This window comes from Streptomyces sp. NBC_00885, assembly GCF_045207475.1.
GTDB lineage: Bacteria > Actinomycetota > Actinomycetes > Streptomycetales > Streptomycetaceae > Streptomyces.
The window spans coordinates 1484093-1538423 of record NZ_CP108796.1; the positions used below are offsets into that span (position 1 = coordinate 1484093).

The window sequence follows — 54331 nt, forward strand, 5'->3', positions numbered from 1 at the left end:
CCGCTCCCGTACGGGCCGCTCTCCGGCCAGTGCCGCCCGCAGCAGCCGCCCCGCCACCACCTGCACGCCCGATCCCGCCGCCCCGGCGGCGACCGCCCGCCCGGCGAGATCCTTCACCGACCTCACCTTTCCCTCAGCGGGCACGACGAGATGCGCGTAGTTCACGTAGACCCGGGCCAGCGCGGTCACCTTGACCGGCCGCGAGAACGACTCCCGCCCCAGCACGGCGTCCTCGGCCACATCCGCCATGGCGAGCGCCAGCTCAACCGAGCCGTCGTCCAGCCTCCGCAGATTGTCCACGCTCGCCGACGTCCCCACCGGAACGATCTCCAGCCGGTGCCCGCTCCCCCTGACGGCCCGTTCCAGCGCGCGGCCGAAAGCGTTGTACGGCCCGCCGGCCGGCCCCGTACCGAATTGCAGCCTGCGCACGGGCCCGGAATCCCCGGAACAGCCGGACAGCGCAACCGCGAGCGAGCCGAGGCCGGCACCCAGCACACGCCGACGGCTCAGGCCTGCGCTGATCACGTTTGCGCCGGTCACGGCCGAAGCGTAACCCTGCGGCGGCAACGACGTCACCGGAGCAGGCGTCCTCAGGGCACGTCACAGGACCGGGGTCGGGGCGTCCGCTGCGGCTGCGATGATCAGGTCGGCGACCTCCCGGGGACGGGACAAGGGCGACGCGTGGCTCGTCGGCAGAGCCATCGTCGTGGCGCCGGTCCTCTCGGCCATCCAACGCTGGGCCTGTGCACTCAGGGCCTGATCGTGTTCGGAGATCTGGTACCAGCACCGTTTCCGGCGCCAGGCCGGCCTGCCTGACGGTGTGTACAGACACCGCGGCGAGACCGGCCTTTGGGTGCCGGCCAGCTCCGCGGCACGCCACCTCTGGACGTCGGCGCCGAAGATCCGCGGATAGAGCTCCTGGTCGATGCGGATCGCCTCGCCCCGCTGGGTCGGACGCATCGCCGAGGCGAGCGCAGTGGGCGGGAAGCGCCGATTGATGTCGCTCACGCTCTCGCCTTCATCGGGGGCGAATGCCGCGAGATAGACCAACCCCGTCACGTTCGGTGCCCGCCGCGCCGCATTGGTGATCACAGCGCCGCCGTAGGACCACCCGGCCAGCACGACGGGCGCCGGCCACATGTCGAGGGCACAGCGCGTGGCACCGATGTCGTCGTGCAGCGAGGTCAGCGGCAGTTGCACGGCGTGCACCCAGTGTCCTGCTTCCCGCAGTTTCGGCATGACATCACCCCAGACCGACCAATCGGTCCACAAGCCGTGCACCAGCACAATGTTCGCCACGAAGGCGCCGTCCTTCCGAGCAACGAGAGACCCCGCTGGGGGCCGCGCCGCCGTCGACGGCACGGCCCCCGGAGGTGTGTCTCAGGCGCTGTGCTTGTCGAGGAAGTCGGTGATGAGCTTCTGCCATTCCTCGGGGCGTTCCACCATCGGCAGGTGGCCGGTGGGGATTTCCACGAGCTGGGCACCGGGGATGGTGTCGGCGAGCTGGTGGTGCAGGCGGGTGGAGGTGAACCAGTCCTGGGTGGTTGAGATGACCAGGGTGGGTGCCTTGATGCGCGGCAGGTCGTTGCGGACGTCGACCCGGGGGGCCAGTTCGGCGTGCTCGGGCGTGCCGTCGGCGACGCTGGCGGCGGTGAAGGCGAGGGCCTGCTGGATCTGCTCGGACGGCATTGCCTCCAGGGCGTCGGCGCCCAGGGCCATCATCGTCAGGTACTCGGCCAGCAGTTCGCGGTCGCCCGACTCGGCCAGCTTGCGCCAGATCGGCAGAGCGAGAGCCAGGCGACTGTCGCGGTGGGGGAAGGTAGCGGTCAGCACGAGGGCTGTGACGCGTTCGGGGTGGCGGGCGGCGGCGCGTATGGCGACAGGGCCACCGAGGGAGTAGCCGGACAGCGCGAAGGTCTCCAGCCCCTCGGCGACGGCGGCGGCGACGAGCTGGTCGGCCAGGCCGTCCAGGGACAGTGGCTTGGTGGAGCGGGGGGTCTCGCCGCTGCCGGGATAGTCGATGCCGACGACGGTGTGGCGGGCGGCCAGACCCTCAAGGATCGGGCCGTAGGTGCCGGCAACGCTGCTGCCGGCGCCGTGAGCGACGGCGAGGCCGGGGCCGGAGCCAAGGACGGTGCGGGCGAAGGTCGCTTCGGGCAGTGTGCGCTCTGACATGGCGAGTTCCATCTTCTTTGAGGGGTAACGGGGTTGGGGGTGTGGTGCTTGGCCCGGTAGGGGTCTGAGCCGGCACGGGTCGCAAGCCCGGATGTCGGCGGTGAGCGTGTACGCGGCAGGCCCAGGAGTGCGCTGGTCGTGGATGACGAGCCGAAAGCGGCTGCGGCCGGGGGCCGCCACTCCTGCTCCGGCAGCACGAGGCCGCGGCAGTGGGCGGCGGTTACGGCATCAGGACGGCCTTGCCCTGGTTTCGGTGGGCCTCAAGGTCGGTGTGTGCCTGTGCCGCGTCCGTCAGGCGGTAGATGCGCCAGATCGGCACGATGAGCTTGCCGTCGGCGGCCAACCGCACCAGCTCCGGCAGGGATTCTCCGCCTTGGTCGGCTGCACCGGCACTGAAACGGACACCGTGCTGCGCGGCGGACATGTCGGCGATGGTGATGACGCGTGCACTGTCACCGGTCAGCGCGACGGAGTCGGCGAGCACACCGGCGCCGGAGGCATCGAAGACGAAGTCGACCCCCTCCGGGGCGGCGCCCATCACCCGTTCCATCCAGCCGTCGCCGTAGCGGACCGCGATGGCTCCGAGCGCGGTGACCCGCTCGATGTCGTGCTCGCCGACCGTTCCGATGACGCTGTTGCCGCGGGCCACAGCCAGCTGCACCGCGATGCAGCCCACGCTGCCGCCGGCGCCGTGGACGAGCAGGGTCTGGCCCGATTGCACGCCCAGCTGGTGCAGGACGCGGAAGGCGGTCCGGCCGACCGTGACCAGAGAGGCGGCGACCTCCCACGACAGGGCTTCGGGCTTGGTCACCGGCCCGTCGAGCAGGGCGTACTCGCCGTAGCTGCCGCCGACGGTGGCGCCGAGGACCTCGTCCCCCACGGTCCGCTCGGCTCCCTCACCGACGGCGTCGACCACACCAGCCGCGTCCAAGCCAGGGATCACGGGGAAGCGGGCAGGGACGGTGCCGGCCATCAGGCCGGATCGGATCTTCATGTCGAGAGGGTTGACGGAGGCAGCCCTCACCCGGATCCGGACCTGTCCCGGGCCGGGCTCCGGCGGGGCGACCTCCGACAGCCGCAGTACCTCGGGCGTGCCGTACTCGGAGAACGTCATGGCATGGGACATCAGGAAACTCCAGGAGAAGCGGGCAGCCTCGTGCAGGCACGCCCAGGTGTTCGGTCAGTCGAGGGTGGGGGGCGGTGTGGCCGAGGTGGTCGCCGCCGTAGAAGGTGGACCCGCTCAGCCCCGCGCACTCCCCGGAACACCCGATTCCCGCTTGGCGCGGCCTTCCGCGCACGGCCCAGTTCCGCAGGGCACGGCCGCTCACACGGCTCCAGCATGACGAAGACAATCCCCCGTACATCAATAGGCATTGAGGTTGTGTCACGTCACCCGAGACGGCCACGCGACAGCGTCCCTGCCCCACACCTGGCCGTCGCACATCCCTCAACACCTCCAGCGGCCGACAGCAGCACCGCCAGAGGCATCTGAGAATCCGCAGAGACCCGGAAGCAGCAGGCCCCACTACCCTTCCCGGCACGCGACAGTCCCGGCCAGGGGAGAAATACGTGTACGACTACCTGCTTCCTCCATGACTACCTGCTCTGCCGCATGCAGGCCCCACGCATGTTTTGCACGTCGTACCGGAGATAACTAGTGTGCGGAACATGGGAGGCCATGTGCGGGGGGCGGGAACGCTGCCTGCTCAGACGACCCGGTTCATCGGCCGGCGGCGTGAGCTGTCCCAAGCCAGAACGCTGCTGTCGCGCGGGCGGCTCGTGACCTTGACCGGGCCTGGCGGTATCGGCAAGACCCGGCTGGCATTGCAGCTGGCTGCCGACGTTCGGCGGTCCTTTCCCGACGGAGTGTGGCTGGTGGAGCTGGCTGCGCTGCAGGACGGGCAGGAGCTTGCCCAGACCGTTGCGGTGCGGCTGAGGCTCGGTATCGAGGGGATCAGTGATCCGCTGCCCCGCCTTGTGGAACATGTCGCGGGCCGACGGATGCTGCTGGTGCTGGACAACTGTGAGCATGTGTTGGATGCCAGCGCGGCGCTGGTGGCGACTCTGCTGGCCGCAAGCCCCGAGCTGCAGGTGCTCTCGACAAGCCGTCAGGCACTGACGGTGAGCGGGGAACACATCTTCCCCGTGCCGCCGATGACGCTGTCCAGTTCCGCTGTGCCCGCGGAGCAGAGTGAGGCAGTGACACTCTTCGCCGATCGTGCCGGCGCCGTGCGGCCGGACTATGCGCTCACCTCGGAGAACGCTGCGGTGGCTGAGGACATCTGCCGTCGGCTGGACGGGGTGCCACTGGCCATCGAACTGGCGGCAGCCCAGATGCGGGCACTGTCCGCGCCGCAGATCCTCATGCGTCTCGACGACCGCTTCCGGCTGCTCAGCGTCGGGCCACGCTCCGCCTTGCCGCGTCAACGGACACTGCGTGCGGCGATCGACTGGAGCTACGACCTGTGTACGCACGAGGAGCGCCTGCTGTGGGCGCGGCTGTCAGTACTGTCCGGCGGTTTCGATCTGGAGGCAGCTGAACAGATCTGCTCCGGCGACGGCATTGATCAGCACGATGTTCTCGGCCTGATCACCAGCCTGGTCGACAAGTCCGTGCTGACCTGCGCGGAGCACGGCACGCGGATGCGGTACGGGCTGCTGGACACGCTGCGCCAGTACGGGCGGGAGCAGTTGGCCGCCTCCGGCGAGGAGCACACCCTGCGTGAACGGCACCGGGACTACTACCGACGGGTTGCCGAGCAAGCCGAAAACGAGTGGTTCGGCCCCGACCAGATGGCGTGGTTCACCCGACTGCACATCGAGCATTCCAACCTGCACGCCGCACTCACGTTCACAGTGAACGAGCCCGGCCACGCCCAGGTGGCGATCGGTCTTGCAGCCTCCCTGTGGAGCCACCCGCTCGGCTTCCTCGGCTTCGGATCCTTCAACGAGGGCCGCCGATGGCTCGACCGGGCCCTCGCACTCGATGACGAGCCCAGCGCCCTCCGGGCCAAAGCACTCTTCGTCGACGGACTGCTGGCCGTGTTCCAGGGAGACATCCGCTCCGCAAGGGCGCGGCTCCAGGAGTGCCAGGCCATGGCAGCCGCCGGCGGAGAGCACCCGGACTTGTCCCGGGCGACGGTGACTCTCGCGGGGCTCGTGGCCCTGTTCCAAGCAGATTTCCCCCGGGCCATTGTGATGCTGGATGAAGCATTCACCCGGCATGAGGCCGCCGGGGACGCCGGAAGTGCCGCCATCACTGCGTGCATGCTCACGAGCGCCTGTGTGAATCTCGACGACCCGGCTGCCACCCTGCACGCCGAGCGCTTCCTCGCTCTGTGTGAGGCCCATGGCGCCGCCTGGTCGTCCACTCATGCGCAGTGGGCCATGGGCCTGGACCTCTATCGCCGCGGGCTGCATCAGCAGGCAGCCACCCTGGTGCAGGGCGGCCTGAGGGACAAGCCCTTGCCCTACGACCAGTGTGGAGTGGCTCAGTGCCTGGAGGTACTGGGATGGTGCGCGGTCGCCGCCGGACGCGATGAACGTGCCGCAATGCTGATGGGTGCGGCAGACGCAGCGTGGCAGGTGGCTGGATCCATGCTCACCGGACTCGGCCACCTGCAGACCGGCCACCAAAGGGTCGAGGCGCACCTGCGCAAGGAGATGGACGCCGCAGTATTCGCCGCAGCCACCCAAGCAGGCCGAGCACTGACCCTCGAACAGGCCGTCGCCTACGCACTGCAGGACGCCTCTGTCGCCGATGCACCCCCGCCCGTACAGGAGGCGTCATCGCCCCTGACCCGCCGCGAAGGCCAAGTCGCCGACTTGGTCGCCGAAGGCATGACCAACAAAGAGATTGCGGCAAGGCTGACCATTTCACGACGCACCGCCGAAGGGCACGTTGACCATATCCTGACCAAGATGGGCTTCACCTCACGCGCTCAGATCGCGGCCTGGGCGACCAGGAACCAGACATCATGACGGCGCCGTCTCAAGGCAGTTCTGTCCCAGCGGCGCGGAATCACCGCCTCCGCCGCGGATCCGTCGCAACCTTCACGCCCTTCAAACAGGCGTGAGGCCGGTATTGTTTCCCGGCCTCGCTCTCTTCAAGCCTGGCTGCTCATTGCCTCTTACTGATTGCTGATTGTGAAGACAGCATGTTTGTCAGTACCGATGGTTCCGCGAGAAGCTCTCAGGGTGGAGCCGTGAGCGTAGTCCACCCACACGTACTTCCCGTTCGCATTGCTCCACATGACCGCCGTGACACCGTCGCGCTGTTGCAGCGTGAAAGTACGCATCCGGGTAGGCACTTGTCCGCCCTCGAGGTTGCCCGCGGCCTCACTACCGGTGGATTGCTCTGGCCGGTCGTCCCGGCCGGTCGGCGCCGTGGGTGTTCACGTCTCAACAGCATGAGGAGCACCCGCAGTTGACCAGGGTCTGGTGAGGCCGGCCACCACCGGCCGGGTCAGCCCGTCGGGGCCCCAAATGCCCAAGGTGGCGTCGGCGGCCCACCAGGTGACGGTGTGTCCGTCGCGGAAGGTGCGGGTGATGGGTGTCCAGTCGCCGGCCCGGCGGGGACCGTGCCAGGCCAGTTCGAGGGCGGCATCCACGGGGGTGTGGGCATGGTCCCCGCAGGTCCACGGCGCCGCGCCTGCAGGATCTAATGAGAGGGGACAGTTGCGTCGGGTCGCCTCGCCAGGCGGGAAGTCGGGTGTGGATCTGCTCGGCCGTCCCCTGGACCCGCAGGGTTACGTCATGCTGGAACGGAGCTGTGGCGAGCCCGGCCAGTACGCGCTTCGCCTGATCAAGCCGGGCGGGTGGTTCGAACGAGCCGGGTAGGGTCCTCACCCCGATGATGCGATCCAGCCGAAATGTCCGGTCCTCGCCGCGCGGTGGCCTCGGGAGCGTGGCGGCGACCCGGGTCGCGAACGGCAGCCGGTCGACGCTCGAGGGCCGCCGCGACGGCGCCGGCGTCCAATGCTCTTCGCGCGGCGGCGCACCGCACGGCGGCCGATGCGGGCGTGGTCATCGTCAGCCTCGCATTCGGGGTGCGGAATCAGGGCGGGCCGCCGCCAGAGCGATGTACGGCGGCCGTGAATACGGTTAAAGCCGTGCCGACGCACGGTAGGTTTCACCAGCGGCAGCTTTCGACCTGCGTCTTCGCGTTGGAATGGCGCGCCGCAGTCGTCACCGGATCGGCACGTTACCTGTCACCGGCTGTGGGATCGGCAGTGCAACTGCCACCGGACACGCCATTGAAGGCACCGAATGAGGTGGTCGAACGACGGGGCGAATCCGCTGTACTCCTGAAGGGTGACACAGAGCTTTTCCGACCTTTGTCGCGTACTGGCGGGGAAGGGATTCGTCAGCCCAATGGATCGACGGCATCCCGCGCGGGCGCCGCACGTCAGAAGTGGAGTCAGCTGTGGCGCCTGTACCGAACGGCCTCTACATGATCGCCCGTCCCGGCGAGCAACTGCTCACGATGGAGGGAGGGTCGTCGGAGCCCAAGACCCCCGTTGTGCTGCTGCCGCCCACTGGCAACCCCGGCGAGCAGGAATGGCAGTTGGAGGAACTCAGCAACGGCAACTGCACGATCCGCAATCTCAGGAGCGAAACCTACCTGTCCTTCGACGGCGACCCGGAGCTGAACAAGCCGGTCGTCGGATACCCCGAGCCCCGCGAGTGGGCGCTCTACCAGAGCGCGCAACCGCACACCTTCCACGTCGTCGTCCCTGGAGGCCCCGTCGACGGCCAGGAGCTGGCCCTGGATCTCAGCCTGCTGAGGATCTTCCCGCCCCGCACCGCCCTGAGGCCACTCGACGTCGACGACCGACGCCAGGCATTCACCTTCCAGTTCATGGAGTAGAAGCGTGAACCGGGTGCCCGGGCCGGCCGTTGACCCGGGCACCGCCCCGAAAAGGGAGCCCGGCTCACTACGGCCGCTTGCCGGGTGACACCAAGCCTGCTCAGGGCGGCCACCAGATCCATGTCGAGGACAGCGATGCCGGGCAGGGAGGCCAGATGCTCGGCCGTGCCAGGCCGGGCGCGATCGGCTTCGACTTCAATGACGCCGCCGCCGTCGGGCCGTCGACTCCGGTCACGACCGATCGAAACGCCCGGCCCTCGGCCGACTCGTGTGTACCGTCGGCTTGCTTCTGGCTCTGGTCAGCCGCCGGTTTGTCTGAGCAGTTCAGCCGCGATGGAGAAGGGCGGCGCCGCATTGGGAGACTTTCGGGCGTGCTTGACGATGGCCGCCTGGAGCGAGCGGTCATCAGGCGACCGCGGGTAGGCGAGACGCACGGGCTCCTGCAGCTCGGGGGAAAGCTCGGTGAAGCGGCCACCGTCGGTGAAGACGCCCTTGTGGGTCAGGTAGGTCAGCAGGCCCATGCGGTCGGCGAGGCCGAGCGAGCTGTGCAGGGCGATGGCTTCCCAGACCCGGCTGATGTCGTCGTCAGGGACCCCGTGCTCAGCCAGCAGCTTTGCGGCGAGGTCCGCACCTTCGACCTCGAATCGGGCATTGCCCTCGGCAAGCGTCCCCAGCCCGAGGTCGTGCATGACCGTGGCTGCGAACAGCAGGCCCTCGTCGTATGCCGCATCGGTCAGCAGGCCTTCTTGCTGAGCAGTCAGCCGTGCGAAGTAGAAACTGCGCAGGCTGTGTTGGGCAATCTGCTTGTCCACCGTCTCGTACAGGATCGCGAGGGCTGCGTCGGCGATGTCGCCAGTTGGTACGACCAGAGGATCGTTCATGGTCCGAACGTAAGCTGCGCCGCCGTCCACAAACAGTGGCCCGAGGGCCTTCCTCCGCTACAATTGGGCCATGATCTCCAATGAGGTGGCCGTGCCCCTGCGCCATCACGTTGTCGTACTGAGCCTGCCCGGCGTGCTGCCGCTTGAGCTAGGCATCGCGGCGCAGATCTTCTCGATGGACCCGAACTACGAGCTGACGGTTGCCACGTATGAGCAGGTCGTGCCCGTGGCCCGCTCAGGGTTCTCCGTCACCGGGGCAGCCGGCCTTGATGCGCTCGAAAAAGCAGACACTGTCATCGTCCCGGGATACGACGACGTTGACGCCGACGTCCCGAGCGCGGCCCTGGCCGCTCTCCGCGCGGCGCACGGCCGCGGCGCACGAATCGTGTCCATCTGCTCCGGAGCGTTCGCCTTGGCGGCGGCAGGTCTTCTCGACGGAAGGCCCGCCACGACCCATTGGCAGGTGTCTGACCAGCTTCAGAGGCGCTACCCAGGCATCGAGGTCCAGCCGAACCGCATGTTCGTCGACGACGGCGACATCCTCACGTCGGCAGGCGTGACCGCCGGAATCGATCTGTGTCTCCACCTCATCCGGATTGACCACGGAGCCGCCGCCTCGAACGCAAGGGCGCGGCTCCTGGTGGCGCCGCCCCAACGACCCGGCGGCCAGGCGCAATACATTGACCAGCTCCGCAGCCGGCCGAGCAGCCAGGAACTCGCCACCGTACGGGACTGGATGCTCGACAACATGGCAGCGACGATTACCGTCGACGATCTCGCCGCACGTGCCCACATGGCTCGGCGCACCCTGGTCCGCCGCTTTCGCAACGAGACCGGGACTTCACCCATGGCATGGCTGACCGACGCACGCATCGACCGCGCGCGCGAACTACTGGAAGCCACCACGGAACCCATCGAGCGGATCGGGCGACTGACCGGACTCGGGAACCCGGCGTCTGTGCGCGCAGCCTTCCACAGACGTGTCGGGACCTCGCCCCAGGAGTACCGCGCTCTGTTTCGGCAGAAGGCTGAAGCGGACGTGACCGTCTGAACGTTGCGTAGTCGCAGCCCGGCGATGCGCTTACTGAAGGTTGCAGGAGGTACGGGTTTCCACGCCGAGGTATACGTCGTTGCCGTCGCCGCCGTTGCCGGTATCGGTGCCGCTGCCGCCGTTGAGGGTGTCATCCCCCGGATCTCCGACCAGTTGGTCATCGCCGCCCTGACCGGAGATCAGATCGTCGCCCTCGTTGCCGTGGATGGTGTCGTCGCCGTCGTCGGGATTCATCCCGCAACTGGTCGCGGTCCCGACGGCGGCGAAAGTGCCGGTGCCGCCGCAGATCGTGTCGCCCAGGTCAGTGCCGGCAGTCAGGCCGGCACCGGTAATGGTGTCGCCGAAGCCGCCACCGGCGATGCTGTCGGCTCCGGGCCCACCGTTCAGACTTCCGTCACTTGGCGGCTCGTCAGGGTGGTGCCGCACGCTATCCCGGGCTGCGCGGCGACAGCCGCTGTGTGATCCGGTCGAACAGCTCCGTCAGCGGCTCGCCGACCTCTCGGCCGAACTCGGTCAGCCCGTAGGTGACCTGGGGCGGCGGCGTCGGCTTGACCTCCCGCCAGACCAGGCCGTCCTGGACCAGCGCGCGCAGGGTCTGGGCGAGCATCTTCTCGCTGATGCCCTGGATGCAGCGGGCGACGATGTCGTGGTGGGCGGGGTCGGCGGCGAGATTGCGCGTCTCGTCCGGGTCCTCGGGTGACGTCCGATTTATGCTCAAGCGAGGCCGGGATCGACAAGATCAAGACGGTTCGGGCAACCGCCATGCCATGAGAAGCGGCGGTGTCCCGCCACCGTGCGAAACCGCCGCCCACCCTCCGTCCCAGCCCTTGTTTCACCTATCGAATCTCGATAGGTTCCCATCGCAACTCGATGGAAGGACGGGCCATGGGAAAGCTGACAGTGCGTGCGCTGCGCGCCGTGCTCGTGGTGGTGCTCGCCGGCACCGTGTTCGTACAGGCATTGATGGTGTGGGCGTTGGCCACCGACCCCGAGGACGGGTCGCTCCCGCTGACCCCGCTGCGCGTGATCACGATCCTGGGCATGGCGTCGGCCCAGGTCGCCCTGGTCTGCGTATGGCGGCTGGTATCGATGGTGCGACGCGGAACCGTGTTCTCCCACGCCGCCTTCCGGTACGTGGACGGCGTGATCGGCGCGATCGTGGCGGCTGCCCTCCTGTGGTTCGCGGTCACGGCCGTCAATGCGCCGGGCCAGCGGGAGGACCCGGGCGTCACCGTCATCATGGGCGGGGTCGGCGTGGCCATCCTGGGGGTCGCGCTCATCGTGCTCGTGCTGCGGATGCTGCTCGCCCAGGCCGTCGCGCGCGACGTCGAAGCGGCGCAGATGCAGGCCGAGTTGGACGAGGTGATCTGATGCCGATCACCGTCGACATCGACGTGATGCTGGCCAGGCGGAAGATGTCCGTGGGCGAGCTCGCGGACCGCGTAGGGATCACGCCCGCCAACCTGGCGGTACTCAAGAACGGCCGCGCCAAGGCGGTGCGCTTCGCGACGCTCGCCGCGCTCTGCGAGGTGCTCAAGTGCCAGCCGGGCGACCTGCTGCGCTGGGAGGCCGAGGACGCCGCGGGCGGATGACGTGCCCCAGGGCGGGCATGAAAGCGCCTGGCACCACCGGCCCGTGACACGGTACGTGGACCGCATGGACGTCGATCGCCGATCACCCGCAGCACCGTCCCGCTCCCCGGACGGTCGTTATGACCTGTGCCAGGTGGTCCCGAGGGAGGGACTCGAGGACGAGTACGGGTGCGTGACCGCCGATCCGGTACCGCAGGGTCTTCGGGAGCGTCCGCGTCGCGCTCACCCGCTCCATGTCAATGACTGGAAGCCCGGCCTCCGGTCAGGGGGTCGCTGTCGAGACAACAAAGACCATGGGGCGGGAACTGTCGGTCAGATCGACGGTGATGTCCTGGGAGGGACGGGGGTCCTTCTGCACATGGCTGGTGCCCGCCCACTCGCCCTCGCTCGCGCCGAAGTGCCAGGCGACGGTCTCGGCGTCACGCGCGCCGATGCTGACCTTGCCGGCGTCGAGCTGCGCGCGGCTCGTGCCGACGCCTTTGAGGAACTGGTCGAGCCCGGCGGCGGTCGTACGGAACTGCACGTACAGCCTGCTGGTCTTCCAGTTGCTCGTCTCGTAGTACGCGACCCGCGTGGAATTCTCCGGGATCGGCACCTCGAAGACGCGGCGCTTCATCTGGGAGGGCCAGGTGTTGCGCAGGCCGGTGGCCGAGGACTCCGACTCCTTGTCCCGCCCGCTGTCACGACTCTGCTCCGCGGAGATCACCAGATAGCCGGCCGGGATGCCGACGAGGAGCACGATGGTGATCGCCGTCAGCCAGCGACGGAGCACCATGTGGCGGTGGTTCTCAGGGGGGCGGACGCTCTCGTCCGTTGCGGTGGACTGGCGGGGCACGGTCATGACTACGGTTCCTGGGTGGGGCGGGTGGTGCCGGAGTTGCGGATGGCCTGCGCGTAGCGTTCGTAACGCTCGTGGCGCTCCACACGGCGCCGGTTGGCCCGGCGGAAACGGCGGGCCACGAGCCGCGCGAGGTCGGCCGCACCGACCATACCTGCCTCCGGGCCGAGCTGGGCCTTGACGATGCGTGCCTCGGGGCGGTAGCCGCGGCCCGTGAGGTGACGGCGGAAGGCGTCCCGGGCGGGGCCGATGAGCAAATCGTCGGCCGCGCTGACACCGCCGCCGATGACGAAGCAGGACGGGTCGAGGGCGGCCGCGAGATTGGCGATGCCGATGCCGAGCCACTGGCCGATGTCCTGGAAGAGCTCGATGCACATGGCGTCGCCCTCGCGGGCAAGCTCGGTGATGACCGGACCGGTGATCTCGGGGATGTTGCCGCCGACGCGCTCGATGAGGCCGTGCGCGACCGGGGAGTCGGCGGCGGCGAGCTCGCGGGCCTCGCGCACCAGCGCGTTGCCCGAGCTGTACTGCTCCCAGCAGCCGCGGTTGCCGCAGGGGCAGCGGTGGCCGCCGGGAACGACCTGCATATGGCCGAATTCGCCGGCGACGCCGTACTTGCCGCGCTTGACCCGGCCGTCCTCCAGGATCGCGCCGCCGATACCCGTACCGAGGGTGATCATGACCAGGTGGTCCTCGCCGCGGCCGGCGCCGAAGCGCCACTCGGCCCAGGCGGCGGTGTTGGCGTCGTTGTCGACCAGGACAGGGACGGCGAGCCGGGCCGAGAGGGCGTCGCGCAGGGGTTCGTTGCGCCAGGCGAGATGGGGTGCGAAGAGAACCTTGGAACGGTCGGCGTCGACCCAGCCCGCCGCGCCGATGCCCACCGCGTGCACGTCGTGCCGGTCGGACAGGTCGAGGACCAGCTCGCAGATGGTGTCCTCGACGACCTTGGGGCTCTTGGACTTGTGCGGCGTCTCCGTACGGACCTTCTCCAGGATCACGCCGTCGGCGTCGACGACACCCGCCATCACCTTCGTGCCGCCGATGTCGATGCCGACGGTGGGGACGCGCGGCGCGGTCAGATGCGAGCGCCGCTCGCGGGTGCCGACGGTCTTCAGGACGGTGGCTCGGGCGGAGCCGCGGTGCGCGAAGTCGCGGTAGGTGCTCATGTCCCTGCGGGGTCTCGGGGGCGGGGCCGGTGGCTGTCATGTCCCCGGCGGTGGGCAGCGCCCACCGGGGCCGATTCTGCCATCCGGCGGGGCGGGGCGCCGTTTCCTGGAGGGCGGTGCCGCTGCGCGGGGCTGCCCCTACCCGCCCCTTCCCGAACTGGGGGCAGGCCCCCAGCCCCCCGACGGGGCTTCGCCCCGGACCCCGTATGCGACCTTCGGCCGCATGTCCTCAAACGCCGGACGGGCTGGATATGCGGCCAAGCCGCACCTTCAGCCCCGCCGGCGTTTGAGGCGCGGGGTCCGGGGCGGAGCCCCGGTCAATCACCGTCCGCGTCCTTCACCGGGTGGCCCCCCAGATGCGTCGGCACCGGCGCCCTCTCCAGCTCGTGCCTCAGGTCCTCCAGCTCGCTCCCGCCCGCCATCTGGCGCGTCAGCTCGTCCAGCGTCACCGAGCTCTTCGTGTGGCTGGCGGACATCGTGCCCCGCTTGAGCAGGATGAAGCGGTCACCGACCAGATACGCGTGGTGCGGGTTGTGGGTGATCAGCACCACACCCAGCCCCGCATCCCGCGCGGCGGCCACATATTTCAGCACCACGCCGGACTGCTTCACGCCGAGCGCCGCGGTCGGCTCGTCCAGGACCAGGACCTTCGCGCCGAAGTACACGGCCCGGGCGATCGCCACGCACTGCCGCTCGCCGCCCGAGAGCGTGCCGATGGGCTGGTCGACATCGCGCAGGTCGATGCCCATGCGCAGCAGCTCGGACCGGGTCGTCTCGCGCATCTGCTCGACGTCGAGGCGCTTGAAGGGACCGACACCCTTCGTCGGCTCGGAGCCGAGGAAGAAGTTCCGCCAGACCGGCATCAGCGGTACGACGGCGAGGTCCTGGTAGACCGTGGCGATACCGCGGTCCAGCGCCTCGCGCGGGCTGGTCAGGCTCGCCTGCTCGCCGTCGATGAGGAAGGTTCCGGCGTCGTGCTGGTGCAGACCCGCGATGATCTTGATCAGCGTGGACTTGCCCGCGCCGTTGTCGCCGAGTACGCAGGAGATCTCCCCGCCGTGCACCTCCAGCGAGACGCCCTCCAGGGCGCGGATGTTGCCGTAGTACTTACTGACGTTGTCGAGCTCGACGAGGGCCGTCATTTGCTTGCCTCCGCACGCTTGCGGACCCATGCGTTGAGCAGGGTGGCGAGAAGGAGCATCGCTCCGAGGAAGAACTTGAACCAGTCCGGGTTCCACTCCGCGTACACGATGCCCTTGCTGGTCATGCCGAAGATGAACGCACCGACCGCCGAGCCGATCGCCGAGCCGTAGCCGCCGGTGATCAGGCAGCCGCCGATGACGGCCGCGATGATGTACGTCAGCTCGTTGCCGACGCCTTCGCCGGACTGCACCACGTCGAAGGAGAACAGCAGATGCTGGCCGGAGACCCAGGCGGCGAAGGCGACGCCCATGTACAGGCCGATCTTGGTCCTGTTGACCGGGACGCCGACCGCGCGGGCCGCGTCCGCGCCGCCGCCGACCGCGAAGATCCAGTTGCCGAAGCGGGTACGCAGCAGGATCCACGTGGCCAGGGCGACCAGCGCGAACCACCACAGGATGGTGACCTTGAGGGTGACGTCCCCGAGGGTGAGCTGCGAGGCGAAGAGCTTCTTCGCGGAGCTGAAGCCCTCCATGTCGGCGATGGACTTCGTGGAGACCGTGCCGCTGATCAGCTTGGTGAAGCCGAGGTTGAGGCCGGTCAGCATCAGGAACGTGCCGAGCGTGATGATGAAGCTGGGCAGTTTCGTACGGGTCAGCATGAAGCCGTTGAAGACCCCGATGGCCAGCGTGACCAGCAGCGAGACAAGGACGCCGACCCAGACGTTCGCCGTCATCTGGTAGCTGAACATTGAGGAGATCAGCGCGGAGCTGGTCACCAGGACACCGGCCGACAGGTCGAACTCGCCGCCGATCATCAGCAGCGCGACCGGTACGGCCATGATGCCGAGGGTCGATGCCGCGTACAGGACGGTGGACAGGCTGGACGCCTGGAGGAACGAGTCCGAGACGATCGAGAAGAAGATGAAGACCGCGACGGCGCCGACGACCGAGCCCAGTTCGGGTCTGCCCATCAGCTTGCGCAGGGGCGAGGTGCGCAGCAGCCGCTCGTCGCTCTTCTGTGGTGGTGTGGCAGTTGGTGCGGTCGCACTCATCGTGTCCCCCGCTCTGTGTATTCCTGCAGCTCGGCGGCGTCGGTCTTGGTGATGATCTGAGGTCCGGTCAGGACGGGCCGCCCGCCGCCGAGCACGTTGGCGTTGTACCTGTAGAGCCACAGCAGATCCACGGCCTGGTACCCCTGGAGATAGGGCTGCTGGTCGACGGCGAAGCCGAGCGTCTGGGCCTTCAGTTCGGCGGCCACCTTGGCGTTGAGGTCGAAGGTGTCGACCTCGGCCGTGCTCCCGGCGGTCTTCTTCGCCTGGACGGCGGCGTCCGCGAACGGTGCGCCCAGCGTGACAACCGCGTCGATGGAGCGGTCGGCCTGAAGCTTGGCCTCGATGGACGCCTGGACGTCGGGCATGTTGGTGCCGTCGACGTAGAGGTTCTGCAGCTCGCCGCCGAAGGTCTTCTTCGCGCCCGCGCAGCGCTGTTCATGGCCGACGTTGCCCTGCTCGTGGAGCACGCACAGGGCCTTCTTGCGGCCGCGCTTGTCGAGTTCGTCGCCGACGGCCTCGCCGGCGACGGACTCGTCCTGCCCGATGTGGGTGAGCGCGCCGTACGCCTTGGACTGCTCGGAGCCCGAGTTGACGGTGATGACGGGGATACCGGCCTTCTCGGCCTTGGCGACGACGTCCTTCATCGCGTCGGGCTTGGCGAGCGAGACGATCAGTCCGTCGACCTTCTTGTCGATGGCCGCCTGGACGAGCTGGGCCTGCTGCTGGCCCTCGTCGTTGTGCGAGTAGAGGAAGTTGATGTTGTCCTTGACGGCGGCCTGCTCCGCGCCGCTCTGGACGATGTCCCAGAAGGTGTCGCCGTCGCCGGAGTGGGTGACCATCGCGAAGGTCCAGCGAGGGGTGGTGACCGCGGCCTTGCCGGCCGCGGCCTGCGCCTTGCGGGCGTCGGCCGCGCGCTTGCCGCCGGTGCTGCTGCATCCCGCGAGTGAGGCTCCGAGTACCGCCGCCAGCACCGCGCCGAGCGCGCGTACCCCTGTCCTTGTCCTAGCCACGACGCCGTGCCCTTCTTGCCGAACTCGCTGTGCTTCTCGGTGCGGCCGGGGGGCGTGGTCACGCGCCCCGGCCGCCCAAGTATGTGTCACAGCAGGTCGGAGGGTTGGCACCGGGTATACCGCGTACGTCATCGGGTTCCGTCGGCGGTGAGCTTCTCCAGCGCGGGCACATCCTTCTCGGTGACCAGCGCGGGACCGGTGAGGATCGGCTTGCCGCCGCCGATCACATTGCCGTTGACCTTGTTGAGCCACAGCTCGTCGATGGCGAGATAGCCCTGGAGGTAGGGCTGCTGGTCCACGGCGAAGCCGATCTGCTTGGCCTTGAGCTGCTTGACCACTTCGGCGTTGAGGTCGAAGGTGTTGACCTCGGCGCCGGAGCCCGCGCCGTCCTTGGCCTTGACCGCGGCGGCCGCGATGGGGGCGCCGAGGGCGACGACGGCGTCGATGTCCTTGCCCGCCTGGAGTTTGGCCTCGATGGACGAGGTGGTCGCGGGTGTGTTGGTGCCGTCGACGTTGAGGTTCTCGACCGTGCCCTTGAAGGTCTTCTTCACACCGGCGCAGCGCGCTTCGAGCGAGACGTTGCCCTGCTCGTGGATGACGCAGACGGCCTTCTTCTTGCCGCGCTTGTTGAGTTCCTCGCCGATGGCCTCGCCCGCGACGGACTCGTCCTGCCCGATGTGGCTGAGCGCGCCGAGCGACTTGGAGAACTCGGCGCCGGAGTTGATCGTGACGACGGGTATGCCTGCCGCGACGGCCTTCTTGACGACGTCCTGGACTGCTTCCGGCTTGGCGAGGGTCACGATGATGCCGTCGACCTTCTGGTCGATGGCGGCCTGCACGAGCTGGGCCTGCTCCTTGCCCTCCTTGTTGGCCGAGTAGAGGAATTCGACGTTGTCCTTGCGGGCGGCCACCTTGGCGCCGCTCTGGACGATGTCCCAGAAGGTGTCGCCCTCGCCGGAGTGCGTCACCATCGCGATCTTCAGGCGTCCGGTGGCGGCGGGAACGCCTCCTCCACCGTCCTTGGAGGGGCTGTCCTTGGCCTCCTTGCCGCCGGAACTACTGCATCCGGCGACAACGACCAGGGCACTTGCGGCGAGCAGGGCTGCTGCCGTGCGGGTGGTACGCATGGTGGGTCCGCCTTCTCTCCCGGCCGCCCGATTGCGGCTGGGTGAGTTTTTACGGGTGCCACGCGACCCCGTCAAGACTTTGTCCGAACATTCTTACGCGAAGGACATTCTTACGTGACCTGCCCCGGGCCTCCTCGGGGCCGTCAGGGACGCACGAGGAGCTGGAACTCGAAGGCGTAGCGCGAGGCCCGGTAGATGTGCGAGCCGAACTCGACAGCGCGGCCGGTGTCGTCGAAGGTGGTGCGCTCCATCGTGAGCAGCGGAGCCCCGGTCGCCTCGGTGAGCAGCTCGGCCTCGAGCTCGGTGGCGGCCCGCGCCCCGACCGACTGCCGGGCGCTGTGCAGGGTGATCCCCGCGGATCGCATCATCCGGTACAGGCCGGTTGCCTCGAGCCGCTCGGTGTCGCAGTCGAAGAGGCCCGCGGGCAGGTGGTTGCGCAGCCTGGCCATGGGCTCGCCGTGGGCAAACCGCAGCCGCTCGATCAGCTGCACGTCGCTGCCCTCCGCCACCCCGAGAGCGGCCGCGACCTCGGCACTCGCCGGTTCGACGGCATTGCGCAGCACGATGGTGGCCGGGCGCTGGCCGGCCGCCTCCAGGTCGTCGTAGAGGCTGCTGAGCTCCAGCGGGCGCTTGACCTGGCTGTGTACCACCTGGGTGCCGACGCCTCGGCGGCGCACCAGCAGCCCTTTGTCGACGAGGGACTGGATGGCCTGGCGGACGGTCGGTCGGGACAGACCGAGCCGGTTGGCCAGCTCTATCTCGTTGCCGAGCAGGCTGCCGGGAGTGAGGGTTCCTCTCTCGATGGCGGATTCCAGCTGCTGCGACAGCTGGAAGTAGAGCGGGACCGGGCTGGTGCGGTCCACGCTCAGCTGGAGCGACAGGGACGGGTCCGTCACGTGTCTGGGCTGCTTGGGCACGGGGTGAGCGTAGTCGCACGGAATGTTGACGGGAAGTCGTGAAGTTCGGTTGTCAGGACAAAGTCTTGACATGGCGACCGGCCCGCCGCCACCTTTGGGCCATGCGCATCGGATTGATCGGAACGGGACGTATCGGCACTTTCCACGCGGGCGTGCTCAGCCGCCACCGGGAGGTGGGTTCACTGGTCGTGGCGGATACCGACGCGGCGCGGGCGGCCGAGGTCGCCGAGCGCACCGGGTCCACCGCCGCGCCCAGCGCGAACGAGATCTTCAAGTGGGGCGTTGACGCCGTCGTGATCGCCTCCGCCACCGCCGCACACGCCGACCTCATCGCCCGGGCCGCCCGCGCCGGGCTGCCCACCTTCTGCGAGAAGCCCATCGCCCTGGATCTGCCGGGCACGCTCGGCGCCCTGCGCGAGGTCGAGACCGCGGGCACCCAGCTCCAGCTGGGCTTCATGCGCCGCTTCGACGCGGGGTACACCAGGGCGCGCGAGCTGGTGCACTCGGGACGGCTCGGCCGGCTGCACACCGTACGGGCCATCACCTCCGACCCGGCGCCGCCGCCCGCCGCGTATCTGCCGCTCTCCGGTGGCCTGTACCGGGACTGCCTGGTCCATGACTTCGACATCCTGCGCTGGGTGACCGGCCGGGAGGTCGTCGAGGTGTACGCCACCGGCTCCGACGGGGGCCCCTCGATGTTCCGCGACGCGGGCGACGTCGACACCGCGGCCGCGGTGCTGACCCTGGACGACGGCACGCTGGCCACGGCTACGGCCACCCGGTGCAACGGCGCGGGTTACGACGTACGCATGGAACTCGCCGGTGAGCTCGACCAGGTCGCGGTGGGCCTCGACGACCGTACGCCGATCACCTCGACCGAGCCGCAGGGCCCGCCGCCCGCCACCAAGCCGTGGCCCGGCTTCCTGGAGCGCTTCGCCCCCGCGTACGAGGCGGAGCTGGACACCTTCGTCCGGATGGTCGAGGGCGAGGCCGAGAACCCCTGCGACGGCCGCGAGGCGCTGACGGCGCTGCGGATCGCGGAGGCGTGCGAGCTGTCCCGCCGCGAGCACCGGCCGGTCCGGCTGGAGGAGATCCCTGCGGACTGAGCGCACCCCGGCCGACTGGGGGCGGCGGTGAGACCGGGGCCGAGCCCGCGGCCGGGGCCCGGCCGCGGGCTACCAGCTCACCGGCAGCCGCCGCACGCCGCGCATCAGCAGGCCGGGCAGCCAGTCGAGCGGGCCGCCCAAGGGGTCCAGCGCCAGGTCCGGGCAGCGTTCGAGGAGGGTGCGGATCGCGATGCGGGCCTCCATCCGGGCCAGCGGCGCCCCGAGGCAGAAGTGGATGCCGTGCCCGAAAGCGAGATGGCCCCGGGTGTCCCGCCGGATGTCGAAGCTGTCCGGGTCCGGATAGCGGAACGGGTCGCGGTCGCCCGCGGCGAGGCCGACCAGCACCGTCGCGCCGGCCGGGATCACCCGGTCCCCGACCGGGACCGGCTCGGCGGCGAAGCGGGCTGTGGCGTTCTCCACGGGGCCGTCGTAGCGCAGCATCTCCTCGACCGCACCGTCCAGGAGTCCGAAGTCCGCGCGCAGGGCGGCCAGTTGGTCGGGGTGGGTGAGCAGGGCCCGTACGCCGTTGGAGATGAGATTGACCGTCGTCTCATGGCCGGCGATCAGCAACAGATAGGCGAGCGCGCGCAGTTCGGCCGCCGAGACGCAGCCTGCTGTGGTCCGGCGGGTCTAGGACCAGCAGATTCGGTCCGATGACCTCCTCGTCCAGCATCATCGCGCCTACCGTGGCGGGCGACTTGGACAGGCGCGGGTCGGCGAGCGCGGCACGCGCCTCCTCGTGACCGACGATCAGCCAGAACTGCTCGCCGCCCGCCATCCGCACCTCGTGGACGGGGCCCGACTCGCGCAGCCGCGCGTAGTACGGATACGGATTCGAGATGAACTCCGCTCCGTACTCCCCCAGATCAACGATTGTCATCGCGCCAGCGTACGTCCGCTACACCGGCTCGTCCTCCTCGAGCAGGCCCGCGTCGTGCGCCAACAGCGCGATCTGGACACGGTTGTTCAGGTCCAGCTTGGCCAGAATGCGCGAGACGTGCGTCTTGACGGTCGGCACGCTCATATAGAGGGTCGCGGCGATCTCGGCGTTGGACCTGCCGCGGCCGACGGCGACGGCCACCTCCCGTTCGCGGTCGGCGAGCGAGGCCATCCGCTCGGCGGCGGACTTCTTGCGGGTGCCGGCGGTGCGGTCGGCGACCTGTGTCATCAACTGGCGGGTGACGGCCGGTGAGAGCACCGGATCGCCCGCCGCCACCCGCCGTACCGCGGCGACGATCTCGGCGGGCGCGGTGTCCTTCAGGACGAAGCCGGCGGCTCCCGCCCGCAGCGCCCGCAGCACCTGCTCGTCCGCGTGGAAGGTGGTGAGGACGACGACTTCGGGAGCATCGGGGCGGCGGCGCAGTTCCTCGGTGGCGGTGAGGCCGTCCATCCTCGGCATCCGGATGTCCATCAGCACCACATCTGGCGCGAGCCGGTCGACGAGTGCCGCGACCTCGGAGCCGTCGGCCCCCTCCCCCACGATCTCGAGGTCGTCGGCTCCGCCGAACATGAAGGCGAGTCCCGCGCGGACGAGAGGGTCGTCATCGACGACGAGCAACCGGATAGTCATGCGGCCCACGGTAGCCAGGCCCGGACGCGGAAACCGCCGTCGTCCGTTGCTCCGTGTGCGAGCCTGCCGCCCGCGAGCGTGGCGCGTTCGGTCAGACCGATCAGACCCTGACCGGAGCCCGGGACCTTCCCGACCTCGCCGACCGGGGCGGGATTGGCTACGTCCACGGTCAGGCCATGGCCCTGCCGGCCGCTGACGAGGACGGTGACCTCGGCGCCCGGTGCGTGTTTGCGGGCGTTGGTCAGGCACTCCTGGGCGATGCGGAAGACGGTGCGGCCGGTGGCGGGAGGGACGGCGGCCGAGTCGGTGATGCGGTTGTCGAGGGTGACCTTCATGCCCGCCTGCCTGGACTCGGCGACCAGGGCGTCGAGGGTGGCGAGCGTGGGCTGCGGCCGGTCGGCGCCCTCTCCCTCGCCGGGGGCCCGCAGTACGCCGATGATCTCGCGCAGATCCTGCAGCGCCTCGTGGGCACTGTCGCGAATCACTCCGGCGGCCCGGGCGACCTCGGCAGGGGGCGCGTCCGGCCGGAATTCGAGTCCGCCCGCGTGCACGCTCAGCAGGGTAAGGCGGTGGGCGAGCACATCGTGCATCTCGCGGGCGATGGCCTCGCGGGCGAGCCGCTGGGCGTGCTCGGCCCGCAGCTCGGCCTCGCTCTCGGCCCGCCGGGCGCGCTCGCGCAGGGCGACGACGAGCTGGCGCTGGGCGCGTACGAGCATGCCCCAGCCGGTCACCAGAAGGATCAGGATCACGCCGGTGAGGAGCGAGGCCAGGAACGACATGCCCGGATCGGGGCGTACGAGCGCCGCGGCCGCCGAACCCGCGACGGCCAGGGCCCCGACGACGGCGACGGGCTTGAAGGGGCGGTGCACGGCGAGGCTGAACAGGCTCACCAGCAACGCCCCTCCCGCGACCGGAGACACCACGCTCACGACGAGCAGGGTGAGCGCGAGCCCGAGCGGCGCGCGGCGTCTGACCCACAGTGCGCAGCAGGCGAGCACGCCCACCATCTGGTCGGCGAAGACGACCAGTTCGGAGTTGCCTGCCTGCCGGCTCGCCTCGGAAGCCAGGATGCCGATGAGCGCGGCGATGATGAAGGCGAAGGTGTCAACGACCCAGTCGCGTACGGTACGGCGCGGCCTGGCCCGGGTCCGGTCGCCGGGCAGGTCGGCGTCCTGCGACATGGCCGAGGGCAGCAGCCAGGGGTATTCCGTGCGCGTCATATCGACAAAGCTACGCAGGCGGGAGCGGTGATGCCGCCTCGCGGCGGCGGGTAGCTACCAAAGTCGCGCAGGCTCAGACTTTCGGCTCCCGCGAGGCATCCGGAGGGCGGACGCGACGGCCCCGCGTCCCGGACCACGATCGGCGTATGAAAAAGATTCTCGAAGCCATCGGCATGGTGCTGCTGATCGCGGGTGCCTGCGGGGTGTTGCGCGAGCTGACCGGCTGGTTCCGTTTCATGGGCTTCACGCGCTTTATCACGGACTACGTCGGCTTCCTGCACGGCCGGGAGATCTTCGCGAACGTGGTGATCGGCGTGGTCGGCTTCGCGGTGCTGATGATCGCGGACCAGTACAGGAAGGCTTAGCCGGCGGCTCAGGCGGCCCGTTCGGCAGCCTCGGTCAGCCGGGTCACCTCGGCGAGGTGTTCGGCCATACGGTTGCTGACGCTGGCGCTTGTGAAGAGCACGGCACCCACGACGGAGACGGGCACCGAGAGGCCGAGGACGCCGAGGAGTTCGGGCCAGTCCCGTTCGGCGGTGCACCTGTTCTCGCCGTGGCCCTCGTTGGCCGTGGATCGGTCCGTGAAGAGCCGGGCCTCGCAGTCGGACTGGTACCCCGCGTCGTACGGCGTGAGCAGCAGAACGCCGAACCACACCCACAGCAGCGCGGCGAGCGACAGGAGGCCGAATCCCCACGCCTGGGTGCGCTTGGCACGGGCGCGGAACTCTATGTCGTACGTCAGTGATCGCATGGCGCACGAACCTAGCAATCCGCGGTATCGGCCGCGCGGAGGCCCCGCGCCGTGCCCGCCGGGACCAGAGTCCGCGCCCAACAGAGCTGCCGCGCCCAGGGGTTCGCCCCCGATCGCTCCACGTGTACTGGGCTTGCCTAGTAGCTGCCGTACTCGGGGCGGCCCGCCAGCTCGTACGTGTGGATGGCCACGCCCGCGCCGGTGACCCGGGACGCGGTGTGCCGGAAGGCGGTCGGGACGGCGCCGCTGGCGAACAGCTTGCGGCCCGTGCCCAGGACGACGGGGAAGGTGAGCAGATGGAGCTTGTCGATCAGATCGTGCGCCATCAGGTGGTGGGCGAGGGCTCCGCTTCCGTGGACCTGGAGCTCGCCGTCCGTGCGCTCCTTGAGTGCGGTGACCTCCTTGACGAGGTCGCCGTGGATGATGGTGCTGTTTTCCCAGTCGGCCTTTTCCAGCTTGGTCGAAGCGACGTACTTCGGCAGGGAGTTGAGCTTCGAGGCGACAGGATCGGCGGGGTCGGTCACCTTGGGCCAGTAGCCCGCGAAGATCTCGTACGTGCGGCGGCCGAGCAGGAAGGCGCCCGCCTGGTCGAAGACCTCGTTGATGAAACGGCCGAAGTCCTCGTCCCCGTACGGCACGGACCAGCCGCCCAGCGCGAAGCCGCCGCTGGTGTCCTCTTCAGGCCCTCCGGGGGCCTGCATCACACCGTCGAGGGTGACGAAACTGGTGATCGAGAGCTGAGCCATGACAGGTTCCTCTTTCGGGGTGCTCGGGACTGCGGTGTTCCGGTCATCAGCTGAGACCCCCCTCGTACCAGGAAATCATCGGTCGGCCCGGCGCGCCTCGGCACGTGCTAGCCGGCGTCCGTGGAGAAAAGCCCGCCGGTCGGTCCCTGCTTGTCGCCGCCCTGGGCCTTCCTGAGGGCGTTGGCGAGACCCTCGATGGTCAGCGACTGGAGGATCACCCGCCCATGGCCCTCCAGGGTGGCCAGGGAGAGGCCCTCGCCGCCGAAGACGGCGTTCATCAGGCCCTGGCGGTTGAGGCCGCCGATGCGCTGGACGCCGTAGCGGATGCCCTCCTCGAAGGCGACGATGCAGCCGGTGTCGACCTCGATACGGCCGCCGAAGTCGGCGGGATCGAGGTCGATGAAATTGCCCGCGCCGCAGATGATGACCGTGCCGCGCCCGGTGAACTTCTCCAGGATGAAGCCCTCGCCGCCGCTGCGGCCTGTCTTGCCGCCCTGGAAGGCGATGCCGAACTCGACAGTGGACTCGGCGGCCACGAAGGCGTCCTTCTCCGCCATCCACGCGCGCGTGCCGTCGAGTTCGAGGGCCCGCATCTCGCCGGGCAGCACACCCGCGAAGCCCACGGTGCCCTCGCCGCCGGTGGAGGTGAAGTACTGGAAGGCGAGGGACTCACCGGCGAGGGCGCGCTGGCCGGCCTGCATGGCGGTGCCCATGGCCTGGCGCAGCATTCCGCCCATGCCGCCGGAGCCGGAACCGGAGCCGGAGCCGGAGCCGCCGGCGGGCTGGCCGCCTCCGCCTCCGCCGGGGCCGGACAGCCGGGTCTCCATCGCCACGTTGGCCGTCTTGAACAGGAACTTCCCGGCCTCGCAGTAGACGGTCTGGCCCGGCTGGAGGGAGACGACCGCCATCTGCATGGCGCTGCCGACGATCTCTTGCTGAAGGGTCACACGGTGATTCAACGTCGGTTTGGCGCGGGGGCGGAGGAGGCGGGGCCGCGTTCCTTGCGACGGCGGGGTGGCGCCTGCGGCGGGCTTGTTCCCCACCCCGCCCCTTCCCGTAACCAAGGGGCTCCGCCCCCTGGACCCCCGTATGCGGCCTTCGGCCGCATGTCCTCAAACGCCGGACGGGCTGAAATGTGCGGCCGAGCCGCACCTCCAGCCCCGCCGGCGTGTGGGGAACAAGCCCCGCAGGGATCAGCCCCCCAGTTCCTGGTGCCGCGCCACCAGCGCGCCCGCCCCCTCCGCCGTCAGTGAACCGAACAGCCGCAGCCGCGAGATCCCCCCGTCCGGGTATATGTCCACCCGCACATGCGTCCCCACCGCCGGAGCCCCCAGCACAAACCGGTGATTCGTGTCCGGCTGCAGCCGCGTCCGCTCCAGGATCTGCGTCCACTCACCCGTCTCGCCGTCGCGGAGCGAAACCGACGCCCAGCCCGCGCTGTTGCCTTTGAGATAGGCCGTGTCGATCTCGACCGCGCGGATCTCGGCCTGCGCCACCAGCTGGTAGCGGATCCAGTCGTTGCCCTTGTCCCGGCGACGGCGCGTTTCCCAGCCGTCGTCCATCTTGCGGGAGCGGCCGGGCTGGATGGTGTTGGTGGCCGGGGAGTAGAAGCGGTCGGAGGCGTCCTCGACCTGGCCGCCGTTCTCCAGGGCCACGAGGTCGAAGGTGCCGAGCACGCCGAGCCACTCGGGGTCGGGCGCGACCTCGCCGTGGACGCGCAGGCGGGCGATGCCTCCGTCGGGGTGCTGGTTGACGCGCAGGTGCGTGAAGCGCTGCTCGACGTCGACGGCGAAGCCGTTCGCCGCGTGGCCGCCGATGGCCGTACGCGGCACGAGCGTCGTCCACTTCACGTCGTCGGCGAGTAGCTCCTCGGGCGAGGGGGACCCGGCCACCGCGGTCGCCTCGACCGAGACGGCCTGCGGGTAGTTGCCACGGAAGTGGGCGGTGTCGATGACGATGCCGCGTACGACGCCGGGCGCTCCGAGGCGTACGAGCGCCCAGTCGTGGTCGTCGTCCGTGGGGTGCGGCTGCTCGGCCGAGATGCCGCGGCGGCGGCGGGTCTCCCAGCCGTCCATGATCTTGCCCTTGTGGCCGAAGTGCTCGGGGTCGAACTCCGCGGCCTCGGGCTTGAGCATGTTCTCGCGCTCGGCGAAGAACTCGTCGTTGGCCGCGATGACGCCCGCGCCGAGCCGCCGGTCGGCGAGGTCGGCGTAGTGCGTGAAGGGGAAGTCGGCCGTGCGGTAGTCGGCGTACGGGTCGCCGCCGCCGAACGGGCGGGCGTCACCGGTGAAGGAAGGGATGGACACGGTCAGTTGTTCCTTTCGAGCAGTCGGCCGGTCGGCTCGGCCAGGGTGCCGTTCTCCACGATGCGTTCGCCGCGCAGCCACGTCGATCTGACGACTCCGTGCAGAGTCTTGCCCGCGTAGGCGGTCACCTGGTTGCGGTGGTGGAGTTCGGCCGGATCGACGGTGAAGGTCTCGTCGGGCGCGAGGACCGCGAAGTCGGCGTCGCGTCCGGCCTCGATCGCGCCCTTGTGGCCGAGCCCCGCGAGCTGCGCGGGCGCGGCGGACATCCAGCGGACGACGTCCTGAAGGCTGTGCCCTCGCTTGCGGGCCTCGGTCCAGATGGCGGGGAGGCCGAGCTGGAGGGAGGAGATACCGCCCCAGGCGGTGGCGAAGTCGGGGGTCTTGAGGTCAGTGGTGCACGGCGAGTGGTCGGAGACGATGCAGTCGATGGTCCCGTCGGCCAGGCCCTCCCACAGGGCGTCCTGGTTCGCGGCCTCGCGAATCGGCGGGCAGCACTTGAACTCCGTTGCCCCGTCCGGGACTTCCTCGGCCGTGAGGGTGAGGAAGTGCGGACAGGACTCGACGGAGATCTTCACGCCCTCGCGCTTGGCGGCAGCGATGAGCGGCAGCGCGTCGGAGGAGGACAGGTGCAGTACATGTACGCGGGCGTCGAGCCGCTTGGCGTGTGCGATCAGGCCTTCGATCGCGGTGTTCTCGGCGTCGCGCGGCCGGGAGGCGAGAAAGTTCGCGTACGCGGGTCCGGGCTCCTGCGGCGCCGCGGCCAGATGGTGCGGGTCCTCGGCGTGCACGATGAGCAGTCCGCCGAATCCGGCGATCTCCGCCATCGACCGGGCGAGCTGTTCCTGGTCGAGCTCGGGGAACTCCTCCACGCCGGACGGCGAGAGGAAGCATTTGAAGCCGAAGACTCCGGCGTCGTGCAGCGGCCGCAGGTCCTTCACATTGGAAGGGATCGCGCCGCCCCAGAAGCCGACGTCGATGTGCGCCTTGCTGCGCGCCACCTCCTGCTTGGTGGCGAGGTTGGCGACGGTGGTGGTGGGCGGGAGGGAGTTGAGCGGCATGTCCAGCAGGGTGGTGATGCCTCCCGCCGCGGCCGCGCGGGTGGCGGTCCAGAAGCCCTCCCACTCGGTGCGGCCGGGGTCGTTCACATGGACATGGGTGTCGACGAGGCCGGGGAGCAGGACGTCGTCCCCGAAGTCCTCCAGCCGGGCGCCGGCCGGCACCTCGGCGTCGTACGGCAGCACCGCCGCGATCTTCCCGGCGGCCACGGCGACCGATGCGGGCCGTGTGCCGTCCGGGGTGATCACACGCGTCGAGCGCAGTACCAGCTTCACGTCCACATTGGACACCCGTGCCCCTCACTTCCGTTCGGTACGGCGGACCGTCCAGCGGACCGCACCGCGAAATTCAACGAACTGTTGAAGGAGTCTTCACTCCGCGGTCCTCGCCGTCAAGACCTGCTCGTTCCGGCCGGAGGGCTTGGATATTTCCACAAAGTGGAAGTAGAATTTCGCAAAGCAGAAGGTGGCTTTCGCCGAGCAGACCAGCAGGGGACCATGGGAAGTGACTGCCGAGACGCGGACAAACGCCCGCTGACCGGCATGGACGCCCTCACGACACCAGTGTGCCCGACCGGGACGCCCGGTACGCTGCTCACTTGCCCGCCTGCCCGAAAGGACCGTTGACGTGCCAACGTCCAGCGCCAGCTCCACCGACGCCGCCAAGCCCGCATCCAGCGGCGGCGTGCAGTCACTGGAGCGCGCCTTCGACCTGCTCGAGAGAATGGCCGACGCGGGCGGCGAGGTCGGGCTGAGCGAGCTCTCCGCCAGCAGCGGTCTGCCGCTGCCCACCATCCACCGGCTGATGCGCACGCTGGTGGCCTGCGGCTACGTACGCCAGCAGGCCAACCGCCGCTACGCACTCGGCCCCCGGCTGATCCGCCTGGGAGAATCGGCGTCCCGGCTGCTCGGCACGTGGGCCCGCCCCTATCTCGCCCGGCTGGTCGAGGAGACGGGCGAGACGGCGAACATGGCGCTGCTCGACGGCGACGAGATCGTGTACGTCGCACAGGTGCCCTCCAAGCACTCCATGCGGATGTTCACCGAGGTCGGCCGGCGCGTGCTGCCGCACTCCACGGGCGTGGGCAAGGCGCTGCTCGCGCACACCCCGCCGGACGAGGTACGCGCGCTGCTCGCCCGTACCGGCATGCCCGCGGCCACCGAGAAGACGATCACGACACCCGAGGGTTTCCTCGAAGCGCTCGAACAGGTGCGGCACGCCGGTTACGCGGTCGACGACAACGAGCAGGAGATCGGGGTCCGCTGCCTCGCGGTCTCGGTGCCCAACTCCCCCACGGCGGCGGCGGTTTCGATCTCCGGTCCCGCCGGCCGGGTCACCGAGGCGGCCACCGAGAAGATCGTCCCGATCCTCCAGGAGGTCGCGAAGGACCTCTCAACGGCTCTGGCGAACACGGCGACGCAAGGCTGATCCTTCAAGCGACACCACCCGCGCCCTGCTCCCTCGGCTCCGTGCCGCAGGTGCAGGGCGTTCGGCTTTCCGTTTCGCTACGAGCGGCCCGCCTCCAGCAGCACTCGGGCGGCCTCCTTGGCCTGCCCCGCCGTCGTACTGCTTCCCGTTATGGCGGCCGTCGTGATCGCGCCCTCCACCAGCAGCAGGAGAGGCCCGGCCAGCGAGGCGGGACGACCCGCTGCGGCCACCAGGCCCGCGAGATAGCTCCGTAGCGCGTCAACATGATCGCGGGCCGCGGCCGCCACCGCGTCCGATGTGGCGCCCAGCTCCCCGAAGGAGTTGACGAAGGCGCAGCCGCGGAAGTCGGGCTCCTCGAACCACGACTGCAGCCAGTCGAAGACGGCGAGGATCTTGTCCTCCTCCGGGGCGTGGGCGGGCCGGGCGTCGACATGGCTCGCCAGCGAGGCCCGCCAGCGTGCGTCACGCCGGCGCAGATATGCCTCCACCAGCCGCTCCTTGGAGGGGAAGAGCTGGTAGAGACGCTTGAGGGACACCCCGGACTCGCCCCGGATCTCGTCCATCCCGACCGTCTGCAGCCCTCGCGCGTACAGAAGCGTCTCGGCCGCGTCGAGCACGCGGGTCTGAAGTACTGCGGCTTCCATGTCAGCCCTCGCCTTGCGTGAGAATCACCATTCTCCTACGCTACTGCACACCGAGGAGAACGCACGTTCTCTCCTTTCCGAAGGGGATATCCATGACTGCTAAGAGGCTGCCCGTCCCGCCCTTCACCGCCGAGACCGCCCAGCAGAAGGTCCGGGCGGCCGAGGACGCCTGGAACAGCCGGGACCCCGAGCGGGTCGCCCTCGGCTATACCGAGGACTCCGAGTGGCGCAACCGCGATGTGTTCCTGTCAGGGCGCGCGGAGATCGTCGAGTTCCTGAGCGAGAAGTGGCGATGCGAGCTCGACTACCGCCTGCGCAAGGAGCTGTGGGCCTTCACCGACAACCGCATCGCGGTCCGCTTCGAGTACGAGTGGCGCAACGACGAGGACCGGTGGTTCCGCAGCTACGGCAACGAGAACTGGGAGTTCGACGAGAACGGTCTGATGCGGCGCCGGTACGCGAGCATCAACGACCTCCCCATCGCGGCGGACGAGCGCCGTATCTCTCTCTGAGACAGTCGCGGACGGGGTCCGGCTCAGCCCGCCACCGGCAGCGCCGCGAGCCTCCCGTCCGCCATCGTGACGGTGCGGTCCGTCCGCTCCAGGTGTGCCCGGTCGTGGGTGACCAGTACGGTCGCCGTCCCCCGCTCCCGGGTCAGGGCGCCCAGCAAGTCCAGTATCGCCGCGCCCCGTTCATGGTCCAGGGCGCTCGTCGGCTCGTCGACCAGCAGGACGGCGGGCTCGTTCATCAGCGCCCGGGCGATGTTCACCCGCTGGCGCTGGCCGCCCGAGAGCTGGTGCGGACGGCGGTGCGCCTCTCGGGCGAGGCCGACCGCGTCCAACAGCTCCAGGGCCCTGGCCCGCGCCTGGCGCACTCTGTCTCCGGACAGATGGGCCATCACCTGGAGCTGCTCGGCCGCCGTCAGGGACGGCAGCAGATTGGGCTGCTGGAAGACGATGCCGATGCGCTCGCGCCGCAGCGCTGCCTGACCCGCCCGGTCCAGGCCCGCCGTGTCCGTACCGTCGACGACGACCCTGCCCCGGTCGGGGGTGACCAGGGTCGCCGCGACCGCCAGCAGGCTCGACTTCCCGGAGCCGGACGGGCCGACGACGGCGGTGAGCGAGCCCGCCGTGACCTCCAGCGAGACGGAGTCCAGCGCGGTGAGCCGCCCGTCGCCGTCGGGGTAGGTCAGTGTGATGTCGTCGAGCAGCAGGTTCGCGGAGGTCATCGTGCGCTCCCGAGGGCGGTCAGAGGATCGACGGCGGTGATCCGCCGGATGGACAGGGCCGCTCCGAGGACGCCGAGGACGATCATCACGGCGGCGGGCAGCAGCACGGTCGGCGCGGCCAGTTCGAACGGCACGTCACCGCCGCCGATCAGCGCGCCGATCGCGGCCGCCAGAGCCGTACCGAGGAGCGTTCCGGCGGCCAGCATCGTCACCGCCTGCCCCAGCGCGTCCCCCAGCAGATACGGCGTCGAGGCACCGAGCGCCTTCAGCACGGCGATGTCGGCGCTGCGCTGGATCGTCCAGACGGTGAAGAAGGCTCCCGTGACCAGGGCGCTGATGACGAAGAGGAAGCCACGCATCAGCTGCAGCGAGCCGTTCTCGGCCTGGTAGGAGCCGATGGCGGTGAGCGCCTCGTCGACGCCGAGGGTCTTCGTACCGACGGCCTTGTCGACGGCGGCGAGGTGCGCGCCGTCCGCTGTCGTGAGTGCGATGACGGTGGCCTGTTCCAGCGTCGCGGTTCCGGAGTTCCCGATCCGCTGCCAGTCGTCGAGCGCCGTCCACACCACCGGCGTATGGCTGAAGGAGGCATCGCCCTCGACCGCCGCGACGGTCTCCTCCAGGCTGCCGATCCTGACGCGGTCGCCCGCGCCGACGCCCAGTTCCCTCGCCGCATTCCCGGAGAGGACGACACGGCCCGGCGCGAGGCCCTGCGGCGCGAGCCCGGAGTCGGGCTCCACGCCGAAGGACGACACGGCGGCGCTACGGTCCCCGGCGGTGGCGTTCAGCGTACGGATGCCGAGGGGGTGGGCACCCGTGACGCCGGGCTGCCTCGCCCACCTCGCCCACTGGCCCTCGTTCACGGACGAGTTGGTGAAGGACACCGGCCGGCCACCGGGCGGGGCGGCGAAGGCGATGTGGTCGGCGGGCAGGCCGGTGACGGCCGAGGTGTTCTCCCGGGCCAGCCCGGCGGTCAGCCCCGACAGCAGGCCCACCAGCAGCGTGATCAGCACGACCACTGTGCCCATCAGGGCGAACCGGCCCTTGGCGAACCGCAGATCTCTCCATGCGACGAACATGGGCACAGCCTCGGGCACGGGCCCCACGCGAACATCGCGCCGCGGTGCGTACTCACATCAATCCTTTGATTGACCTCGCGCCCGCGCACCCCGCTTACGCTGGGACGACCATGGATTCCCGCCCCCTCACCCCCGTCCTGCGCGTGCTGCGCCTGTGCCTGCACGCGCTGCTTGGCGGTCTGCTCACGCTCGCCGCGATACGGGCCGTGGCGGACGGCGCCCCGCACGCGTACGCCGTCGTGGCGGCCGCCGCCGTGATGGCGGCGGTGTACGCGGCCGGTGTGCTGAGCCCGGCCGTGCACCGCTCGCCGCGGGCCGCCGCGCTCTGGCTGTCCGCACTCGGCGCGGCCTGGCTGGCGCTGCTCGCCCTCTCCCCCGACGGCCTGTGGGCCGCCTTCCCGCTGTACTTCCTGCTGCTGCACCTGCTGCCGGTGCGCTGGGGGCTGCCCGCGGTCGCCGTGACCGCGGGCGCCGCCATCGGGAGCTTCCTGCTGCACGGCAGGACGGTCACCCCGGGTACGTTCATCGGGCCGCTGCTGGGTGCGGCCGTCGCCGTCGCGACCGTGCTCGGCTATCGGGCGCTGTACCGGGAGAGCGAGAGCCGGCGCGAGCTCATCGAGGAACTGGTCTCCACCCGGGCTGAGCTCGCTGAGGCGGAGCACCAGGCCGGGGTGCTGGCCGAACGTGAGCGGCTGGCCCGGGAGATCCACGACACCCTCGCCCAGGGACTGTCCAGCATCCAGCTGCTGCTGCGCGCCGCCGAGCGGACCCTGCCCGAAGACGCTCCGGCCGCCCCGCATGTACGCCGGGCCAGGCAGGCCGCGCAGGACAACCTCGCCGAGGCACGCCGTTTCGTACGCGCCCTCACGCCGCCCGACCTGGAGCACGGCTCGCTGGCCGGGGCACTTCAGCGGCTGTGCGCCACGGCGCCCGGGCCCGCCGTCCGGTTCGGCGTCAGCGGTACGCCCGTCGAGCTGCCCACTCCGTACGAGGTCGCCCTGCTGCGTACCGCGCAGTCGGCGCTCGCCAACACCGTGCGCCATGCCGCCGCGGGCCGGGCCGAGATCACGCTGAGCTTCATGGACACCTCGGTCTCACTCGACGTGGTCGACGACGGCCGGGGCTTCGACCCGACGACGGCGGCGCCGGTGCCGGACGGGGACGGCGGTTTCGGGCTGCCCGCGATGCGGTCGCGGGCGCGGTCGCTCGGCGGAACGCTCAGCGTGGAGTCGGCTCCGGGCCAGGGCACGGCGGTCGCGCTGACTCTGCCGCTTCCGGCGGAGGTCACCGTATGAACGCGCCGATCCGACTGCTGCTCGCCGACGACCATCCCGTCGTACGGGCGGGGCTGCGGGCGGTCCTCGACACCGAGCCCGACTTCGCCGTCGTCGCGGAGGCGGCCACCGCGGAACTGGCCGTCGGCCGGGCCGCCGCGGGCGGCGTCGACGTGGTGCTGATGGACCTTCAGTTCGGCCCGGGGATGCACGGATCCGAGGCGACTGCGGCGATCAGCGCGCTCCGGGACGCGCCGCGCGTGCTGGTCCTCACGACGTACGACACGGATGCGGACATCCTGGCGGCGGTGGAGGCGGGCGCGGCCGGCTACCTCCTCAAGGACGCACCCCCCGAGGAACTGGCCGCGGCGGTCCGTACGGCGGCAGCGGGCCGGTCTGCGCTCGCCCCGGCCGTGGCGCACCGGCTGATGGACCGGATGCGGATGCCTTCGCAGGCGCTGACGAAGCGGGAGCTGGAGGTGCTGCAGCTGGTGGGGGACGGTCTGTCGAATCTGCAGATCAGCAAGGAGCTGTTCCTGAGCCAGGCGACGGTGAAGTCCCATCTGGTGCATATTTACGCGAAGTTGGGTGTCGACTCGCGGACGTCGGCGGTGGCTACGGCCAGATCCCGCCGCCTGATCCGCGGCTGAACATGGCCGGTGTTTGACAACTGAGGTGCTGCACCCAGTTACTGGCCCGGCACCTCGCCGAACTGGTCGACCGCCTTCCGTACCCCCATCAGCGCCGGCGCCAACGCGCTCACCGACCCGATCGCCCCCGCGATCAGCAGCAGGGAGCGCCGCATCCGCGGGATCTCGGGGTCGCCCGCCGCCACCATCGCGGCCAGCACGGCCAGTTCATCCTCGGCAATGCCCCGGTCGGAGAACTCGCCCGGATGACACGCCAGTTCGCGGCGGAGCCGGGAGACGGCGGATCTCAGCGCCGTCTCCCTCGGGTCCTCGTCGCTCTCTGCCACCCGCGTCTGCCCTACGCTCCGCAACAAAGCCCGCCCCCTCGCAGGTCCTCAATGTCGTTCGGCGACCGTCAGCAGTTGGCCGGACACTGAGGGTCGCGGGGCAAGCTACGCCATCCGATGCGGTACGCGCCACTCCGCGGACGGAATTCAGGACTTCGGCTGTACGGAGTCCATCGCACCGCGCCAGACCGTCACATCGACGGTCATGTAGTGGCTGGGATCCGATTCGGGCGACCTTCCCTGGTAGGTCACCAGGCCGACGTTCCCCGTGTCACTGAGCACACAGAACTTCGCGCCCTTCGACAGATTCTTGATCTCGAGCAAAGTGGCGAACCGGGTCTCACTCTTGCAGGTCGCCAGGTCGGCGCTCTGGCCCGGGCCCAGGAGGATCAGTTTTGCGTTCCTGGCTTCGATCGTGCCGATGTAGTACTCGAGCTCGAAGTCGAGGCTGCTGGCGCCTTCACTCGCTATCGGCTTGACCGGCTCGTCGCCGAGGCTGATGCCGTAGTCGTCCGTCACGTTGAGGCCGTTGTACGTCTTGGGCTTCGGGTCCGCGACCGGTCGGGAGGGCTTGGTGGACTTGTCGCCGCCCGCGCTGTCAGTGGCGCCGTTCCCGCTCGTGTCCGACGTGCTGCCGCCCTTGTCCTGGCCCTGGGACTGGCTGCCCTTGTCCTTGTCGTTGCCGGACGTTGCGACGTACACGCCCCCGCCGACGAGCGCGCCGAGCACCAGCGTGATGATGACGGCGGTGGCGAGAGCGCTGCTCTTCTTCTTGGGCGCGCCGGGCGGGAACTGCCCGGAGGCCGTCTGGTAGGGCTGCACCGGGTACGGCTGCGGGGGGCGGACGTGCTGGGGCGCGGTATGAGCGTGCGGGGTGGCATGCGCCTGCGGGTAGCCGTAGGTCGGGTTCTGGGGCGGCGGGCCGAAGCCGGGCGGCGGAGTCGCCGGGGCGGAGGCCGCGGTGGGCGGCGGAACCGGAGCGGGCGACTGCATCTGAGCCTGGCCAGCGGTCTGCGTGGGCGCGTAGTGCGGCGACTGGACCGGCGGCTGCTGGACGGGAGCCTGCGCGGCAGCCTGGGTGGGCGGGTGGGCCGGAGCCGGGGCCTGTCCGGCCGGAGGTGTCACCGGCGGCGCAGGCGCCGCCGTGCGCGTGGTGATCTCGGCCGCCACCGCGCCCGGCAGCCACTCCTCGGGACGCCTCAGCACCGTTTCCGCATTGGCGGACTGGCAGATGGTGAGCAGCTCGGCGACCGACGGCCGGGCCTCGGGGTCCTTGACCAGGCAGCGGGTCACCAACTCCCGTAGCTGCTCGGGGAGTTCGGTGAGGTCCGGCTCCTCGTGGACGATCCGGTAGAGCACACCGTGTGAAGTGCCCTCGCCGAAGGCCGCCTTGCCGGTGGCCGCGTACGCCGCGACCTGGCCGAGGGCGAAGATGTCGGTGGCCGGGGTGACTTGGCTGCCGGCCGCCTGCTCGGGGGCCATGAAGGACGGGGTGCCGATGGTGACGCCGCTGCTGGTGAGCGACGTCGCGTCGGCGGCCCGGGCGATGCCGAAGTCGATCACGCGCGGACCGTCCGAGGCGAGCAGCACGTTGGCGGGCTTGAGGTCGCGGTGCACGATTCCCGCTCCATGGATGACATGGAGCGCCTCGGCGATTCCGGCGACCAGCAGCAGCACGGTCTCCACCGGCAGCTTGCCGTGCTCGTGGACCGCGTCGGCGAGCGAGGGCCCGGGGACGTAAGCCGTGGCGAGCCAGGGCTGTTCGGCCTCGGCGTCGGCGTCGATGACCGGTGCGGTGTACAGGCCCTGCACGCGCTGCGCGGACTGCACCTCCTGGGCGAACCGGCGGCGGAACTCCGCGTCCTGGGCGAAGTCGGGCCGGATCACCTTGATGGCGATGGGACGGCCGCCGGGCGTGTACGACAGGTACACCTTGCCCATGCCGCCCGCGCCGAGCTTGGCTGCGAGCTTGTATCCGGCGACGTGCTTCGGATCGTCTTCGGCCAGAGGCTGGAAGACCGTTCCCTCGTGTGCGCGCCCACTCATCGAACTCTCGTCCCCCATGCCGAACTTCAGTATCGGAGGGCACCTTATCCAAGGCTCGCCCCGCTCTCCACGTCGGACGACCGGTGGCGCCCGCTCGGTTGCGGAACACGGCCGGCGGGCCGTGAATCGCTCGGCACTTCGACCGGATATGAGGTAAGGAGTCCTTATGGCACACCCACTCCCCCAGCCATCGAAGGAACCGGTCGTTGCCGGTCTGCTGCTCGCCGCGGGCGGCGGTCGGCGGCTCGGCGGACGCCCGAAGGCGCTGCTGACGCACCGGGGCAGGCCGCTGGTCGAGCACGCGGTGCGCGTGCTGCGCGAGGGCGGCTGCGCTCCGGTGCATGTGGTGCTGGGTGCGGCTGCCGACCGCGTACGCAAGGAGGCAGATCTGTCCGGCTGCGTACTGGTCGACAACCCCGACTGGGAGGAGGGCATGGGCTCTTCGCTGCGCGCGGGTCTTCGGTCGCTGTCCGCCACGGCGGCGGACGCCGCGCTTGTCTCGCTGGTGGACCAGCCGGGGATCGGCGCCGATGCGGTGGCCCGCGTGCGGGCCGCACACCGCTCCCGTGAGTCGCTCGCGGCGGCCGCGTACGGAGGCGAGCGCGGCCATCCGGTTCTCTTCGGCGCGGGGCGCTGGCAGGAGATCACGGCGAGCGCGGTCGGCGACCGCGGTGCTCGCGCCTATCTCAAGGAGCACGAGTCCTCGCTCGCGCTGATCGAGTGCGGCGATGTGGCCGAGGCGTACGACATCGACACGGCGGCGGATCTGGCGCACCTTGAGTGAACGGCGTGGCACTCAGCGCCATGGTCTGTCGACCCAGAGAATCTCGATATCAACAAACCATTGAACTTCCACCATGAGGAAACTACTATCCACTGGTCAGAAGCGCCCGACACCCCAGACGGCGCCCGCGACCGTACCTCGGCTCTTGCGGCACCGAGTGCCGTAACCGCACGCCCGGCGGCCGTCAGGCACCGCCCGCTGAAGGAAGTGACAGCTCATGTCCGCACCAGCGCCGTCCCCGCTGGCCATCGTCGAAGCCGAGCACCTGCCCCGGCAGGAAGAGGTCCTCACCGAGGCGGCCCTCGCCTTCGTGGCTGAGCTGCACCGGCGGTTCACACCGCGGCGTGACGAGCTTCTCGCCCGCCGCTCCGAGCGCCGCGCCGAGATCGCCCGTACCTCCACCCTGGACTTCCTCCCGGAGACCGCCGCGATCCGCGCGGACGACTCATGGAAGGTCGCCGCGGCCCCCGCGGCGCTGAACGACCGCCGGGTGGAGATCACCGGACCCACCGACCGCAAGATGACCATCAACGCCCTGAACTCCGGCGCCAAGGTCTGGCTCGCCGACTTCGAGGACGCCTCGGCCCCCACCTGGGAGAACGTCGTCCTCGGCCAGCGCAATCTGATCGACGCCTACGAGCGGAAGATCGACTTCACCGACCCGAACTCCGGGAAGACATACGCCCTGCGGCCGAACGAGGAGCTCGCGACCGTCGTGATGCGCCCGCGCGGCTGGCACCTCGACGAGCGCCACCTGCAGTTCGAGGGCCGTCCGGTCCCGGGCGCGCTGGTCGACTTCGGCCTGTACTTCTTCCACAACGCCCAGCGCCTGATCGACCTCGGCAAGGGCCCGTACTTCTACCTCCCGAAGACGGAGTCGTACCTGGAGGCTCGCCTCTGGAACGACATCTTCGTCTTCGCGCAGGACTACGTCGGCATCCCGCAGGGCACCGTCCGCGCGACCGTCCTGATCGAGACGATCACGGCGGCGTACGAGATGGAGGAGATCCTCTACGAGCTCCGCGACCACGCGGCCGGTCTCAACGCGGGCCGCTGGGACTACCTTTTCTCCATCGTCAAGAACTTCCGTGACGGCGGCGAGAAGTTCGTGCTCCCGGACCGCAACGCGGTGACGATGACCGCCCCCTTCATGCGCGCGTACACCGAACTCCTCGTCCGCACCTGCCACAAGCGCGGCGCCCACGCCATCGGCGGCATGGCGGCCTTCATCCCCTCCCGCCGCGACGCCGAGGTCAACAAGGTCGCCTTCGAGAAGGTCAAGGCCGACAAGGACCGCGAGGCGGCCGACGGCTTCGACGGCTCCTGGGTCGCCCACCCCGACCTGGTCCCGATCGCGCTGGCCTCCTTCGACGCGGTGCTGGGCGAGAAGCCCAACCAGAAGGACCGGCTGCGCGAGGACGTCTCGGTGGCGGCCGGCGATCTGATCGCGATCGACTCCCTGGACGCCAAGCCCACGTACGAGGGCCTGCGCAACGCCGTCCAGGTCGGCATCCGCTACATCGAGGCATGGCTGCGCGGCCTCGGCGCGGTCGCGATCTTCAACCTGATGGAGGACGCGGCGACCGCGGAGATCTCCCGCTCCCAGATCTGGCAGTGGATCAACGCGGGCGTCGTCTTCGAGAACGGCGAACTCGCCACCCCGGAGCTGGCCCGCAAGGTCGCGACGCAAGAACTGGCCGCGATCCGCGCGGAGATCGGCGAGGAGGCGTTCGCCTCCGGCAAGTGGCAGCAGGCGCACGATCTGCTGCTGCACGTCTCGCTCGACGCCGACTACGCGGACTTCCTGACGCTCCCCGCGTACGAGCAACTGACCGGCTGACCAAGCTGGTTCACTCGCATCCGCCCCCAGTGCCGCAGAGCACCGGGGGCGGGTCCGTTTTCGCCGCCGTCCCCGGAGCCGCCCGCACCTGTCGCGGCGGCTCCGGCGGGGCACTACTGGTCGGCCTTCTCCCTCGTAGCCGCCGTTCCCGCCTTCTCGGAGTGCCCAAGGGTCCGGCCCGGCGCCACACGGTCGCGCGTGACTCCGCTGTGGACCGCCGGCATGGAGCCGACTCAGCATGCGCGCCGGGACCCTCGCCTGCAACTAAGGGTGGAGTGTCATGCACATGGCTTTTAGCTCCTACCTGTTCGGTGGAGGCATAATGCATAGAGCTGATAGCTAGAAGTTGTTGGTGCATGGCCGGAGGAGATCAGGGTACGTGCACGAAGAAGGAGCGGCGATGACACCCCCTGTAGATCCCAGTCTTAACCGGCGCAAACTGCGCATTACCCTGCGCCAGGCACGCGAACGTGCGGGCCTGACCCAGCGTGAGGCCGCCGAGCGAGTGGAATGGTCGCAGTCCAAACTCATCCGTGTGGAGACGGGTACGGTCAGCGTCTCCGTCAGCGACTTGCGCGCGCTGATGGAGCTCTACGGGATCACCGACAGCTCAATGGTTGCGGAGCTGGAGGAAGCGGCCCGGGGAAGCAAGGGACCCAGCTGGTGGTCTCGTTTCCACGATGTCCTTACCCCGCAGTTCGCGCAGTACTTGGGGTACGAGAGTGCTGCGGCCAGCCTGCATACCTACCATCCCATCGTGGTGCCCGGTCACCTGCAGACCGACAGTTACGCGGCCGCACTGCTCGCGCCCCGCGGCCTCGACGCCGACCGAGCCGAGCGCGTGGTCGAACTCAGAATGACGCGGCAGTCGCGGATGTTCGACGGTACGGATCGGCTTACCGCCGCGTTCGTTCTGGACGAGGCTGCCGTGCGGCGTCAGATCGGCGGAAGAGCTGTGATGGAGGAGCAGCTTCAGCAACTCCTGGATTTCGGCGCTCGAACGGACGTGGCGATCCGGGTGCTGCCTTTCGAAGCTGGAGCCCATTACAGCACTCTGGGCAGCTTCGTCCTGCTCGGCTTCACGGACGACGACGACCTGCTGTATCTGGAACACGCAGCCGGCAGCATGACCGGCGGCGAAGACCTGGAACTGCTGGCGCGTTATCAGGAGTGCTTCGAAACGATCACGGATCTGGCGCTGGGCGAAGCCGAGTCGCTTGACCTGATCGGCCGCATCAAGCATGACCTCGGCGCGGTCTAGGTCTGCGGTGCCAACTGCCAGTGGTGGAGCCAGGGGGAGGACCGACGTGGCCAGGTCAATGCGGCAGCGTCTTGGCGAGCTGTTGCTCACTTACGCGCAAGGGGCAAACCAGGCTGGTTTCACCGACGAGGAGCTCAAAGCACAGGCCAGCCAGAACGCCGACCACACAGAGCACCTGATCGACATAGAAAACGCCCGCGCCAGGGCCAAGTTCAAGGTAGTTGCCCTAGTCCTCGTCGCAGCCCTCGTCGCACTCGCTCTCATACTCGGCGCTGCGCTGTTCGTGATTCAGGCGGTCGGCAAACTGGAAGTCCCCTGGGCGCGCATCGGTATGGCAGCGCTCAGCGTGGTGGGCGCCTCCATCACCGCTGGCATCAGCTGGTGGGCCAAGCGCGCATGGACACGGCGACGGGACAGGCTTACCTCGGAGAACCCGCCTTCGGGGCGTACGGAAGACGATCATAACCCTGTGGGGACGCAGTGAAGGAGTGAGTCGCCCGCCAAAGCCCCGCACCCACCGACACAGCCAGAGCGACGACCACCCACAAGACCCGCTTCACAAGTACGCTTTCGACCAACAGGGATGCAGCGGCAGCAGCGACTGTGGCCATCGCTCCCGCAGCGAGAAAGAAGGCTACGAGACCACCTACAGCAGCGGATCGTCGCCGGACCTTGTGCGTGGAAGGCTGCACGGAAGAATCTTCAGTGTCCATAAGGGCCCCACACCTCCTGCCGACGGTCTGTAAGAAAGTCACTGGCCTTCTAACTTCCCTTGTGTCACGGCGCGGAGAAAATCCGCCCAGGCAACGGCGGTGAATTGCAGCACAGATGCGGTGGGCGCTTTCGCGTCGCGGGCGAGTATGTGTTCCGCTTGCACGGCCACCTCCACGCACTCCGTCTCATTGCCGCAGGCGCTGCTCCTACACCACAAGGGTTGCCCCCCATGCACCACCGCAGTCCTCCCGATCCCCCGATCCGCCCCAGATGATGCCCTTCGATCGTAGTGGACGGTTGCGCACTACCGCAGGCAAGTAACTAAAAGCACAGAGTGATGATCACCTGAAGTGCCTGGAAAGCTACAAGGAGCTACCAAGTGTCAGGGTAGGGGCGCTCGACTATGCGCGCCATACGAGATCCGGCCGAGCCGACGTACGACAGGTGAGCAGTCGGCCCCGAAGCCAACCAGCCTGCGCACGGGCCTCGTTCGCCACCCCGCGACCACGCAACGGCGTCGGTGCCTAAGTGTCACCCACACGCCGGCCGCAGCAGCTCAGCGGACCACCACCGTCCGCTGCGCCGAGAAGTCGCCCCACTTCCCGTCGGGGAGCTTGGCCCGGAGTTTGATGCTGTAGCGGGTGCCCGGCTTGTCCGTGACCGTCATGGTGTACGTCGCCGTCCCGGCGGGAGGCTGCGCGCCCCAGACGATGGTCGTGGCCAACTTCCCGTTCAGGAACAGCTGATGCTCCTTGACCGGACCACCGGTCTGCGGCGGCGTCCAGCTCAGCTCGATCTTCCCTTTCCGGGCGGTTGCTTGCAGCCCGGTGGGCGCAGTGCTGGGTGGCGCCCCGGTTGCGGAGGGCGTGGTGAGATCGACGGCGTTGCTGTCGGCGGACGACTTCTCGGCGGCGTCGCGCGCCCGGACGGTGAAGGTGTAGACGGTTCCCGGCCGAAGTCCGTTGATGTGCGCGGTCGTTTCGTTTCCGCTCACGCTGTGGATCCGGGAGTCCTCCTGGTAGATGTCGTACGAGGTGATGCCGACGTCGTCCGCGGCCCGCACCCAGGACAAGGTGGCCGCACGGCTCCCGTCGGCCCGGACGGTGAGCTTCAGCGGTCGCGAGGGCGCGAGATGGTCCTCGGGTGTGGGAGCCGGCGTAGTGATGGCTACAGCGGCACTGGGCTTCGAGAGGTTCCCCGCGGCGTCGCGCGCCCGGACGGTGAAGGTGTACGAGGTCTCGGGTGTCAATTGGTCGATGTCGACCATGTTCCTGGTGGCCGGGAGCGTTTTGACCCTGGCGCCCTTCTGGAATACCTCGTAGCCGGTTACCGCCTTGTTGTCGGTGGCCTGGTTCCACATGACGTGGACGGAGGTGGCGCTGCCCGCCTGGGCGGTCACCCCGGCGGGTGTCGTTGGGCTTTCGGTGTCCTTCTCCCCGCCTGCGCAGGCAGTGAGGGCAAGGATGGCCGCGCAGGTCAACGCGGCGGGTGTGGGGGGACGTTGCACGGTCTGACCTCCGCGGACGACGGCAATGGTCCAGACCTATATGGCACAACTCCGGCCCGCCCACAAGGGGTCAGCAAGTGCGGTGTCAGGCCCTGGCCGTAGAGTCCTGCCGTCCCGTCCGGCACGGAAACCGGTGCCCGCGACCGCCCTGCCCGTCTGAGCGCGACGGCAGCACACGGTCGGCTCGCCTCGATCGCGCTGACGGTGAGTATCCGACGTATCCGGCGTAGCCGACGGAAGTCTTAGGGCTTTCTTAGGGCTTCTTGAAGAAGACCTTCCGAACGCCGTTCCCGGCCCCGGACACCCATACGCTCTTGCCAACCCCCCACACCCGGTGGGCGCGATCGCGCGCCTGCCGGGGTTTTCCCGAGCTCGACACACTCCCGAGGTGTTGCACGTATGGGTTCCCGAAGAGCCGATCGCCCCCAGCCCCGTTCCCACGCCCGCCCCAAGAACGGGCTGCGGGCGCGCAATGTCGTTCTGGCGCTCGGTGCGATCACCGTCACGACGGGCGTCGGCGTCACCCTTGCCATGGGCGGCGGCAACAGCGGCTCGGCGGGCAAGGTTACGACGGATGCGGCCGACCTTCCCGGACTGGCGGACGGCCAGGCCGCCGCGGGGAGCGCGTCGCCCCTTACCTCTCCCTCGGCGATACCCAGCGCCACCGCCTCCCCGAGCCCGCGTGTCACGGCTTCCGCCAAGCCGAAGCGGACGGCGACGGCGACCCCGACGCCGACCGTGCAGTCCAAGAGCGGGAGCGGCGCCGGTGAAGCGAGTCGGCCGACCACGCGGTCGGGCAGCGGCTCGGGCGACAGCGGCGGGTCGTCGAACGGCGCCGAGGCGCAGGTTCTCGCGCTCGTCAACAAGGAGCGCGCGTCGGCCGGTTGCTCGCCGCTGACCTCGAACGCGAAGCTCACCAAGGCCGCCGACGACTACAGCGACGTCATGGCCGACTCGGGCGTGATGTCCCACACCGGGCCGGACGGATCGACGATGGCCGGCCGCGTCGAGGCGGCCGGATACGCCTGGTCCACGCTGGGCGAGAACATAGCCCAGGGGCAGTCCGACGCCGCCGCCGTCATGGACGCGTGGATGAACAGCCCCGGCCACCGCGCCAACATCCTCAACTGCTCCTTCAAGGAGATAGGCATCGGCGTGCACTTCGGCGACGGTGGCCCCTGGTGGACCCAGGACTTCGGCGCAAGCCGGTAGCCGGTAGCGCCGGTAGCCAGAGCCGCTGACAGCTATCGGGTCCGGCTACAGCTCGTCGCCCGCCAGCCCGAAGGACACCCGCACCCGGGCTCCGCCCATCGCCGAGCGGGTGATCTCCAGCTCCCCGCCGGCCGCGGAGGCCGCGCGCGCCACGATGTCCAGGCCGAGGCCCGTGGAGCCGCCGACGCTGACGCCCCGGGTGAGCGCGGCGTCCGGGTCGGCAACGCCGGGACCCGCGTCCTCGACCGTGAGCAGCACGTGCCGGTCGGTGCGCTCCACGCGTACGGCGAAGTTAGTGCCCTGCGGAGTGTGCCGGAAGACGTTCCCGATCAGGGCGTCCACGACCGCGGCGAGGTCGTCCTCGGGGAACCGTACGGGCGTCCGGCGCGGCGTGAAGGACCGTTCGTACAGCCGCTCCTGCTGGGTGGCGAGCACCGACCAGAACTCGAGCCGCATCGCCACCACTTCGGTCAGCTCGCAGCGGTGCGCCGGAATTGTCCCGTTCACCGGGCCTGCGGCCAGCGGGGTGCGCGCGGCGGTGATGATCGAGTCCAGTTCGCTCTCCAGCTGCGCGACGGCCTCCGTGATCCGCCGGGCGCCCGGTGAACCACCCAGCAGATCCGCCTCCAGGTACAGCGCGGTCAGCGGGGTCCTGAGCCGGTGCGAGAGATCGGCGACCATCTCCCGCTCGATGGCGAGCAGCTCCACGACCCGGTCGGCCATGGTGTTGAACGCCGCACCGGCTTCCTGGAGCTCCGGCGGACCGTCCGGATCCACTCGTACGTCGAGGTCCCCCGACCCGAGGGCCAGCGAGGCACGCTTCAGGCTCCTGGAAGAGCGGACGACCCTGGCGCCCAGCCGGTCGGCGACCAGCACCGAGCCGCCCACCAGGCCGAGCGCGAGCAGCGACATGACGCCCCACGAAGCCCACACGCCCCGGGTCAGATCCCCTGCGGGCACGTACGCCTCGACGACCGCCACCCGGTTCTCGGCGAGGACGACGGGCTGGAGATAGACCCAGCCCTCGGCGGTGTCGAGCGCCAGCGTCTCCCGCTTGCCCACCGCGCGTTTCAGCGCCTCCTGCGGGGCGTGCAGGGTGCCGACGAGCCCACCGTCCGGGAGCCGTACGGCGAGCCGATCGTCCGAGCCCAGGCCCGAGACCGCCTGCTGCACATCGGCGCGTCTGGTGGTCAGGGCGAGTACGGGCGAGAGAGCCGCCGCGCGCTGCTCGGCGGCGGTGGTCACCCGGTCCCGGGCCTGTTCGCGTACGAGCAGGGCGAGCGGGACGAGAAAGGACAGCGCGACCATCAGCGTCGCGGCCAGGGAGATCCCTGCGAGGGCGCGTCTCATGACGGCGAGGCGACCAGCTTGATCCCGATACCGCGTACTGTGTGCAGATAGCGCGGATGCGCGGCCTTTTCACCCAGCTTCCTGCGCAGTGCCGAGAGATGGACATCGACCGTCTGGTCCTCGAGATAGGGCTGCTGCCACACCTCGGCGAGTATGCGCTTTCGGGATATGACCTGGTCGGCGTTCTGCGCGAGGTAGGCGAGCAGGTCGAACTCCCGCCGGGTCAGGGAGAGTTCGCCGCCGTCGAGGTGTGCGGTTCGGGCCAGCGGGTCGATCCTGAGACCGGCGACCTGGAGGACCTGCTGCCGGTTGCCGTCGTCCGCGGCCGGCCCGGACCGCCGCAGTACGGCCGCGAGCCGGGCCGCGAGCTGGCCGCCCGAGAAGGGCTTGACCATGTAGTCGTCGGCTCCGGCGTTGAGGAGCCTGATGACCTCGGTGTCGTCGTCGCGGGCCGTGGCGACCAGTACGGGTACCCGCGAGATGCCCCGGATCATCCGCAGCACGTCCAGACCGTCCAGGTCGGGCAGTCCGAGGTCCAGCACGACGATGTCGGGCGCGCCCTGGGTGATCTGCCGCAACGCCTCGAAACCCTGGTGAGCGGTCTGCACCGCGTACCCGTGTCCGGTGAGGACCTCGATCAGCGCGGCCCGGATCACTGGGTCGTCCTCGACGACAAGTACGGAGGCCATGAGCAGGCACGTTAGCGGGTCCGCCAAGATGGTGTCGTGTCCCGGTACCTGCGCTACGTGCTCATCTGGCTGTCCTGCACGGCGGCCAGCGTCACGGCCGTCATGATCACGGTCCATTTCGTCGTGGGCTCGACCAGGCCGACGGCGCCCGTCGCCCAGTCGGCGGCGAAGGACTTCACCGCCCCCTCGCCGCAGGCCTCGGCGACTCCCAGCGCCTCCCCGAGCCCCGAGCCCACCCCGAGCCGGTCGACGCCCAGGCCGAAGCCGCCCAGGAAGACCGAAAGACCCCCCACAGCGTCGCCCGTGACCCGCACGACTCCCCCGCCTTCACCGGAGCAGTCCGGGGCGAACCCGGGCGGCGAGGGCTGCGAGGAGGGCGGCTCGGGCGTGCACACCATCACGTCCCAGGGAGGGAAGGCCACCGTGCGCTACGGAAGCGGCGGGGTGTGCCTCATCTCGGCGGTGCCGAGCCAGGGCTTCACGGCGAGCACCACACAGAGTGCGCCGGACACTCTGACGGTGACGTTCGCGGGCGAGGGGCATCGCTCTGAAATCACGGCATCGACCGTTCCCTCGGACCGGGCCAGCGTGCGGGAGACGTCCTTCTGAGCGCGTCCTGATTTTCTGAGGGCGTCCCGGACCTCGGACGACCTCGGATCAGCGTCTGCGGATCTTCTTCGACCGCGGCCTCAGGGGGTCGGTCAGCGCGGCGGTGCGACGGGCGAACGCGGCGATACCGGGGTCCGAGTGACGGTCACCGAGGTCCGCAAGCACGTGATGCGCACGGTTGGCATCGGCGTCGGCGAGCGCGGCGATCAGGGCCGCGGGGCCGCCCGGCCACGTGGTGCCGACCGCGTCGAAGGCGGTGACCAGGGAACTCGGGGTGAGCCCGGGTTCAGCCAGGCGGTCCTTGTGGTGGCTCGCGTTCAGGTCATCCAGGACCAGGGCTGCCCGCGCGCTCAAAGGGACCTGCCCTTCATCCGCCTGCTCTCCGCGAGCACGCAGCGCCTGGAGGGCGTACGCGCCGAGCGCGGGGTCGGCGAGCTGTCCGCGCAGTGCTTCCAGCGGTGCGGCCGAGGTGTCCAGAGAGGCGAACAGGGCGCGGGTGAGGCTCGCTTCGTCGGTGCCTGTCTTGGTGGCGGCGAGGGCGCCGAGGATTTCGTCCCATGCCTCGGCGGCGTTCTCGCGGGCGGTCAGCCAGTTGGTGAAGGCTCGGTTGGTGGCGTCTCGGGGCCAGAGCCGGGCCGCTTCGACGAGGGTGGCCGACTCCCAGCCGGTGACCGTGTCCCGGTCGGGCGCGGCGACCGCACCGGACTTGAGCGTGTGGCGGACCGCGGCGACACCGAGGGGGGTCAGCCCGAAGGCGTCACCGGTCCGGAACACGGCGCCGGTGGCGGACAGCCGGTCGACGACGGCGGCGAGCGCCCGGGCGGGAGCGTCGAGCTCAGTCCGGTCCTCGTCATCCAGAGCGGGAAGGCCGAGCAGGTCGGACAGTTCCTGCGGAGCCGGAGTCGCGTACTCGGCCGGGGCGCTGTCCGGGACCGGCACAGGCCTGTTCTCCACGGCCGGGTCGATCAGCCAGTCGCTGTACTCGGCGGCCTTGCGCGCCACGGACTCGGCGGTGCAGCCGCGCTCGTACAGGGCGTACAGCAGGTGCGCCGCGTCGTCGGCGTACTCCGGGTCCAGGGCCGGATCCTCCGTGAGACGTCCGACGGCCGTGGCGAGGATGTCCGCCGCGAGTTCGGTGAGTTCCTGCGGGGTGCCATCGGCCCAGATTCCGGCGGCCGGGCCCGGTGTCGTCAGCAGGCCGTCCTGCTGGAGCACACCACAGGCGACCGCGAGGTGACGCACCTCCTCGTCCACGAGATCCGGCCCGTCGGCGGCCGCCGAGAGGAGGGCTGGCAGCGGTGCGCCTTCGAGCAGGCCGCGCACTTCCAGCGGCGCGGGCAGAGCGGGCGGCGGCGGGACCGGGAGACCGGAGTCGCCGTAGTAACTGAGGTGCTGATCAAGCAGCGCGTCGGCAAGGACGAGGTGCGGCAAGTCCTCGGGACCGGGGGCGAGATGCGCGTACGGCCCCGAGAAGGCGTCGGACAGTCCGGCAGCCGTCCAGCGGTCCATCAGCGTGCCCGCGATACGCCGCATTTCGCCCGGAAGCCCTTCCTCCGGATCCACGTCCACCGCCTCCAGGGGCAGACCGGGCAGCAGGGGCCCGGCGGGCGAGGGCTGCTCAAGATCGCGGGCGAAGGCTCGCAGCAGGGTCTCGGCCAGGAGGATCTGTGCGATGACGGTGCGTCCGGTGACATCCGCCCGCTCCACCCCGTCGGGCAGGGCGGGGCGGTCGGCCCGCGGAGTGCGCTCATGCGCGTCGAGCCGGCGCAGCACCGCCTCGGGGTCGTCGACGGGTGTTCCGTCCGCCCGCATCAGCGACGCGTACCAGCGCGGCCAGGTCAGATTGCCCGGATCGGCCATCGCCCGCCGGAATTCCGGCACCCCCTCGTCGATCGCGGCCAGCAGCCGGGCGTGACGCTTCGTGTTCAGCCTGCCCCGGGCCCGTACGAGGTCGGCGAGCGCGCGCAGGACGGCGGGGGCAACGGGCAACTCGGACTCGGTCACGCAGACCAGGACGGGCACATCGTGGTGGAGCACCTGCCGGACCAGCTCGGGGGTCGGCTCCGGCAGTCCGGTCCGGCGATCCGCACCTCTGAGCACGAGCAGGGTCAGCAAGGCGTCCGCGATCCGGGCGGAGGAAGGGCTACCGAAACCGGCGGCCTCCTGGAGGAAGAGATCAAGGCCTGCGTTGGGGGTGAGGCTTGTGGTCACATCTCCCAGCGTAGGAAACGGCGCGGGTCCCTGCGGGGTCGTTGGACGGGTAATACCCGTTCCGGTTGCGTACGCGCTGCCGGGAAGCCGAGGAAGGCCGCCCACGCCTGAGCCTCCAGCGCGAGTGTCGGCCCAGTCACGTTATTCGAGTCCCGGACGTGTACGGACTCAGGGCGAGGGGCCGTGGCCTCCAACTGCGTGACCCTGCTGCGGTCTGTGTACAGGCGACTGGCCTTGCTGCGTCACTAACGATCGGTCGCGTCGATGTGCTGCTGGAGCGTCTTAGCTCGCCGTTCCAGCGGCGCTGGCCGTCGCGGCGATCCTGCGGCTGACAGTTCTCGCACCCGGGCTCTGACACCGGCGCACGGAGGTTCGGTCGGACCCGCAGTGTTGGCCGTGCTCCGAAGCCCACGGCCCAACTCGAAGCAACAGGCCTCCTGGGCTACCCGCGACACACCGCGTCCGCGGCGAGCCCAGCCGGTCGGGTGCGCCCCGCGCTGCCTCCGCGCCCCTCCCCTGGTCCGCGCTGTCATGCCGCGCAGCCCCATGGAACCTTCAGGACACCGCCGCCCACATCCGCTCAGCCACGGCGACCGCCGGGTGCGCGTCACCGTCGCGCCGCTGCCGGGGCCCGGCGCCGTCGCGGACGTCTTGCACGGGCAGTTGATGCCATCTCTACGCGGGGTGACAGTCGGTCGCGCCGTCAACAGACTTGCACTCGCTGCCCGCCTGGGCACGATGCCGCGAAGTCCCTTACCCGGCAAGCCGGTTCCGAGCAGTGCTGGACCTGTTCACATCCGGCGGCGGGCGTTGCGGGGCGGATCCGGTCGCCGCGCAGGAGAGAGGCGGAGCCGAATGCACCGGCGGCGCGACGGGCAGGTCCGGCACAATGTGGTCGAGCTACGCGTCGACGTCACCGACACCCGTACGGAACGGCGCCCGAGCCGGGTGCTCCCTCCCGTGCCTGTCGAGGAAGAATCGGGCCGTGGCTTGATCCTCATCGACGCCCTCGCCACCAACTGGGGCATGTCACCGCGCACCGCAGCGCCCGGCAAGACGGTCTGGGCCTCGGTGGATCTCGTCGCGTTTCCGTCATGATCCGCGTACCGTTCGCGTTGGGTCCATGTCACCGCGCTCGACGTGGGTCACCAGGACCTGCGGTGGATCCGGAGGTCGGCGGGTTCTGCGTGACCCGACGGAACGAGGGAATCCCCGTATGAAGGTCACCGCGCAGGCGCTCAACCGGGCAACGCTCGCCCGACAGTTGCTGTTGGGCCGCGAGTCGCTCGATGTCCAAGACGCAGTGCGACGCGTGGTCGCCCTGCAGGCACAGGAGCCCGCCTCGCCGTACATCGCGCTGTGGAACAGGCTGAGCGGCTTCGACCCGGCCGGCTTCGACTTGGCGCTTGCCGGACTGCAGACGGTCAAGGCGACGCTGATGCGGCTCACCTTGCACGCGGTCCACGCCGAGGACTACCGGACTTTCCGTGAGGCCGTGGAGCCGACGCTGCGCGGCTCCAGGCTCGGTGACCCGCGCTTCACGGCATCCGGACTCACCGCCGACGACGCCGACGTATTGGTTGCCGAGCTGCTGAAGTACGCCGACCGGCCGCGGACCGCCGCCGAGATGGGGGGCTGGCTCGAGGCGCGGCTGGGCGCACCGATGGAGTCGGCGGCCCAGCGGATGCTTCGGCAGTACGCGCCGTTGTGGCATGCACGCACGGGAGGGCCCTGGTCGTTCGAGACCCGGCCGTCGTACCTCGCGGCAGGCACGCGGCCGGTGCTGGCGGACCCTGAGGTTGCCGCCGAGGGTCTGCAGATCCTGATACGCCGCTATCTGGAGGGCTTCGGGCCGGCGTCGGTGGCGGACATGGCACAGTTCGCGCTGGTCCAGCGGGCTCGGGTCAGATCGGCGGTCAGCGCGCTCGCCGACGAGCTCGAGCAACTGGAGGGCCCGGGTGACACGGTGATGTACGACATTCCCGGCGCACCGCGGCCGACCGAAGACAGTCCTGCTCCACCCAGACTGATGGCGATGTGGGACAGCATCCTGCTGGCCTATGCCGATCGCAGCCGCGTCATCCCGCCCGCTTACCGCAAGCACGTGACGCGTATGAACGGCGACGTACTGCCCACGATCCTGGTCGATGGCTACGTCGCCGGCGTCTGGCGGCCCGTCGACGGTGGAATCGAGGCCACCGCCTTCCACCCCCTTCGGGGCCCTGTCTGGGAGGAACTGGCCGCAGAGGCCAGATCGCTCATCGCGTTCCTCGCCCCCCGCGACCTCAGGGTCTACAAGCGCTACGACCACTGGTGGATCAAGGGGCTGCCGAGCGCCGAAACACGGCTGCTCCCTGGTGACTGAGCAGACAAGCCGATGCGGGCCTGTGCTGGGCTCAGCCGTTGTGGCGTGCCCAGATGCAGGGGAGTGGTCAGCGCTGACGGCGTCCGGCGATGTGGTCGAGCCGGTCCCGCTCGGCCGGGCGCCGGATGGACTTCGCTCAGGCGGTCCACGACCGGCGCCGGCCGCGAAGGCATGACGGCAGGCCCCCGGATGGCGGATGAATGCCGCTGGTCAGATGCTTGAGGCATGCGGCTGCGACCGAAGGAAACAAAGTCCGCGAGCCACCACGCACCCGGAACCGTCCGCGTGCACATCGACCCCACTCGGGCAGGTGGCCTCGTCTACGAGACGCTGAGCGCGATCTTCGAGCTTGCCCTCGCGCCACCCGGGGCGGGTCGGATCGTTTCGGACGGCGGCGGCCCGGTGGTATCCGCTTTGCCCTTCGACGTACGCAGGCAGCGCCCCCTCCACGAACCGGTTCTGCTCTCCGACGCCGTCCACGCGCTCGTCTACGGTCACCCGAAGGACATCGAGCGGCTCGTTCACGGCCTCCAGGAGCATTTCATGGTGGAGGACAAGGGGTCCCGCGAGCCGGGCCACGGGGAGCATGTGCGCGAGCTGGTGATCGAGCCGAAGCAGGGCGGCTGACGGGCGACACGGGCAGCGGACTACTGTCCTCGCGCATGAGCGAACCTTCCTACGTGCGCGCCACCCGCGCGTCCTATGACACTGTCGCCGTCGACTACGCCGAACTCCTCAGAACCGAGCTCGCCGCCAAGCCCTACGACCGCGCGATGCTGGCCGCGTTCGCCGAGCTCGTGCAGGCCGACGGGGCCGGGCCGGTCGCGGACATCGGCTGCGGTCCCGGGCGGGTGACGGCGCATCTGGATGCTCTCGGGGTGAGCGCGTTCGGCATCGACCTGTCGCCGGCGATGGTCGCGGTGGCTCGTCAGGCGCACCCGAAGCTGCGGTTCGACGAGGGGTCGATGACGGACCTGGATCTGAAGGACGACTCTCTCGGCGGCGTCCTTGCCTGGTACTCCACCGTGCACACCCCGCCGGAGGTGTTGCCGGTGGTGTTCGCCGAGTTCCACCGGGTGCTGGCGCCGGGCGGTCATCTGCTGATCGCCTTCAAGGCCGGCGACGAACGGGTACGTCTGGAGCACGCCTACGGCCACGCGCTGTCGCTCGACGTCTACCGGCTGCCGCCCGACCGTGTAGCCGAGGAACTCGGCAGGGCCGGGCTGGTCGAGACTGCCAGGCTGGTACGTGAGCCCGACCTGCGCGAGCCCACCCCTCAGGCCTTCCTCATGGCCCGCAAGCCGGGGAATTCCTAGCGCGCCACGCGGTGGCGGAGGTAGACGACTCCCGAGCTGAAGGTGCGGGTCTCGACGAGTTCGAGATCCACCCGGCGCTCGCCCCTGGGAAAGAACGGAATGCCACCGCCGACCAGCACCGGGTAGACCATGACCTGGTACTCGTCGATCAGACCCAACGCGGCCGCCTCGGCGGCGAGAGTCGCGCCGCCGATCGCGATGTCGCCCTCCCCCGGCTCGGCTCGCAACCGCTCGATCTCCTCCGCCACGCCGCCGGAGACCAGGCGGGCATTGCCCTGCACCGCCGACAGCGTGGTGGAGAAAACCACCTTGGGCAGCGGGTTCCAGAGCGCGGCCCACTCCAGCTCGGCGTCGCCGAGCGACGCATCCTGGTCGGCGGTCTCCCAGTACAGCATCGTCTCGTACAGCCGCCGCCCCAACAGATGGACGCCGACCCGTTGAATCTCGTCGATCCAGAAGCGAAAGACGTCCTTGTCGGGCACCGTCCAGTTGAACTCGCCGTCCGGCCCGACGATGTAGCCGTCAAGTGAGACGCCCATCGAATAGGTCACGCTGCGCATCAGAAGTCCTCCTCGGTAACGGGTTCGACAGTACGACCGCCGGACGCCGCAGGACTCATCGCGACTCGCGGGATCCTCTGGGCCAAGGCGGTTCCCTTTTCAGAACACGGCCCAGCCGGGAGGTACGGGAAGGTCCGGTCGGCGATGAGTTTTGGCGGGCGGTGCGGTCTGCCTCTGTATGGACACCACTGCACAGACCGCATTCCCCGACCTCCGCCCTGCTGCCCACGCCGTGGCACAGCTGATCGACGGCATGGGCGAGGAGCGGCTCGGGGATCCGACGCCCTGTCCCAAGTACGCCGTACGGGAGCTGCTCGGCCATCTCGTCGGCCTGTCCACCGCGTTTCGGGACGCCGCCCGCAAGGACCTCGGGCCCACGACCGACACCGACCCCGGCTCCGTCCTGCCGGTGCTCCACGACGACTGGCGCACGGTGCTTCCGCGGCGGCTGGACGAGCTGGCGGAAGCCTGGGACCGGCCGGGAGCATGGGACGGCGCGACACGGGCGGGCGGCATCGCCCTGCCGGCGGCCGTCGCCGGACGCGTCGCCATCAACGAACTCGTCGTCCACGGCTGGGACTTGGCCCGCGCCACCGGGCAGGAGTACCGGCCGTCCGATGCGAGCCTTCAGATCTCGTACGAGCTGATGCGGCCGGCCGGGCTCGACCCGAGCGGGGACGGGATGTTCGGCCCGGTCGTCGCCGTGCCCGACGACGCGCCGCTGCTGGACCAGGTCATCGGCTTCAGCGGCCGCCGGCCCGACTGGCGGCCGGGCGACTGACCGAGGCGTGCGACTGACCGGGGCGGACGGCCGGCGCCTGGCCTGGGCCGGAGCGCGACCGGGGCCGGGCTCGCGGGCTCGCGGGAAAACCCGATGTGCCGGGAGCGGCGCCGATGCGATGCTCCCGGTATGGCACGTCGCGTGAAACCCAGCCTCTACATCTCCGTCGACATCGAGGCCGACGGCCCGATCCCCGGCCCCTACTCGATGATCAGCTTCGGCGCGGCGGTGGCCGGTCGCCAGGACGCCGAGGGTTACGTACCGGAGGACCCCGAGGCGCACACCTTCTACCGTGAACTGCGCCCCATCAGCGAGGACTTCGTGCCCGAGGCCCTGGCCGTCAGCGGGCTGGACCGGGACCGGCTGATCGCCGAGGGCAGTGAACCGGCCGCCGCGCTGGCCGAGTTCGGCGACTGGGTGCGTGAGGTGAGTACGGGCGCGCAGCCGGTGATGTGCGGCTATCCGGCCTCGTACGACTGGACCTTTCTGTACTGGTATCTGATCCGCTTCACCGGGACGAGCCCCTTCGGACACTCCGGATGCCTGGACCTGAAGACCCTGTACGCGACCAAGGCGCACCTCCCTCTGCGTGCCGTCGCCAAGGGCACGATGCCGCGCGAGCTGCTCTCCCGGCGGCGACACACCCATCACGCGCTGGACGACGCGATCGAGCAGGCGGAGCTGTTCAGTAACCTCATGGCGTGGCCGGGGCGCTGACCCCAGGAAGGGGTTGTGCCGTGAAGTCCATGGTCAGAGCGCTGCTCGCGCTGACGCTGATGTCGCTGTTGACGCTTGCCGCCTGTGCGGGCTCCGGGGACCACGAACCCGCCGCGCCCGTCGGCCTCGACGACCCCGCGAAGAAGGACATCGCGATGCAGCTGGTGT

The 54331-nt window shown here is 69.7% G+C and carries 58 protein-coding genes and 2 pseudogenes (2 of these 60 cut by a window edge); 24 read left to right on the forward strand and 36 right to left on the reverse strand.

What is annotated here, in order from left to right:
* From OHA61_RS06790 to OHA61_RS06805, 4 genes are all read right to left on the reverse strand, one after another.
* Positions 1 to 540 carry the 5' portion of a TAXI family TRAP transporter solute-binding subunit gene (locus OHA61_RS06790; RefSeq protein WP_406302228.1) on the reverse strand. The gene continues 438 nt to the left of window position 1, outside the view, so the window shows 540 of its 978 coding nt (coding positions 1-540); the start codon lies at positions 538 to 540; the stop codon falls past the left edge of the window.
* 60 nt (positions 541 to 600) lie between these two features.
* Positions 601 to 1299, reverse strand: a complete 699-nt coding sequence (locus OHA61_RS06795) for an alpha/beta hydrolase (protein WP_406302229.1) — start codon at positions 1297 to 1299, stop codon at positions 601 to 603.
* An 81-nt stretch (positions 1300 to 1380) separates the two neighbouring features.
* The gene (locus tag OHA61_RS06800; protein ID WP_406302230.1) at positions 1381 to 2175 is read right to left on the reverse strand and encodes an alpha/beta fold hydrolase; all 795 of its coding nucleotides are present in this window, start codon (positions 2173 to 2175) and stop codon (positions 1381 to 1383) included.
* Between the two features lie 220 nt (positions 2176 to 2395).
* The gene (locus OHA61_RS06805) at positions 2396 to 3301 is read right to left on the reverse strand and encodes an NADP-dependent oxidoreductase (RefSeq protein ID WP_406302231.1); all 906 of its coding nucleotides are present in this window, start codon (positions 3299 to 3301) and stop codon (positions 2396 to 2398) included.
* 542 nt (positions 3302 to 3843) lie between these two features.
* Here OHA61_RS06805 and OHA61_RS06810 point away from each other — a divergent pair.
* A complete protein-coding gene (locus OHA61_RS06810) occupies positions 3844 to 6156 on the forward strand; it encodes an ATP-binding protein (RefSeq protein WP_406302232.1) in 2313 nt (770 codons plus the stop codon).
* Positions 6157 to 6569: 413 nt separating this feature from the next.
* Here the strand turns inward: OHA61_RS06810 and OHA61_RS06815 are convergent.
* Positions 6570 to 7062, reverse strand: a pseudogene (locus tag OHA61_RS06815) (WYL domain-containing protein); the annotation flags it as partial.
* Positions 7063 to 7600: 538 nt separating this feature from the next.
* Between OHA61_RS06815 and OHA61_RS06820 the strand changes: the two are divergent.
* Positions 7601 to 8044: a hypothetical protein gene (locus tag OHA61_RS06820; protein ID WP_406302233.1), complete on the forward strand. Its 444-nt coding sequence runs from the start codon at positions 7601 to 7603 to the stop codon at positions 8042 to 8044.
* A gap of 299 nt (positions 8045 to 8343) precedes the next feature.
* Here the strand turns inward: OHA61_RS06820 and OHA61_RS06825 are convergent, their stop codons facing one another.
* Entirely contained in the window at positions 8344 to 8925 is a 582-nt protein-coding gene (locus OHA61_RS06825; RefSeq protein ID WP_406302234.1) for an HD domain-containing protein, read from the reverse strand.
* A 70-nt stretch (positions 8926 to 8995) separates the two neighbouring features.
* On the opposite strand from OHA61_RS06825, the gene OHA61_RS06830 reads away from it, so the two are divergent.
* Entirely contained in the window at positions 8996 to 9976 is a 981-nt protein-coding gene (locus tag OHA61_RS06830; protein WP_406302235.1) for a GlxA family transcriptional regulator, read from the forward strand.
* A gap of 30 nt (positions 9977 to 10006) precedes the next feature.
* On the opposite strand, the gene OHA61_RS06835 is transcribed toward OHA61_RS06830, so the two are convergent.
* Both OHA61_RS06835 and OHA61_RS06840 read right to left on the reverse strand, forming a co-directional pair.
* The gene (locus OHA61_RS06835) at positions 10007 to 10402 is read right to left on the reverse strand and encodes a calcium-binding protein (RefSeq protein WP_406302236.1); all 396 of its coding nucleotides are present in this window, start codon (positions 10400 to 10402) and stop codon (positions 10007 to 10009) included.
* Position 10403: 1 nt separating this feature from the next.
* Complete coding sequence (locus OHA61_RS06840; RefSeq protein WP_406302237.1) at positions 10404 to 10694, reverse strand: winged helix-turn-helix transcriptional regulator; 291 nt, start codon at positions 10692 to 10694, stop codon at positions 10404 to 10406.
* 167 nt (positions 10695 to 10861) lie between these two features.
* On the opposite strand from OHA61_RS06840, the gene OHA61_RS06845 reads away from it, so the two are divergent.
* Positions 10862 to 11347, forward strand: coding sequence for a DUF2975 domain-containing protein (locus tag OHA61_RS06845; protein ID WP_406302238.1), 486 nt, complete (start codon positions 10862 to 10864; stop codon positions 11345 to 11347).
* Positions 11347 to 11568 carry a helix-turn-helix transcriptional regulator gene (locus OHA61_RS06850; RefSeq protein WP_030609318.1) on the forward strand — a complete coding sequence of 74 codons (222 nt, stop codon included), beginning with the start codon at positions 11347 to 11349 and terminating at the stop codon, positions 11566 to 11568. Before OHA61_RS06845 ends, OHA61_RS06850 begins: the two co-directional genes overlap by 1 nt.
* A 262-nt stretch (positions 11569 to 11830) precedes the next feature.
* Here the strand turns inward: OHA61_RS06850 and OHA61_RS06855 are convergent, their stop codons facing one another.
* The 7 genes from OHA61_RS06855 to OHA61_RS06885 form a co-directional block, all read right to left on the reverse strand.
* On the reverse strand, positions 11831 to 12409 hold the full coding sequence (locus OHA61_RS06855) for a hypothetical protein (protein WP_406302239.1): 579 nt from the start codon (positions 12407 to 12409) through the stop codon (positions 11831 to 11833).
* A gap of 2 nt (positions 12410 to 12411) precedes the next feature.
* Positions 12412 to 13572 carry an ROK family glucokinase gene (locus OHA61_RS06860; protein WP_324985326.1) on the reverse strand — a complete coding sequence of 387 codons (1161 nt, stop codon included), beginning with the start codon at positions 13570 to 13572 and terminating at the stop codon, positions 12412 to 12414.
* A gap of 317 nt (positions 13573 to 13889) precedes the next feature.
* A complete protein-coding gene (locus OHA61_RS06865; RefSeq protein WP_406302240.1) occupies positions 13890 to 14714 on the reverse strand; it encodes an ATP-binding cassette domain-containing protein in 825 nt (274 codons plus the stop codon).
* Positions 14711 to 15766, reverse strand: a complete 1056-nt coding sequence (locus tag OHA61_RS06870) for an ABC transporter permease (RefSeq protein WP_406302241.1) — start codon at positions 15764 to 15766, stop codon at positions 14711 to 14713. Before OHA61_RS06870 ends, OHA61_RS06865 begins: the two co-directional genes overlap by 4 nt.
* Positions 15763 to 16776: a sugar ABC transporter substrate-binding protein gene (locus OHA61_RS06875; RefSeq protein ID WP_406302242.1), complete on the reverse strand. Its 1014-nt coding sequence runs from the start codon at positions 16774 to 16776 to the stop codon at positions 15763 to 15765. Before OHA61_RS06875 ends, OHA61_RS06870 begins: the two co-directional genes overlap by 4 nt.
* A gap of 128 nt (positions 16777 to 16904) precedes the next feature.
* On the reverse strand, positions 16905 to 17903 hold the full coding sequence (locus tag OHA61_RS06880; protein ID WP_406302243.1) for a substrate-binding domain-containing protein: 999 nt from the start codon (positions 17901 to 17903) through the stop codon (positions 16905 to 16907).
* 143 nt (positions 17904 to 18046) lie between these two features.
* Positions 18047 to 18766, reverse strand: coding sequence for a GntR family transcriptional regulator (locus OHA61_RS06885; protein ID WP_324985389.1), 720 nt, complete (start codon positions 18764 to 18766; stop codon positions 18047 to 18049).
* A gap of 155 nt (positions 18767 to 18921) precedes the next feature.
* Here OHA61_RS06885 and OHA61_RS06890 point away from each other — a divergent pair, with 155 nt between their 5' ends.
* The gene (locus OHA61_RS06890) at positions 18922 to 19926 is read left to right on the forward strand and encodes a Gfo/Idh/MocA family oxidoreductase (protein ID WP_406302244.1); all 1005 of its coding nucleotides are present in this window, start codon (positions 18922 to 18924) and stop codon (positions 19924 to 19926) included.
* A 69-nt stretch (positions 19927 to 19995) separates the two neighbouring features.
* Here OHA61_RS06890 and OHA61_RS06895 read toward each other — a convergent pair.
* The 3 genes and pseudogenes from OHA61_RS06895 to OHA61_RS06905 all read right to left on the reverse strand — a co-directional run bounded on the left by OHA61_RS06895 (position 19996) and on the right by OHA61_RS06905 (position 22716).
* Positions 19996 to 20806: pseudogene (locus OHA61_RS06895) on the reverse strand (cytochrome P450).
* Positions 20807 to 20824: 18 nt separating this feature from the next.
* Entirely contained in the window at positions 20825 to 21496 is a 672-nt protein-coding gene (locus OHA61_RS06900; RefSeq protein WP_406302245.1) for a response regulator, read from the reverse strand.
* Positions 21493 to 22716: a sensor histidine kinase gene (locus OHA61_RS06905; protein ID WP_406302246.1), complete on the reverse strand. Its 1224-nt coding sequence runs from the start codon at positions 22714 to 22716 to the stop codon at positions 21493 to 21495. The genes OHA61_RS06900 and OHA61_RS06905 overlap by 4 nt, the downstream gene beginning before the upstream one ends.
* Before the next feature lie 146 nt (positions 22717 to 22862).
* Here OHA61_RS06905 and OHA61_RS06910 point away from each other — a divergent pair, with 146 nt between their 5' ends.
* Positions 22863 to 23081, forward strand: a complete 219-nt coding sequence (locus tag OHA61_RS06910) for a hypothetical protein (RefSeq protein ID WP_406302247.1) — start codon at positions 22863 to 22865, stop codon at positions 23079 to 23081.
* 8 nt (positions 23082 to 23089) lie between these two features.
* Here OHA61_RS06910 and OHA61_RS06915 read toward each other — a convergent pair whose 3' ends face one another.
* The 5 genes from OHA61_RS06915 to allB form a co-directional block, all read right to left on the reverse strand.
* Entirely contained in the window at positions 23090 to 23467 is a 378-nt protein-coding gene (locus tag OHA61_RS06915; protein WP_406302248.1) for a hypothetical protein, read from the reverse strand.
* A 137-nt stretch (positions 23468 to 23604) separates the two neighbouring features.
* On the reverse strand, positions 23605 to 24213 hold the full coding sequence (locus tag OHA61_RS06920; protein WP_324985358.1) for a dihydrofolate reductase family protein: 609 nt from the start codon (positions 24211 to 24213) through the stop codon (positions 23605 to 23607).
* Positions 24214 to 24320: 107 nt separating this feature from the next.
* Positions 24321 to 25160, reverse strand: coding sequence for an AIM24 family protein (locus OHA61_RS06925; RefSeq protein WP_406302249.1), 840 nt, complete (start codon positions 25158 to 25160; stop codon positions 24321 to 24323).
* 246 nt (positions 25161 to 25406) lie between these two features.
* Positions 25407 to 26525, reverse strand: coding sequence for an allantoicase (gene alc / locus OHA61_RS06930; RefSeq protein WP_406307296.1), 1119 nt, complete (start codon positions 26523 to 26525; stop codon positions 25407 to 25409).
* Complete coding sequence (allB, locus tag OHA61_RS06935; protein WP_406302250.1) at positions 26522 to 27865, reverse strand: allantoinase AllB; 1344 nt, start codon at positions 27863 to 27865, stop codon at positions 26522 to 26524. Before allB ends, alc begins: the two co-directional genes overlap by 4 nt.
* 337 nt (positions 27866 to 28202) lie before the next feature.
* On the opposite strand from allB, the gene OHA61_RS06940 reads away from it, so the two are divergent.
* Positions 28203 to 29003 (forward strand): IclR family transcriptional regulator, encoded by an 801-nt coding sequence (locus OHA61_RS06940; protein ID WP_406302251.1) that lies wholly within the window; start codon positions 28203 to 28205, stop codon positions 29001 to 29003.
* Between the two features lie 77 nt (positions 29004 to 29080).
* Here OHA61_RS06940 and OHA61_RS06945 read toward each other — a convergent pair whose 3' ends face one another.
* Entirely contained in the window at positions 29081 to 29647 is a 567-nt protein-coding gene (locus OHA61_RS06945) for a TetR/AcrR family transcriptional regulator (RefSeq protein ID WP_406302252.1), read from the reverse strand.
* A 92-nt stretch (positions 29648 to 29739) separates the two neighbouring features.
* Here OHA61_RS06945 and OHA61_RS06950 point away from each other — a divergent pair, with 92 nt between their 5' ends.
* Positions 29740 to 30159 (forward strand): nuclear transport factor 2 family protein, encoded by a 420-nt coding sequence (locus OHA61_RS06950; RefSeq protein ID WP_324985372.1) that lies wholly within the window; start codon positions 29740 to 29742, stop codon positions 30157 to 30159.
* 23 nt (positions 30160 to 30182) lie between these two features.
* Here OHA61_RS06950 and OHA61_RS06955 read toward each other — a convergent pair whose 3' ends face one another.
* Entirely contained in the window at positions 30183 to 30875 is a 693-nt protein-coding gene (locus OHA61_RS06955) for an ABC transporter ATP-binding protein (RefSeq protein WP_406302253.1), read from the reverse strand.
* Complete coding sequence (locus OHA61_RS06960) at positions 30872 to 31951, reverse strand: ABC transporter permease (protein ID WP_406302254.1); 1080 nt, start codon at positions 31949 to 31951, stop codon at positions 30872 to 30874. Before OHA61_RS06960 ends, OHA61_RS06955 begins: the two co-directional genes overlap by 4 nt.
* Before the next feature lie 110 nt (positions 31952 to 32061).
* Between OHA61_RS06960 and OHA61_RS06965 the strand changes: the two genes are divergently transcribed.
* Both OHA61_RS06965 and OHA61_RS06970 read left to right on the forward strand, forming a co-directional pair.
* The gene (locus OHA61_RS06965; RefSeq protein WP_406302255.1) at positions 32062 to 33246 is read left to right on the forward strand and encodes a sensor histidine kinase; all 1185 of its coding nucleotides are present in this window, start codon (positions 32062 to 32064) and stop codon (positions 33244 to 33246) included.
* Positions 33243 to 33875, forward strand: coding sequence for a response regulator (locus OHA61_RS06970; protein WP_406302256.1), 633 nt, complete (start codon positions 33243 to 33245; stop codon positions 33873 to 33875). The genes OHA61_RS06965 and OHA61_RS06970 overlap by 4 nt, the downstream gene beginning before the upstream one ends.
* A gap of 38 nt (positions 33876 to 33913) precedes the next feature.
* Here OHA61_RS06970 and OHA61_RS06975 read toward each other — a convergent pair whose 3' ends face one another.
* Both OHA61_RS06975 and OHA61_RS06980 read right to left on the reverse strand, forming a co-directional pair.
* Positions 33914 to 34228, reverse strand: coding sequence for a DUF5955 family protein (locus OHA61_RS06975; protein WP_406302257.1), 315 nt, complete (start codon positions 34226 to 34228; stop codon positions 33914 to 33916).
* A gap of 120 nt (positions 34229 to 34348) precedes the next feature.
* Positions 34349 to 36247: a serine/threonine-protein kinase gene (locus OHA61_RS06980; protein WP_406302258.1), complete on the reverse strand. Its 1899-nt coding sequence runs from the start codon at positions 36245 to 36247 to the stop codon at positions 34349 to 34351.
* Between the two features lie 166 nt (positions 36248 to 36413).
* On the opposite strand from OHA61_RS06980, the gene OHA61_RS06985 reads away from it, so the two are divergent.
* The 4 genes from OHA61_RS06985 (at position 36414) to OHA61_RS07000 (ending at position 40616) form a co-directional block, all read left to right on the forward strand.
* Complete coding sequence (locus OHA61_RS06985; protein ID WP_406302259.1) at positions 36414 to 37031, forward strand: NTP transferase domain-containing protein; 618 nt, start codon at positions 36414 to 36416, stop codon at positions 37029 to 37031.
* A gap of 217 nt (positions 37032 to 37248) precedes the next feature.
* The gene (gene aceB, locus OHA61_RS06990) at positions 37249 to 38871 is read left to right on the forward strand and encodes a malate synthase A (RefSeq protein WP_406302260.1); all 1623 of its coding nucleotides are present in this window, start codon (positions 37249 to 37251) and stop codon (positions 38869 to 38871) included.
* 400 nt (positions 38872 to 39271) lie between these two features.
* Complete coding sequence (locus OHA61_RS06995; RefSeq protein WP_406302261.1) at positions 39272 to 40132, forward strand: helix-turn-helix domain-containing protein; 861 nt, start codon at positions 39272 to 39274, stop codon at positions 40130 to 40132.
* 46 nt (positions 40133 to 40178) lie between these two features.
* Positions 40179 to 40616, forward strand: coding sequence for a hypothetical protein (locus OHA61_RS07000; RefSeq protein WP_406302262.1), 438 nt, complete (start codon positions 40179 to 40181; stop codon positions 40614 to 40616).
* A gap of 267 nt (positions 40617 to 40883) precedes the next feature.
* Here the strand turns inward: OHA61_RS07000 and OHA61_RS07005 are convergent, their stop codons facing one another.
* Both OHA61_RS07005 and OHA61_RS07010 read right to left on the reverse strand, forming a co-directional pair.
* Positions 40884 to 41084: a DUF397 domain-containing protein gene (locus tag OHA61_RS07005; protein WP_406302263.1), complete on the reverse strand. Its 201-nt coding sequence runs from the start codon at positions 41082 to 41084 to the stop codon at positions 40884 to 40886.
* A 318-nt stretch (positions 41085 to 41402) separates the two neighbouring features.
* Positions 41403 to 42353, reverse strand: coding sequence for a fibronectin type III domain-containing protein (locus OHA61_RS07010; RefSeq protein WP_406302264.1), 951 nt, complete (start codon positions 42351 to 42353; stop codon positions 41403 to 41405).
* 399 nt (positions 42354 to 42752) lie between these two features.
* Between OHA61_RS07010 and OHA61_RS07015 the strand changes: the two genes are divergently transcribed.
* Positions 42753 to 43565, forward strand: coding sequence for a CAP domain-containing protein (locus OHA61_RS07015; RefSeq protein ID WP_406302265.1), 813 nt, complete (start codon positions 42753 to 42755; stop codon positions 43563 to 43565).
* A 45-nt stretch (positions 43566 to 43610) separates the two neighbouring features.
* Here the strand turns inward: OHA61_RS07015 and OHA61_RS07020 are convergent, their stop codons facing one another.
* The 3 genes from OHA61_RS07020 to OHA61_RS07030 are packed head-to-tail and all read right to left on the reverse strand — an operon-like array spanning position 43611 to position 45918.
* A complete protein-coding gene (locus OHA61_RS07020; RefSeq protein WP_406302266.1) occupies positions 43611 to 44915 on the reverse strand; it encodes an ATP-binding protein in 1305 nt (434 codons plus the stop codon).
* The gene (locus tag OHA61_RS07025; protein ID WP_406302267.1) at positions 44912 to 45604 is read right to left on the reverse strand and encodes a response regulator transcription factor; all 693 of its coding nucleotides are present in this window, start codon (positions 45602 to 45604) and stop codon (positions 44912 to 44914) included. Before OHA61_RS07025 ends, OHA61_RS07020 begins: the two co-directional genes overlap by 4 nt.
* A 53-nt stretch (positions 45605 to 45657) precedes the next feature.
* Positions 45658 to 45918 carry a hypothetical protein gene (locus OHA61_RS07030; RefSeq protein WP_406302268.1) on the reverse strand — a complete coding sequence of 87 codons (261 nt, stop codon included), beginning with the start codon at positions 45916 to 45918 and terminating at the stop codon, positions 45658 to 45660.
* Here OHA61_RS07030 and OHA61_RS07035 point away from each other — a divergent pair.
* A complete protein-coding gene (locus OHA61_RS07035) occupies positions 45908 to 46213 on the forward strand; it encodes a hypothetical protein (protein ID WP_406302269.1) in 306 nt (101 codons plus the stop codon). The two genes, OHA61_RS07030 and OHA61_RS07035, sit on opposite strands and share 11 nt — an antisense overlap.
* Positions 46214 to 46261: 48 nt before the next feature.
* Here the strand turns inward: OHA61_RS07035 and OHA61_RS07040 are convergent, their stop codons facing one another.
* Positions 46262 to 48424, reverse strand: a complete 2163-nt coding sequence (locus OHA61_RS07040; protein WP_406302270.1) for a hypothetical protein — start codon at positions 48422 to 48424, stop codon at positions 46262 to 46264.
* Entirely contained in the window at positions 48421 to 48618 is a 198-nt protein-coding gene (locus OHA61_RS07045) for a DUF397 domain-containing protein (RefSeq protein WP_406302271.1), read from the reverse strand. Before OHA61_RS07045 ends, OHA61_RS07040 begins: the two co-directional genes overlap by 4 nt.
* A gap of 661 nt (positions 48619 to 49279) precedes the next feature.
* On the opposite strand from OHA61_RS07045, the gene OHA61_RS07050 reads away from it, so the two are divergent.
* From OHA61_RS07050 to OHA61_RS07065, 4 genes are all read left to right on the forward strand, one after another.
* Complete coding sequence (locus OHA61_RS07050) at positions 49280 to 49522, forward strand: ATP-binding protein (RefSeq protein WP_406302272.1); 243 nt, start codon at positions 49280 to 49282, stop codon at positions 49520 to 49522.
* Between the two features lie 118 nt (positions 49523 to 49640).
* Positions 49641 to 50789 carry a winged helix DNA-binding domain-containing protein gene (locus OHA61_RS07055; RefSeq protein WP_406302273.1) on the forward strand — a complete coding sequence of 383 codons (1149 nt, stop codon included), beginning with the start codon at positions 49641 to 49643 and terminating at the stop codon, positions 50787 to 50789.
* 225 nt (positions 50790 to 51014) lie between these two features.
* Complete coding sequence (locus tag OHA61_RS07060) at positions 51015 to 51416, forward strand: hypothetical protein (RefSeq protein WP_406302274.1); 402 nt, start codon at positions 51015 to 51017, stop codon at positions 51414 to 51416.
* Positions 51417 to 51451: 35 nt separating this feature from the next.
* On the forward strand, positions 51452 to 52105 hold the full coding sequence (locus OHA61_RS07065) for a class I SAM-dependent methyltransferase (RefSeq protein WP_406302275.1): 654 nt from the start codon (positions 51452 to 51454) through the stop codon (positions 52103 to 52105).
* Here OHA61_RS07065 and OHA61_RS07070 read toward each other — a convergent pair.
* Complete coding sequence (locus tag OHA61_RS07070; RefSeq protein WP_324979755.1) at positions 52102 to 52665, reverse strand: dihydrofolate reductase family protein; 564 nt, start codon at positions 52663 to 52665, stop codon at positions 52102 to 52104. The two genes, OHA61_RS07065 and OHA61_RS07070, sit on opposite strands and share 4 nt — an antisense overlap.
* A 178-nt stretch (positions 52666 to 52843) precedes the next feature.
* Between OHA61_RS07070 and OHA61_RS07075 the strand changes: the two genes are divergently transcribed.
* The 3 genes from OHA61_RS07075 to OHA61_RS07085 all read left to right on the forward strand — a co-directional run.
* On the forward strand, positions 52844 to 53446 hold the full coding sequence (locus OHA61_RS07075; protein WP_406302276.1) for a TIGR03086 family metal-binding protein: 603 nt from the start codon (positions 52844 to 52846) through the stop codon (positions 53444 to 53446).
* A 129-nt stretch (positions 53447 to 53575) separates the two neighbouring features.
* The gene (locus OHA61_RS07080; protein ID WP_406302277.1) at positions 53576 to 54163 is read left to right on the forward strand and encodes a 3'-5' exoribonuclease domain-containing protein; all 588 of its coding nucleotides are present in this window, start codon (positions 53576 to 53578) and stop codon (positions 54161 to 54163) included.
* A 29-nt stretch (positions 54164 to 54192) separates the two neighbouring features.
* Positions 54193 to 54331: the start of a chitosanase gene (locus OHA61_RS07085; protein ID WP_406307297.1), read on the forward strand. Its footprint extends 683 nt past the window's final position; the window shows 139 of its 822 coding nt (coding positions 1-139); its start codon is at positions 54193 to 54195; its stop codon lies off the right edge, out of view.

What these genes read in the sequence shown, in the direction of transcription:
- OHA61_RS06800 (WP_406302230.1), bottom strand. Translation starts at nt 2,175, where the DNA reads ATGTCAGAGCGCACACTGCCCGAAGCGACCTTCGCCCGCACCGTCCTT.
- OHA61_RS06805 (WP_406302231.1), bottom strand. Translation starts at nt 3,301, where the DNA reads ATGTCCCATGCCATGACGTTCTCCGAGTACGGCACGCCCGAGGTACTG.
- OHA61_RS06810 (WP_406302232.1), top strand. Translation starts at nt 3,844, where the DNA reads ATGGGAGGCCATGTGCGGGGGGCGGGAACGCTGCCTGCTCAGACGACC.
- OHA61_RS06825 (WP_406302234.1), bottom strand. Translation starts at nt 8,925, where the DNA reads ATGAACGATCCTCTGGTCGTACCAACTGGCGACATCGCCGACGCAGCC.
- OHA61_RS06830 (WP_406302235.1), top strand. Translation starts at nt 8,996, where the DNA reads ATGATCTCCAATGAGGTGGCCGTGCCCCTGCGCCATCACGTTGTCGTA.
- OHA61_RS06845 (WP_406302238.1), top strand. Translation starts at nt 10,862, where the DNA reads ATGGGAAAGCTGACAGTGCGTGCGCTGCGCGCCGTGCTCGTGGTGGTG.
- OHA61_RS06850 (WP_030609318.1), top strand. Translation starts at nt 11,347, where the DNA reads ATGCCGATCACCGTCGACATCGACGTGATGCTGGCCAGGCGGAAGATG.
- OHA61_RS06855 (WP_406302239.1), bottom strand. Translation starts at nt 12,409, where the DNA reads ATGACCGTGCCCCGCCAGTCCACCGCAACGGACGAGAGCGTCCGCCCC.
- OHA61_RS06860 (WP_324985326.1), bottom strand. Translation starts at nt 13,572, where the DNA reads ATGAGCACCTACCGCGACTTCGCGCACCGCGGCTCCGCCCGAGCCACC.
- OHA61_RS06865 (WP_406302240.1), bottom strand. Translation starts at nt 14,714, where the DNA reads ATGACGGCCCTCGTCGAGCTCGACAACGTCAGTAAGTACTACGGCAAC.
- OHA61_RS06870 (WP_406302241.1), bottom strand. Translation starts at nt 15,766, where the DNA reads ATGAGTGCGACCGCACCAACTGCCACACCACCACAGAAGAGCGACGAG.
- OHA61_RS06880 (WP_406302243.1), bottom strand. Translation starts at nt 17,903, where the DNA reads ATGCGTACCACCCGCACGGCAGCAGCCCTGCTCGCCGCAAGTGCCCTG.
- OHA61_RS06890 (WP_406302244.1), top strand. Translation starts at nt 18,922, where the DNA reads ATGCGCATCGGATTGATCGGAACGGGACGTATCGGCACTTTCCACGCG.
- OHA61_RS06900 (WP_406302245.1), bottom strand. Translation starts at nt 21,496, where the DNA reads ATGACTATCCGGTTGCTCGTCGTCGATGACGACCCTCTCGTCCGCGCG.
- OHA61_RS06905 (WP_406302246.1), bottom strand. Translation starts at nt 22,716, where the DNA reads ATGACGCGCACGGAATACCCCTGGCTGCTGCCCTCGGCCATGTCGCAG.
- OHA61_RS06910 (WP_406302247.1), top strand. Translation starts at nt 22,863, where the DNA reads ATGAAAAAGATTCTCGAAGCCATCGGCATGGTGCTGCTGATCGCGGGT.
- OHA61_RS06915 (WP_406302248.1), bottom strand. Translation starts at nt 23,467, where the DNA reads ATGCGATCACTGACGTACGACATAGAGTTCCGCGCCCGTGCCAAGCGC.
- OHA61_RS06920 (WP_324985358.1), bottom strand. Translation starts at nt 24,213, where the DNA reads ATGGCTCAGCTCTCGATCACCAGTTTCGTCACCCTCGACGGTGTGATG.
- OHA61_RS06945 (WP_406302252.1), bottom strand. Translation starts at nt 29,647, where the DNA reads ATGGAAGCCGCAGTACTTCAGACCCGCGTGCTCGACGCGGCCGAGACG.
- OHA61_RS06950 (WP_324985372.1), top strand. Translation starts at nt 29,740, where the DNA reads ATGACTGCTAAGAGGCTGCCCGTCCCGCCCTTCACCGCCGAGACCGCC.
- OHA61_RS06955 (WP_406302253.1), bottom strand. Translation starts at nt 30,875, where the DNA reads ATGACCTCCGCGAACCTGCTGCTCGACGACATCACACTGACCTACCCC.
- OHA61_RS06960 (WP_406302254.1), bottom strand. Translation starts at nt 31,951, where the DNA reads ATGTTCGTCGCATGGAGAGATCTGCGGTTCGCCAAGGGCCGGTTCGCC.
- OHA61_RS06965 (WP_406302255.1), top strand. Translation starts at nt 32,062, where the DNA reads ATGGATTCCCGCCCCCTCACCCCCGTCCTGCGCGTGCTGCGCCTGTGC.
- OHA61_RS06970 (WP_406302256.1), top strand. Translation starts at nt 33,243, where the DNA reads ATGAACGCGCCGATCCGACTGCTGCTCGCCGACGACCATCCCGTCGTA.
- OHA61_RS06980 (WP_406302258.1), bottom strand. Translation starts at nt 36,247, where the DNA reads ATGAGTGGGCGCGCACACGAGGGAACGGTCTTCCAGCCTCTGGCCGAA.
- OHA61_RS06985 (WP_406302259.1), top strand. Translation starts at nt 36,414, where the DNA reads ATGGCACACCCACTCCCCCAGCCATCGAAGGAACCGGTCGTTGCCGGT.
- aceB (WP_406302260.1), top strand. Translation starts at nt 37,249, where the DNA reads ATGTCCGCACCAGCGCCGTCCCCGCTGGCCATCGTCGAAGCCGAGCAC.
- OHA61_RS06995 (WP_406302261.1), top strand. Translation starts at nt 39,272, where the DNA reads ATGACACCCCCTGTAGATCCCAGTCTTAACCGGCGCAAACTGCGCATT.
- OHA61_RS07015 (WP_406302265.1), top strand. Translation starts at nt 42,753, where the DNA reads ATGGGTTCCCGAAGAGCCGATCGCCCCCAGCCCCGTTCCCACGCCCGC.
- OHA61_RS07020 (WP_406302266.1), bottom strand. Translation starts at nt 44,915, where the DNA reads ATGAGACGCGCCCTCGCAGGGATCTCCCTGGCCGCGACGCTGATGGTC.
- OHA61_RS07025 (WP_406302267.1), bottom strand. Translation starts at nt 45,604, where the DNA reads ATGGCCTCCGTACTTGTCGTCGAGGACGACCCAGTGATCCGGGCCGCG.
- OHA61_RS07050 (WP_406302272.1), top strand. Translation starts at nt 49,280, where the DNA reads ATGCACCGGCGGCGCGACGGGCAGGTCCGGCACAATGTGGTCGAGCTA.
- OHA61_RS07055 (WP_406302273.1), top strand. Translation starts at nt 49,641, where the DNA reads ATGAAGGTCACCGCGCAGGCGCTCAACCGGGCAACGCTCGCCCGACAG.
- OHA61_RS07060 (WP_406302274.1), top strand. Translation starts at nt 51,015, where the DNA reads ATGCGGCTGCGACCGAAGGAAACAAAGTCCGCGAGCCACCACGCACCC.
- OHA61_RS07065 (WP_406302275.1), top strand. Translation starts at nt 51,452, where the DNA reads ATGAGCGAACCTTCCTACGTGCGCGCCACCCGCGCGTCCTATGACACT.
- OHA61_RS07070 (WP_324979755.1), bottom strand. Translation starts at nt 52,665, where the DNA reads ATGCGCAGCGTGACCTATTCGATGGGCGTCTCACTTGACGGCTACATC.
- OHA61_RS07075 (WP_406302276.1), top strand. Translation starts at nt 52,844, where the DNA reads ATGGACACCACTGCACAGACCGCATTCCCCGACCTCCGCCCTGCTGCC.
- OHA61_RS07080 (WP_406302277.1), top strand. Translation starts at nt 53,576, where the DNA reads ATGGCACGTCGCGTGAAACCCAGCCTCTACATCTCCGTCGACATCGAG.